This window comes from Streptomyces sp. CMB-StM0423, from assembly GCF_002847285.1.
GTDB lineage: Bacteria > Actinomycetota > Actinomycetes > Streptomycetales > Streptomycetaceae > Streptomyces.
Genome location: NZ_CP025407.1, coordinates 1,920,172 through 1,977,336, shown reverse-complemented (window position 1 = coordinate 1,977,336; position 57,165 = coordinate 1,920,172). Strand labels below are relative to the sequence as shown.

Genomic DNA, 57,165 nt, shown 5'->3' with positions numbered 1-57,165 from the left:
CAAGATCCCGGGCAACGACGACGCGATCCGCTCCGTCACGCTGCTGACCCGCGTCATCGCCGACGCCGTCGCCGAGGGTCTGATCGCCCGCTCCGGTGCCGCCACCGGTGACGAGAAGGCCGTCAAGGCCGTCGCCGAGCCGCTCGCCGAGTGGGAGCGCGACCTGCTCGCCGGCGAGAAGGACGGCAAGACCGCGCCGGCCACCCCGGCCGAGAAGACGGACGAGGTGGCCGCCGAGGCCGAGGTGCAGACCTCCGCCGAGACCGCCAAGGTCGCCGACGCCGAGCAGGCCGACGAGACCCCTGCCCCGGCCGCCGAGCAGGCCGTCGAGACCCCTGCCCCGGCCGCCGAGCAGGCCGTCGAGACCCCCGTCCCGGCGGCCGAGCAGGCCGTTGAGGCTGCAGAGTCCACCGAGGCCGCCGAGGGCGCGCAGCCCGCCGGTGACGCCCCGCAGGTCTGATCCGCCGATCCCAGTCACCCGTCGAGAAGAGAAAACCACCGAATCATGGCGAACTTCACCGCCGCCGACGTCAAGAAGCTCCGGGAGCTCACCGGCGCCGGCATGATGGACTGCAAGAAGGCGCTGGAAGAGGCCGAGGGCGACGTCGACAAGGCCGTGGAGCTGCTCCGCGTCAAGGGCCAGAAGGGCGTCGCCAAGCGTGAGGGCCGCTCCGCCGAGAACGGCGCAGTCGTCTCCCTGATCGCCGACGACAACTCCTCCGGCGTCCTGCTGGAGCTGAAGTGCGAGACCGACTTCGTCGCCAAGGGCGACAAGTTCATCGCCGTCGCCAACGCCCTCGCCGAGCACGTCGCGGCCAGCAAGCCGGCCGACCTGGAGGCGCTGCTCGCCTCCGAGATCGACGGCAAGACCGTCCAGACGTACGTGGACGAGGCCAACGCCACCCTCGGCGAGAAGATCGTCCTCGACCGCTTCGCGCGCTTCGAGGGCGCCTACGTGGGCACGTACATGCACCGCACCATGCCGGACCTGCCCCCGCAGGTCGGCGTGCTCGTCGAGCTGGACAAGGCCGACCCGCAGACGGCCAAGGAGGTGGCGCAGCACATCGCCGCCTTCAGCCCGCGCTGGCTGACCCGCGACGAGGTCCCGGCCGACACGGTGGAGAACGAGCGCCGCGTCGCCGAGGCCACCTCCCGCGAGGAGGGCAAGCCGGAGGCCGCCCTGCCGAAGATCGTCGAGGGTCGTGTGAACGGCTTCTTCAAGGAGAACGTGCTGCTGGACCAGCCGTTCGCCAAGGACCCGAAGAAGTCGGTGCAGAAGGTGCTCGGCGAGGCGGGCGCGCAGGTGATCCGCTTCGCACGCATTCGCGTCGGCGCCTGAGCGCCGGCGCGACCGGAGTGCACCGTGCCGCCCGGCGCGCGCAAGCGCGACCGGACGGCGCGCGCCGCGATCCGACGCGCCTCTGGGCGGGTCGCCGCGGCGTAAGGCGCGCACGGTGTACGGCGAACGGCCACCGGCCCCGCTAGGGTCGGGTTGAGTTGTTGCGGGCCGGTGCGGGAGACCGCCGCCGGGCCGCGGAAGTGACGAGGAGGCCATTGCCGGGAATGGGTGGATGAGAACCCCACGGCGATGGCCTCCTTCGCATGCGCACGAGGAGACTTCATGAACGAGGACGCCGACGCGGACCACGGCCACCACGAAAAGGCGGACCACGGGCACCATACGAAGAGGGACAGCTCGCGCTTCCTGCTGAAGCTGTCCGGCGAGGCGTTCTCCGGCGGCGGGGACCTCGGCGTCGACCCGGACGTCGTACACGCCATCGCCCGCGAGGTCGCGGCCGTCGTCCGCGACGGGTACGAGATCGCGGTGGTGATCGGCGGCGGCAACTTCTTCCGCGGCGCCGAACTGCAGCAGCGCGGCATGGACCGGGCCCGCTCCGACTACATGGGCATGCTCGGCACGGTCATGAACTGCCTTGCCCTGCAAGACTTCCTGGAGAAGGAAGGCATCGACTCCCGGGTGCAGACGGCGATCACGATGGGCCAGGTCGCCGAGCCGTACATCCCGCTGCGCGCCATCCGGCACATGCAGAAGGGCCGCGTCGTCATCTTCGGCGCCGGGATGGGCATGCCGTACTTCTCCACGGACACCACCGCCGCGCAGCGCGCGCTGGAGATCCACGCCGAGGCCCTGCTCATGGGCAAGAACGGCGTCGACGGGGTTTACGACGCCGACCCCAAGAAGAACCCCGACGCGGTGAAGTTCGACGCGCTCGGATACGGCGAGGTCATCACCCGTGATCTCAAGGTCGCCGACGCCACGGCCGTCACCCTGTGCCGTGACAACGAACTGCCCATCCTCGTCTTCGAGCTGCTGAAGGAGGGCAACATCGCCCGGGCGGTGCGGGGTGAGAAGATCGGTACGCTCGTGAGCGCGCACGGCAGCCGGGTCTGAGGGATGGACAACGGCCTGCCGGTCGGACACCGTGCAGGCATGGTACGGGCGGACGGGGGCACTCCCGTTCCGCTCACGGATGAGACCAGGAGCCAGTGGTGATCGAAGAGACCCTCCTCGAAGCCGAGGAGAAGATGGAGAAGGCCGTCGTGGTCGCCAAGGAGGACCTCGCCGCGATCCGCACCGGGCGGGCGCATCCGGCGATGTTCAACAAGATCACGGCGGATTACTACGGGGCCCAGACCCCCATCAACCAACTGGCGTCGTTCTCGGTGCCGGAGCCGCGGATGGCGGTGGTGACCCCGTTCGACAAGAGCGCCCTGCGCAACATCGAGCAGGCGATCCGCGACTCCGACCTCGGCGTTAACCCCTCCAACGACGGCAACATCATCCGGGTGGTCTTCCCGCAGCTCACCGAGGAGCGCCGCAAGGAGTTCATCAAGGTCGCCAGGGCCAAGGGCGAGGACGCGCGGATCGCCATCCGCTCCGTACGCCGCAAGGCCAAGGAGACCATCGACAAGGCCGTCAAGGACGGCGAGATCGGTGAGGACGAGGGCCGCCGCGGCGAGAAGGAGCTCGACGACACCACCCACAAGTACGTGGCCCAGGTCGACGAGCTGCTCAAGCACAAGGAAGCAGAGCTGCTCGAGGTCTGATGAACGACTCCTCCAGGGGGGCCCCGGCGGGTCCCGTGTACGGCGGGGGTGAAAGGGCGCAGACTCCGCGCATGCCCATCGTGTCCGGCGATGCCCCTGCCGACGAACCCTCCCCAGGTCCCTCCGGGGGATCCGGCGCCCCGGGCGATCCCTCCACCCCGCCGCCGCCCGCCCCCAAGCGGCGCCGCGGCGGCCGGGACCTCGGCGCGGCCATAGGCGTCGGGCTCGGCCTCGGCGCCATCGTGCTGGCCACGCTCTTCGTCGTGAAAGTGCTCTTCCTCGGCGTCATCGTCGTCGCGGTGGCGGTCGGGCTGTGGGAGCTGACGTCGCGGCTGGCGGAGTGCCGCGGCATCCGCACGCCGCTGGTGCCGCTGGTGCTCGGCGGCATCGCCATGGTCATCGCCGGGTACGCGCGCGGCGCCGAGGGCGCCGGGGCGGCCCTCGCGCTCACCGCCCTCGCCGTCCCCGTCTGGCGGCTGACCGGCCCCGCGGAGGACTACCTCCGCGACGTCACCGCCGGCGTCTTCGCCGCGTTCTACGTGCCGTTCCTCGCCTCCTTCGTCGCGCTGATGCTCGCCGCGGACGACGACGGGCCGCAGCGGGTGCTGACGTTCCTGATCCTCACGGTGATCAGCGACACCGGCGCGTACGCCGTGGGCTACAAACTCGGCCGCAACAAACTCGCCCCGCGCATCAGCCCCGGCAAGACCCGCGAGGGCCTGGGCGGCGCGCTGGCCTTCGCGATGGCGGCGGGCGCGGTGTGCATGGAACTGCTCATCGACGACGGCCGCTGGTGGCAGGGCCTCCTGCTGGGCGCCGCGGCAGCCGCCTCGGCGACGCTCGGCGACCTCGCCGAGTCGATGATCAAACGGGACCTCGGCATCAAGGACATGGGCACGCTGCTGCCCGGCCACGGCGGGATCATGGACCGGCTGGACTCGCTGCTGCCGACGGCGCCGGTGGTGTGGCTGCTGATGGTGATCTTCGTCGGCGCGGGCTGACCCGGCCGCTCCGTTCCCCTGTCGTCCGTGCAGTTTCGGCGAGCGTCGAAACACCTGTGAGCCGCGCCGGGCGGGTGGGCACGGTGGTGCGGATGACCGCGACCCAAGGGGGAGTTCGATGAGGATCACGCGCATGGCGGCCCGCGCGACGGCGGTGGCGCTGCTGGCGACCGGGGGCATGGCGGTGGCCACTGCCGCGGCGGTGGCGGGGGACGGCCCGGGGGCGCCCGGAGCGGGTGTGGCGCCCCCGGGCGACGGGCACGGGGCGCCGACCAGTGGGGTCTTGTCGACGAATCAGGGCATTTGGGGATGAGGCGGGCGAGGGTGAATACGTCTGCGACACTGGTACGGCTATGCCGAAGCCAGGAGAGCTCACCTTCGCCGTCCCCCGTGGTGCCAAGAAGCCGCCGCGGCACCTAGCCGACCTCACCCCCGCCGAGCGCCGCGACGCCGTCGCCGAGCTGGGGGAGAAGCCGTTCCGTGCCGCGCAGCTCTCGCGCCACTACTTCGCGCGCTACGCGACCGACCCGGCCGGCTGGACCGACGTGCCGGCCGGGTCCCGGGCGAAGCTCGCCGAGGGGCTGCTGCCCGAGCTGATGACCGTCGTACGGCATCTGAGCTGCGACGGCGACACCACCCGCAAGACCCTGTGGCGGCTCTTCGACGGCACGCTGGTCGAGTCGGTGCTCATGCGCTACCCGGACCGCGTCACCATGTGCATCTCCTCGCAGGCCGGCTGCGGCATGAACTGCCCGTTCTGCGCCACCGGCCAGGCCGGGCTCACCCGCAACCTGTCCACCGCCGAGATCGTCCACCAGATCGTCGACGGCATGCGCGCCCTGCGCGACGGCGAGGTCCCCGGGGGCCCGGCGCGGCTGTCCAACATCGTCTTCATGGGCATGGGCGAGCCGCTGGCGAACTACAACCGCGTGCTGTCGGCCATCCGCCGCCTCACCGACCCCGAGCCCGACGGCCTCGGGCTCTCCCAGCGCGGCATCACCGTCTCCACCGTCGGCCTCGTGCCCGCCATGCTCCGCTTCGCCGACGAGGGCCTGAAGTGCCGGCTCGCCGTCTCCCTGCACGCGCCCGACGACGAGCTGCGCGACACCCTCGTGCCCGTCAACACCCGCTGGCAGGTCCGCGAGGTCCTCGACGCCGCCTGGGAGTACGCCGCGCGCTCCGGCCGCCGCGTCTCCATCGAGTACGCGCTGATCAGGGACATCAACGACCAGGCATGGCGCGCCGACCTCCTCGGCCGCCTCCTCAAGGGCCGCCGCGCGCACGTCAACCTCATCCCGCTCAACCCCACCCCCGGCTCCAAGTGGACCGCCTCCCGGCCCGAGGACGAGCGGGCGTTCGTCGCCGCCCTGGAGGCCCACGGCGTGCCCGTGACCGTACGGGACACCCGGGGCCAGGAGATCGAGGGCGCGTGCGGGCAGCTCGCCGCCTCCGCGGCCGACACGCCCGCCTGATACCGTTCATATGTACACACCGACAGGGGAGCGCTCGCAGCGCTGAGAGTGCGGCACCGTCCAGGCCGCAGACCCTCGAACCTCGCCCAGGTCATTCTGGGTAGGAAGTTCGGTCGAGACTCTGCTGCTGCCCGGGCTGCCCGCCGCCACGAAAGCAGCCCGATGAAGCGCATCGTCACCACCGCCCTGGCCGCGTCCCTCGCCCTGGGCCTGGCCGCCTGCGGCTCGGACTCCGGCGACGGATCCGCGTCCGGCGCGGGCGACAAGAGCGTCACCCTCGTCACCCACGACTCCTTCGCCGTCTCCGACGACGTGCTGAAGGCGTTCGAGAAGCAGTCCGGGTACACGGTCGACATCCTCAAGGGCAAGGACGCCGGTTCCGCCGTCAACCAGGCCGTCCTGTCCAAGGACAACCCCCAGGGCGACGTCTTCTTCGGCATCGACAACACCCTGCTCTCCCGCGGCCTCGACAACGGGATCTTCACGCCGTACGAGGCGAAGGGGCTGGAACGTATCCCGGAGATCCTCCAGCTCGACGCCGGTGAACACCGGGTCACCCCCGTCGACTACGGCGACGTGTGCGTCAACTACGACCGCGCGTACTTCGAGGAGAAGAACCTCGACCCGCCGCAGAGCTTCGACGACCTCGCCGACCCCCGCTACAAGGACCTCCTCGTCACCGAGAACGCCGCCACCTCCTCCCCGGGCCTGGCCTTCCTCCTCGCCACCGTCGACGAGTACAGCAAGGACGGGTGGGAGGACTACTGGAGCAAGCTGCGCGACAACGGCGTCGAGGTCGTCGACGGCTGGGAGCAGGCGTACTACGAGCGCTTCTCCGGCGCCGGCAAGGGCGACAAGCCGCTCGTCGTCTCCTACGCCTCCAGCCCGCCCGTCCTCGACATGGAGTCCCGGCCGAAGGAAGCCACCACCGGCGTGTCCACCGGCACCTGCTTCCGCCAGATCGAGTTCGCCGGGCTGCTCGCCAACGCCGGCAACGCCGAAGGCGGCAAGGCCCTCATCGACTTCCTCATCGGCGAGCAATTCCAGCAGGACATGCCGCTGCAGATGTTCGTCCACCCGGTGCGCATGAACACCGAACTGCCCGAGGTGTTCCTGCGCTACGGCGAGGAGATCGTCGGCCCCCACTCCCTCAACCCGCCGACCATCGACGACAACCGGGAGCAGTGGATAAAGACGTGGACCTCGCTGGTCGTGAAGTGACCCGGGCCGCGGGCCGCGGCAAGGGAGACACGAGACCGGAATCGGCAAAGGGAACGGCAACGGGCGCGGGCCGCCGCCGGATACGCGGGGCGGCCGGACGGCTCGCGCTCATGGCCGTCCCCGCCGCGTTCTTCGCGGTCTTCTTCGCCTACCCCGTCGGCGCCATCGTCGCCCGCGGCCTGCGCGACGGCGGCCGCTGGCAGTTCGGCCGCATCCCCGGTGTCCTCGGCGACCCCGACGTCCTCGGCGTCCTGTGGTTCACGCTCTGGCAGGCCGCCGCCTCCACCGGGCTCACCCTCGTCCTCGCGCTGCCCGCCGCGTACGTCTTCGCCCGCTTCGACTTCCCCGGCAAGCAACTGCTGCGCGCCCTGGTCACCGTGCCGTTCGTGATGCCCACCGTCGTCGTCGGCTCCGCCTTCCTCGCGCTCACCGGCCGCGGCGGTGTCCTCGACGGCTGGTGGGGCATACGGCTGGACACCACCGTGTGGGCCATCCTCCTCGCCCACGTCTTCTTCAACTTCGCCGTCGTCGTACGGACCGTCGGCGGCCTGTGGGCCCAGCTCGACCCGCGCCAGGAAGAAGCCGCCCGCGTCCTCGGCGCCGGCCGCCTCGCCGCCTGGCGGCACGTCACGCTGCCCGCGCTCGGGCCCGCCGTCGCCGCCGCGGCCCTCATGGTCTTCCTCTTCACCTTCACCTCCTTCGGCGTCATCCAGATCCTCGGCGGCCCCGCCTACGCCACCCTCGAAGTGGAGATCTACCGCCAGACCGCCGACTTCCTCGACCTCCCCACCGCCGCCGTCCTCTCCCTCCTCCAGCTCGCCGCCGTCGCCGCCGTCCTCGCCGTACACGCCTGGACGGTGCGCCGCCGGGAGAGGGCGCTGCGCCTCGTCGCCCCCGAGACCACCGCCCGCCGCCCCCGCGGCGCCGGCGAACGCGCCCTCCTCGGCGGCGTCGTCGCCGTCGTCGCCGTGCTGCTCCTCGCGCCGCTCGCCGTCCTCGTCGAACGCTCCTTCGCCACCCCCGGCGGCCACGGCCTCGGCTTCTACCGCGCCCTCCAGGAGAGCGACGGCACGTTCGCCGTCCCGCCGCTGGAAGCCGTCGGCAACTCCCTCGCCTACGCCGCCGTCGCCACCGTCATCGCCGTCGTCGTCGGCGGCCTCGCCGCGGCCGCCGTCACCCGCCGCGCCGGGCCCCTCGTCCGCGGCTTCGACGCGCTGCTGATGCTGCCGCTGGGCACCTCCGCCGTCACCGTCGGCTTCGGCTTCCTCATCGCCCTCGACAGCCCGCCGCTGGACCTCAGGTCCTCCTGGATCCTCGTGCCGCTCGCGCAGGCGCTGGTCGGCGTCCCCTTCGTCGTACGGACCATGCTGCCCGTGCTGCGCGCCGTCGACGACCGGCTGCGGGAGGCCGCCGCCGTGCTCGGCGCGTCACCGCTGCGGGCCTGGCGGGAGGTCGACCTGCCACTGGTGCGGCGGGCGGTGCTCGTCGCCGCCGGCTTCGCGTTCGCGGTCTCCCTCGGCGAGTTCGGGGCGACCGTCTTCATCGCCGGGCCCGACCGGCCGACGCTGCCCGTCGCCGTCGCGCGGCTCCTCGGCCGGGCCGGCGAGACCAACTACGGGCAGGCGATGGCGCTGAGCACCATCCTCATGGCGGTGTGCGCGGCCTCGCTGCTGCTGCTGGAACGGGTCCGTAAGAACCAGGCGGGAGAGTTCTGATGCTCGTACTCGACGACGTCACCGTGCGCTACGGCGCCCGCGCCGCGGTCGACGGGATCGCCCTCGACGTCGCGGACCACGAGATCGTCAGCGTCCTCGGGCCCAGCGGCAGCGGCAAGTCCACGCTGCTGCGGGCGGTGGCCGGACTGCAGCCCGTCGCGGGCGGGCGGGTGCTGCTCGGCGGGCGGGATCTGGCCGGGGTGCCGGCGCACCGGCGGGGGGTCGGGCTGATGTTCCAGGACCAGCAGTTGTTCCCGCACCGGGACGTGGGCGGGAACGTGTCCTTCGGGCTGCGCATGCACGGGGCCTCGCGGGCGGCGGCCCGGGAGCGGGTGGCGGAACTGCTGTCGCTCGTCGGGCTGCCGGGGGCGCAACGGCGCGCGGTGGGGGCGCTGTCGGGCGGGGAGCAGCAGCGGGTGGCGCTGGCGCGGGCGCTGGCGCCGTCGCCGCAACTGCTGATGCTGGACGAGCCGCTGGGGCAGTTGGACCGCTCGCTGCGGGAACGGCTGGTGGTGGAGCTGCGGCGGCTCTTCGGGCGGCTGGGCACGACGGTGCTGGCGGTCACGCACGACCAGGGGGAGGCGTTCGCGCTCTCCGACCGGGTGGTGGTGATGCGGGAGGGGCGCGTGGCGCAGACCGGCACGCCGGTGGAGGTGTGGGAGCGGCCGGCCGACGAGTTCGTGGCGCGGTTCCTGGGGTTTGCGAACGTGGTACGGGGGACGGTGCGCGGCTCGGCGGCGGAGACGCCGTGGGGGCGGCTGGGGGTGGCCGACTCCGGGGCGTCGGGGGAGCGGCCGCTGCTGGTACGGCCGGCGGGGGTGCGGGTGGGCCCCTCGGGCACGGGGCTGGTCTGCGCGGTGGTGGGGCGGACGTTCCGGGGGGACCACGTACTGCTGACGCTGCGACCGGACACGGGACCGGAGCTGGAGTCATCGGTGCCACTGCGGGGCGCACCGGAGGCGGGGGACCGGGTGGGCGTGGAGTTCGACCCGTCGGAGGTGGTGGTGCTCGGGGGGTGAGGCGGGTGCGGCTGCCGGAGCCGGGGGTTGTTCCCCGACCCCGCCCCTTCCCGAACCTCAGGGGCTCCGCCCCCGAGCCCCCCGCGGGGCTGCGCCCCCGACCCCCGAGGGGCTGCGCCCCGAGCCCCCCGCGGGGCTGCGCCCCGGACCCCCGCGCCCCGACGGCCCCTCGTTCTGCGTCCCGGGCCGTCTCCGGCTGGGCCCTTCCTGCTCGGACTGTGCCCCCGCCCCCCAGCTCCCGCTACGGCGTTGCCAGTGCCGTTGTCGGGGAGAGGCGGCTTGCGTGGAGGGCTGGGTAGAGGCCCGCCAGGGCGCCTACTGTCAGGGTCGCTGCCAGACCGCCTGCCAGGGTCCAGGCCGGGATCACCGGCGGCCAGGACTGCGACGCCGCGTACGACGCCGTCACCCCCGCCCCCAGGAGCGCGCCCGCCGCACCGCCCAGGGCCGACAGCAGCAGCGACTCCGCCAGGAACTGCGTGCGGATGTGGCCCCGGGTGGCGCCCAGGGCGCGGCGCAGGCCGATCTCCGCGCGGCGTTCCAGCACCGAGATGACCATCGTGTTCGCCACCCCCACGCCGCCCACCAGCAGCGCCACCGCGCCCACCCCCAGCAGCAGCCGCGTGAACGCCTCGCCCGCCGCGCGCTTCGCCGCCAGCGCGTCCGACGGGCGCGAGACCTCCACCTCGTTCGGCGCCGCCGGGTTCGCGGTCGCGCCCAGCACCGACTGGACCTCCTCCACCGCCGCGTCCGCCGACCTCATGTAGACCGTCGTCGCCCGGCCGTCGAAGCCCAGCCGGTCCTTCGCCGCCCGCCACCCCACCAGCGCCCCGGTGTCCAGCTCCGGTGCCAGCGGCGCCGGCTCCAGGATCCCCACCACCGTGAACCACGCGCCGCCCACCAGCACCCGCACCTCCGGTGCCGCCCGGCCCACGCCCAGCCGCTCCGCCGCCGTCGCGCCCAGCACCACCGCCGGATACCGCGCCGTCGCCGCGTTCAGCCACGTGCCGGTACGCAGCCGCGCGCCCGTCGTCGCCGGGAGGCCGGTGCGTACCGCGTACGCGGCCAGACCGCCCGTCTCCGCCTCCGGGATCCGGTCCGTGCGGTAGACGTGCGCGTCCGGGACCTGGCCGATCGCCGACACCGACGTCACCGGGCCGATCCTGGCCACCATGGACTCCGCCCGCGCCGGCAGCTTCGCCTCCCCGCCGCTCATCGTCCGGCCCGGCGAGACCGTCAGCAGGTTCGTGCCGAGCGACGCGAGCGTACGGTCCAGATCCGCCCGCGAACTCGACGAGATCCCCACCACCGCCACCATCGCCGCGATCCCGATCGCGATCCCCAGCGCCGACAGCACCGCCCGCAGCGGCCGCGTCCGCAGCCCCACCGCCCCGCCGCGCACCACATCCCCCGGGCGGAGGCCCGCGGGCGGTATCTCCTCGGCCGACGTCCCCTTCACTTCGTCATCGCCCCCTCCTGCTCCAGCCTGCCGTCCCGCAACCGCACCTGCCGCGGCAGCGCCGCCGCCAGCTCCCGCTCGTGCGTGATCACCACCACCGTCGTCCCCGCCCCGTTCAGCTCCCGCAGCAGCTCCACCACCCCCGCGCCCGACGCCGTGTCCAGCGCCCCCGTCGGCTCGTCCGCCAGCAGCAGCGGCGGGTCCCCCGCCACCGCGCGGGCCACCGCGACCCGCTGCCGCTCGCCGCCCGACAGTTCGTGCGGCCGGTGCTCCATGCGGTGGCCCAGGCCCACCCGGTGCAGCACCCGCTCCGCGCGGCGGCGGCGCTCCGCCGGGCGCAGGCCGGTGTAGAGGAGGCCGTCGGCGACGTTGTCGAGGGCCGACGTGCCGCCCGCGAGGTGGAACTGCTGGAAGACGAAGCCGATCCGGTGGGCGCGCAGCGCGGACAGGCCGGCGTCGGACAGCGCGCCCACGTCGTACCCGGCGATCCGCACCCCGCCCGACGTGGGGCGGTCCAGGGTGCCCAGGACGTGCAGCATCGTCGACTTCCCCGACCCCGAAGGGCCGGTGACGGCGACGAGTTCGCCCGCGGCCACGCGCAGGGAGACCCCGGCGAGCGCGGTGACGCCGCCCGGGTAGGTCTTCGTCACGTTCGTCAGCTCGATCACCGCGGCACGCCCACCTTCGTGCCCGCCGTCAGGCCCGGGCCCGAGACCTCGACCCGGCCGCCGGCGAACAGGCCCGTCTCCACCGGTACGTACCGCGTCGTGCCGTCCGCCACCACCTCCACGCCGAAGCCGCCCTCCGCCAGCGCCAGCAGCGCCGCGACCGGCACCGTCAGCACGTCCTCGCGGCGGCCCGCGGTGAAGTCGACGTGCACGCCCGCCTCGTCGTACGCGGACGCCGCCTTCCGCGCCTCCGCGCCCTTCAGCCGGACGACGACCTCCACGACCGTCTGCGCCTCCTCCTCGCCCTCGGCCGGCCGGGTCCGTACGGACACCTCCCCGACCGTGCCGCGCACCGTCCGCCCGTCCGGCAGCTCCACGCCCACCTCCGCGCCCCGCCGCGCGAGCCGCCGGTCCGCGACGTCCAGTTCCGCGGTGACGGCCACGGCGGTGCCGGTGTACGTGAGGACGTCGGCGCCCGGTGCGACGAGGTCCCCGCGCTGCGCGTCGACGCTCGCCACGACGACCGGGCCCGGCGCGAACACCACCTGCTCCGGCTCCACCCGGCCCGTTGACTCGGCGCCCAGGTCGTCCTGCCAGTCGCGGACGGCGGCGGCCGTGGCGTCGGAGTACGTGTCGTCCACGGTGAAGCCGGTGTAGCCGAGTGCGCTCAGGTTGTGCTCCAGTTGCGCCACGTCCGTGCCCTCGGTGCCGGGTGCCAGCGCGCGGTACGCGGGCAGGTCCCCGTACAGCAGGGTCACCGGCTCGTCGTCCAGCGCGTACAGCGCCTCGCCGCGGGCCACCCGCGCGCCCGCGCGCGGCAGTCGCGTGAGCGTGCCGCCGGTGCGGGCGGCGGCGCCGGTGGCCGGGCCATGGCCCAGCTCCGCGTCGGCGCTGCGGGTGTCGACCAGCGTGTCCCGGGTCACCTCGGCGGTGGCCGGGGGCAGTTCGCCGTCCGCGGCACCGGCCGGGTCGCCGGTGCCGCCGAGGCCGAGTCCGGCCGCCGCGGCGCCGCCGGTCGCGGCGAGGAACACCGCCCCGGCGGCGATCCGCCGCCGCCTGCGGCGGTGCCGGCCGCGGCGCGAGGGAGGCGGGTCCGCGGCGGGTGGGTCTTCCCCGGGCGGGTTCCCGGGGCCCGGCTCCTGCCGGGCGGTGGCGGGCCGCGCGGTCATTCGCCCTCCACCTCGTTCGTGGAGCTCTCGCCCTCGCCCGCCGGCATCAGCTTCTTGCACGCCTTCGCCGCCCCGTCGTAGTCCGGGTCCCGCTCGATCGCGCCGTCCATCTGCAGCCCGCCGCCCGGCACCGGATCCGGGAAGTCGGCCACGCCGTTGCTCCGCATGCAGCGGGAGTACGCGCGCAGCTTCTCCTCCAGCTCCTTGCTGATCGGGTCGTTCTTCGACGTGGTCGCCGGGTCGTACTCCCGGCACGCCTCCATGGCGCGCTCCGCCTTCGCCTCGCCGACGCCGTCCATATTCAGGTTCACGCCCTGCCCGGGCTCCGGGTCCGGGACGTCCACACCGTTCTCCCGCAGGCACCGCGCGAACTGCAGCATCTGCTCGTCCATGTCGTCCGCGACCGGGTCCTTCCCGCCGCCCTTCTTCTTCTCGCCGCCCGCCGTCGCCACCGTCCCGTCGCCGCCGCCGGAGCCGCAGCCCGCGAGGGCCAGGGTGAGCGCCAGCGGCAGGGCCGCCAGCGCGGTGCGCATACGTCGTCGCATCGTCGTCTCCCTCTTCGGGGGCGCGGGCCGGGCCGCCCGCGCCGTACGGCCCGATGCAACGCGGCGGCGCGTTTCCCCGCCGTTTCCGCCGTACGGGCCCGCCTCCCGCCCGACTCCGCACGCCGTCTCCTAACGGCGAGGAAACGCGTCGTTCGCCACCATGAGCCTTCGAACCCAGCTACGGGAGGCCGCCGATGAGGGTGCTGGTCGCCGAAGACGAGCCGGTGCTCGCCGCCGCGGTCCGCGAGTGGCTGCGCGCCGAGGCGCACGCCGTCGACGTCGCGTACGACGGCGCCGCCGCGCTGGAGCGCGCCGCCGTCCACGACTACGACGTCGTCGTCCTCGACCGCGACCTGCCCGCCGTCCACGGCGACGACGTCTGCCGCGGCCTCGTCCGCTCCGGCTCGGCCGCGCGCGTGCTGATGCTCACCGCCTCCGCCGACGTCGCCGACCGCGTTGCGGGACTCGGCCTCGGCGCCGACGACTACCTCACCAAGCCGTTCGCCTTCCCCGAACTCGCCGCCCGCGTCCACGCCCTCGGCCGCCGCGCCCGGCCCGCCGCGCCGCCCGTGCTCCGCCGCGCCGGGATCGCCCTGGACCCGGCCAGGCACGAGGTCGTACGCGACGGGCGCTATGTGCCCCTGTCCCGCAAGGAGTTCGCCGTCCTCGCCGAACTGCTCCGCGCGGAGGGCGCCCCGGTCTCCGCGGAACTCCTGCTGGAGAAGGCGTGGGACGAGCACGCCGACCCCTTCACCGGCGCCGTCCGCCTCGCGGTGCTCAAGCTGCGCCGCAAGCTCGGCGAGCCGCCCGTCGTCGAGACCGTCACCGGCGTCGGATACCGCATCCCATGAGCGGCCCGCGCACCCCGCTCCGGCCGCGGCGCTTCACCCTGCGCGCCCGGCTGACGCTCGTCTACGGGGCCATGTTCCTGGCCGCAGGCGCCGTACTCCTCGGCCTCACCTACGTCCTGTTCAACGCCCGCCTCGGCGCCGGCGGCACCTTCAGCAGCAGCTCCGCGGAACCCTCCGCGGCACCGACGGGCACCCCCGCCCGCGCCCCCGGTCCCGACGCCGGTCCCGGACCCGGGCCTGAACACCAGCGATTCACGGAGAGCCGCGAGGACGTCCTGCGCGACGCCGCGGGCACCTCCCTCCTCACCCAGGGCGGCATCGCCCTCCTCGTCGTCGGCGCCGCCGCGGCCGGCTCCGGCTGGCTCGTCGCCGGCCGGGTCCTCGCCCCGCTGCACCGCGTCACCGACACCGCCCGGCGGATCGCCGACGCCCCCGCCGCCGGCCGCGGGCTGCACGAACGCATCGCGCTCGCCGGCCCAGACGACGAGGTCAAGGAACTCGCCGACACCTTCGACACCATGGTCGAACGGCTCGACCGCTCCTTCGACGGCCAGCGCCGCTTCGTCGCCAACGCCTCCCACGAGCTGCGCACCCCGCTCACCCTCGGCCGCGCCCTCGTCGAGACCGCGATGCACCGGCCCGCCGCCTCCGCGGACATCCGGCGGCTGGGCGAGGACCTGCTGCAGATCAACTCCCGCCACGAGCGGCTCATCAGCGGGCTGCTGCTCCTGGCCTCCTCCGAGAACGAGATCACCGAACGGCACCCCGTCGACCTCGCCGACATCGTCACCCACGTCGTCGCCCAGGCCGTTTCCGCGGCGGCGAAGGCCGGGATCGAGGTGACCGCGGAGACCGCGGAGGCGTGGACCGCGGGCGACGCGCTGCTGCTGGAGCGGCTGGTGCACAACCTGGTCGAGAACGGCGTCCGCCACAACTCCGGCGCGGGCGGGCACGTCCGCGTCACCTGCGGCACCGGCCCGGGCGGCCGGGCCGGGCTCCGGGTTGCCAACACCGGGCCCACCGTGCCCCCGTACGAGATCCCCGCCCTCTTCGAGCCGTTCCGCCGCCTCGGCGCCGACCGGCTGGTCACCGGCGGCGGGGCCGGGCTGGGGCTGTCGATCGTACGGGCCGTCGCGCGCGCCCACGGCGGGGACGCGGACGCCCGCCCCCGCGACGGCGGCGGGCTCACGGTGACGGTCACGCTGCCGCCGGACCCGGACGCAGGACGGCACGCCGGGCAGGAAGCCGGAAAGCACGCCGGGCAGCGCGCACAGGCCGCGTCCTAGCCGGCGGCGCCCATCTTCAGCAGCGCCTCCGGCGCCTCGTCCACCGCGTCGACCAGCGCGATCCGCGGCGCCATCGGCCGGCCGTCCGCCAGCGCCGACAGCAACTGCCACGCCGGCAGCCGCGCCGACCAGTGGGCGCGGCCCACCAGCACCATCGGCCGCGGCTCGCCGCGCGACTCGTAGTAGTTGGGCGTCGCCGCGTCGAAGATCTCCTGCACCGTGCCCGCCGCCCCCGGCAGGAACACCACGCCCGCGGTGCTGCGGGCCAGCAGCCCGTCCTCGCGCAGCGCGTTCGCGAAGTACTTCGCGATGTGCCCCGCGAAGGCGTTCGGCGGCTCGTGGCCGTAGAACCAGGTGGGGATGCCGATCGAGTCGCCGCCGCCCGGCCACCGCTCCCGTACCGCGAACGCCGCCTCGGCCCACTGGGCCACCGAGGGCGTGAACGACGGCGCCTTGCCCAGCATCCGCACCGCCTCGGCCAGCATCGCGTCGTCGAACTCCGCCGCGTACGCGCCCAGGTTGGCCGCCTCCATCGCGCCGGGGCCGCCGCCCGTGGCCACGTCGAACCCGGCGCGCACCAGCGCCCGGCCCAGCCGGGCCGCGCCCGCGTAGTCCTCGCCGCCGCGCTCCAGCGCGTGCCCGCCCATGACGCCGACGACGGGGCGGCAGGCGCGCAGCCGCTCGTCCAGCGCGTTGGACATCGACTCGTCGTGCATGCCGCGTATGACGGCGGCGAATATGTCGTGCTCGGCGCGGGTGCGCTCGAACCAGGCGTACGAGCGGGCGTCCGGCGTCTGCTCATACCCCCGCGCCAGGCCCGCGAACAGCTCGTCCGGGGTGTAGAGCGCGCCCCGGTACGGATCGAACGGCAGATCCGGCACGACGGGGAAGACCAGCGCGCCGTCGCGCTGCACGCGGTGCGCCGCCTCCTCGGCCATCGGGCAGCCGAGGAACACCGCGCCGTGCACGTCGGCGGTGAGCAGCAGCCGCGTGCGGTCCGTCAGATCGACGGACTGCACGCGGAACCCGCTGATGGAACCGGAGGTGACGGCGGTGTCGAACTCGGCCAGGGACTCGATCTCGAAAGGGGAGTGCGGCATGCGCCCACACTAGGCGCCGTGGTGCACCCGTTCGGCGATTCCCGTCGTCAACTCCCGGTCCAGGGCGGGGAGATCCCAGGCGCCCGCGCGGGTCGCGGCGTTGCTGATCCAGAAGACCAGCGTGCCGTCGTCCAGGAAGCGGGCGACGCGCCCCGAGGACCGGTCGTTGCCGCCGTCGTGGGTGGCGACCGGGGCGCCGCCGAGGTCGAGCAGGCTCCAGCCGTAGCCGTAGAAGGAATCGGCGCCGCCGCCTTCGGGGACGTACCGCTTGAAGAGCAGGTGCCGTGCCTTCACCGGCAGGACGCGGTCGCCGAGGAGGGCGCGGTGCCAGCGGAGCAGGTCGCGGGCGGTGGAGAGCATGCCGCCGTTGCCGCGGAGGTTCCAGTACGGGCCGTCATCCGCCCAGGGGTGGTCCACCGGCCGGCCCTGCGGGCGGCCCTTGCGGTCGTACTCGACGGCGATACGGTCCCGGTCCCAGTCGGGGAGGACGTAGCCGGTGGCGGTCATGCCGGCGGGGCGGAAGAGGTGGCCGGCGAGATACGTCTCGTAGCCGGTGCCGGACGCCTCCTCCACGACGGCGGCGAGGAGGCTGTAGCCGGTGTTGGAGTACGCGTAGCGCTCGCCGGGCGGCGACTGGAGCGGGGCGGCGAGGGCACCGGAGACCAACTCGGCGCGGGAGAGCGGGTCGTAGTCGTCGCCGAGGGACTCGGGCAGTCCCGCGGTGTGGGTGAGGAGGTGGTGCAGGGTGATGCCGCGCTTGCCCGCGGGCACGCCGTCGAGGTGGCGGGAGAGCGGGTCGGTGACGCGCAGCTTCCCCTCGGTCTGGAGCCTGACGATCGCGGCGGCGGTGAACTGCTTGGTCATCGACGCGATGTCGTACACGGTGTCGCAGCCCGCGCGGGCACCGGTCCCGGGGTCGGCGGGCCCGCGGCCCGAGCAGGTCACCGCCGTGCCGCCGCGGGCGGCGACGACGGTGCCGGGGGCGTCTGCCGGCCACACCTCGTCGAGGTACTTCTCCACGGCACCGGTGGCCGGGTCGCCGGCACGGCCTTGCGTCCGTATCCCGGCTGCGCCGTCGCCCCGCACGTCCCGGTCGCGGTCCGCCCCGCACGCGGCCAGCGCCGCCAGCAGCACCGGCCCGAGCAGGGCGGCGAGGAGGCGCCGGGCGCGGATGTCTCCGTACGTCGTCATGCGGGGAGGCTAGGCAGCGGGCACCCCCCGGGTCGTCACGCGCCCGAGCGAACCGCGGGCGCTCCCGCGGGGGACGGGGGAGCCCCCCGCACAGGGGAGGAAGGGCCGTCCGCCGCACCCCTAGCGCAGCGGCAGTGACGCCAGTTCGCCCAGGGCCAGGGCGAGGGGGGCGAAGACCGCCAGGAGGACCGTCGTGCGGAGCAGCGCCGCGCGGCGCAGCAGGCGGGGGGAGGCGCCCAGGCGGAGCAGGGCCGTGGTGGCGTGGGTACGGGCGCGTTTGGACTCCAGCGCCGCCATGCCCGCCGTCGCCACCGCGCAGCCCACCACCAGGGCCGCGCCCAGCACCGTCAACGGGCCCAGCGACCGGGCGTCGTCGCCGTCCGGCCACACCAGCGTGCACAGCACCCCGCCCGCCGCCACCGCACACAGCGCGCCCAGCGGGTGGCCCACCCGGCGGGCCTCCTGCTGGAGCACCCGCCCGGCGAGCAGCCGCAGCGCACCAGGGCGCAGCGCGCACAGCAGCCGGCCGCACAGGTGGACGATGCCGGGGCCCGCGAGGATCAGGCCCGCCGCGATCAGCGCCCAGCTCGCGACGACCGCGGGCGCCGCGTCGCCGGAGCCGCCGGGCAGCGGCAGCTTCAGCGCCGCGCCGTCGCCGGCGCTCGCGAAGCTGCCCGCGTACGCGCCGAGGGCCAGGCCCGTCGTCGCCAGCGCGGTGCCCCACGGCAGGTCGGCGGGGACCGGCGGGTCGTCGCCGCCCGGCCGCGGTGCGGCCAGGGCCACCCCGGTCGCGTCTGCCGCCTCGCGCCGGGCCCGCAGCCGGGCCGCCGCCGCGGCGGAGCCCTGCGCGGCCGTACGCCGCGGGCGCAGGCTCGCCGCGCTCGCCGCCGCGGCCAGCGCCGGTACGCAGGCGAGCAGCGTGAGCGCGCCGACGACGGGCAGCGGGCCGCCGGCGCCGAGGAGCGCGGCCGCGGCGCCGTCGAACGGCAGCCCCGACAGCTCGCCGCGCAGATGCAGGAAGAACAGCAGCGCCAGCGCGCTGCCCAGCAAACACGACACCGCCGTCGTCACCGCGGCGACCACCGGCGCCGTGGCCGGGCCGAAGCCCGCGGAGGACAGCGCCTGCGACGGCCTGGCGTGCGGGTCGGTACGGGCCACGGCCACCGCGAACTGGACGGTGGCCGCCAGCGGCGCGGCGCACCACAGCAGTTGCTCGGGCGAGGCGTGGCCCAGGGCGGTCAGCAGCAGGAAGCCGACGCCGGCCGAGGCGCACGCGACGAGCAGCCGGCGCAGCAGGACCAGCGGGTGGGAGCCGCGGGCTAGGCGGAGACTGAGCACGAGTCCTCCGAGTTCTCCGTCGCCCCCGCAGGCCCCGAAGCCCCCGCGGGAGCCGCCGCCCCGTCTCCGTACTCCCCGGCCTCCGCGGCCGTCCGCGCCCCGCTCGCCCGGCGCCCGTCGACCAGGGGGAACGTCCGGTCCGCCGCCCCCGTGACGGCCGCGTCGCCCTCCGGCCCGGTGAGCACGACGCTGATCCCGTGCGAGCGGGCCGCCGCCACGAGCGTACGCAGCGCCTGCATCCCCTCCGCCCGCCGCAGCGGCGCGGTCGGCTCGTCGGCGAAGACCACGTCGGGCCCGGCGACCAGCGCGCGGGCGATGGCGATCCGCTGGCGCTGCACCTGGGGCAGCACCGCGGGCCGGCAGCGCGCGATGTCGCCCGCGTCGAGGCGCTCCAGCCACTCCAGCGCCGCGCGCCGCGCCGCGCGGTGCGAGTCGCCGGCCAGCAGCAGCGGCAGCGCCGCGTTCTCCCAGGCGGTCAGCTCCGGGACCAGCTCGGGGCGGGTGCCGATCCAGCCGAACCGGTCCCGGCGCAGCCGCTCGCGGGCGCCGCCGGACAGGGTGTGCACGGGGCCGCTGTTGAACCACACCTCGCCCTGCTGCGGCAGCAGTTGCCCGGACAGGCACTTCAGCAGCGTCGTCTTGCCGCTGCCGCGCGGCCCGGTGACGGCGAGGATCTCGCCCTGCGCGACGCCCAGGGAGACCCCGGCCAGCGCCGGGGTGCCGCCGTGGGCGTAGTGCAGGGAGCGGGCCCACAGCACGTCGTTGTCGGGTGGGGCGGTCCGAGTGGTCGCCGCGGTCATCGCACACCTCTTTCCCTGGGTCCCTTGCGTCCCCACGGTGGTGGAACGAGGACGGCGGGGCTCCGGTCACTCGCACCCTAGGAAGGGGCGGCGGAACCGCAGGTGAGGCGGCGGGCGGCGCGCCGGGGGGTCCGCTCGTACGGACGGACCCCCGGCGCGTGCCCCGGGAGGGGCGGCGTCAGAGCTGCGCCCAGGCGTCCGTGAGGACGCCCCGCAGGATCTGCTCCGCCTCGTCGAAGACCGCCTGGTCGGCGACGAGCGGCGGGGCGAGCTGCACCACCGGGTCGCCGCGGTCGTCGGCGCGGCAGTACAGGCCGTTCTCGAAGAGCGCCTTGGAGAGGAAGCCGTAGAGGACCCGCTCGGTCTCCTCGGCCGTGAAGGTCTCCTTGGTGGCCTTGTCCTTCACCAGCTCGATGCCGTAGAAGAAGCCGCTGCCGCGCACGTCGCCGACGATCGGCAGGTCGAGCAGCCGGCGCAGGGTGGCGTGGAACGCCTCCTCGTTGGCACGTACGTGGCCGTAGAGGTCCTCGCGCTCGAAGATGTCGAGGTTGGCGAGGGCGACCGCGCAGGAGACGGGGTGGCCGCCGAAGGTGTAGCCGTGCGGGAAGGTGTTGCCGCCGGCGTAGAAGGGCTCGGCGACGCGGTCGGAGACCAGGCAGGCGGCGAGCGGCGAGTAGCCGGAGGTCATGCCCTTGGCACAGGTGATGAGGTCGGGCACGTAGCCGTACCGGTCGCAGCCGAACATGTGGCCCAGCCGGCCGAAGGCGCAGATGACCTCGTCGGAGACGAGCAGGACGTCGTACGTGTCGCAGATCTCCCGCACCCGCGCGAAGTACCCGGGCGGCGGCGGGAAGCAGCCGCCGGCGTTCTGCACCGGCTCCAGGAACACCGCGGCGACCGTCTCCGGGCCCTCGAAGAGGATCTGCTGCTCGATCTGGTCGGCGGCCCAGCGGCCGAACGCCTCCGGGTCGTCGCCGTACAGGGGCGCCCGGTAGATGTTGGTGTTCGCGACCTTGTACGCGCCGGGGACCAGCGGCTCGAAGGGGGCCTTGAGCCCCGGCAGGCCGGTGATGGACAGGGCGCCCTGCGGGGTGCCGTGGTAGGCGACGGCGCGGGAGATCACCTTGTACTTGCCGGGCCGGCCGGTGAGCTTGAAGTACTGCTTGGCCAGCTTCCAGGCGGTCTCGACCGCCTCGCCGCCGCCGGTGGAGAAGAACACCTTGTTCAGGTCGCCGGGGGCGCCGGCCGCGAGCCGCTCGGCGAGTTCGACGGCCTTGGGGTGGGCGTAGGACCAGATCGGGAAGTAGGCCAGCTCCGCGGCCTGCTTGGCGGCGGCCTCGGCCAGCTCGGTGCGGCCGTGTCCGGCCTGCACCACGAACAGGCCGGCGAGGCCGTCGAGGTAGCGCTTGCCCGTCTCGTCGTAGATGTACGCGCCGTCGCCGCGGACGATGGTGGGCACGGGGGCGTTCTCGTACGACGACATCCTGGTGAAGTGCATCCACAGGTGGTCGTACGCGGCCTTCGAGGTGGCCGAGATGGTGGCGCCGGATGCGGCGGTGCTGTCCTTGCTCACGGTTATCAGGTTCCCCACGAGTAGGTCTGCTTGCGCAGCTTCAGGTACACGAAGCTCTCCGTGGCGCGGACGCCGGGCAGCGCCCGGATCCGCTTGTTGATGAGCTCCAGCAGGTGGGCGTCGTCGTGGCAGACGACTTCGGCGAGCAGGTCGAAGGAGCCGGCGGTCACCACCACGTAGTCGACCTCGTCGAGGCCGGCCAGCGCGTCCGCGACCGGCTCGACGTCGCCGTCGACGGTGATGCCGATCATCGCCTGCCTCATGAAGCCGACCGTCAGCGGGTCGGTGACGGCGACGATCTGCATGACGCCCTGCTCCAGCAGCTTCTGCACCCGCTGGCGCACGGCCGCCTCGGACAGGCCGACGGCCTTGCCTATGGCGGCGTACGAGCGGCGGCCGTCCTGCTGCAACTGCTCGACGATCTTCAGCGAGACCTCGTCCAGCGCCGAGCCCGCCTGCTTCTTGTCATGTGTGGCCACGCTGTCACTCTGCCCGAGCGCCGGAGCCCGCCGCAAGGGTCCGGAAACTGAATCCGTGGATGAATGGCGTACAAGCGATGGATTCGCTTGTTACGCGATGCTTGAGCTGTCAATCTCGTACGAGGACGGGAAAGTGGCCGCGTCGGCGAGGCCGCGGGCGGCGACGGAAGTCTTCCTGTTCAGGCGCCTCGTGACGGGCAAATCTCCCGCCGTTAGGCTGGGGCGCATCAGCGGACCGACTACTGGAGGGTCGCAGTGACCAGCGAACCGCGCCGTCTGCGCAACTACATCAACGGAGAATTCCGGGACGCCGCCGATGGCCGGACCATGGACGTCGTCGACCCGGCCACCGAGGAGGTCTACGCGACCGCGCCCCTGTCCGGCGCCGGCGACGTCGACGCTGCCATGCAGGCCGCGGCGGCGGCCTTCCCCGGCTGGCGGGACGCCACCCCCGGGGCCAGGCAACTGGCGCTGCTGAAGATCGCCGACGCCCTGGAGGCGCGGGCGGACGAGCTGCTGGAGACCGAGTGCAAGGACACCGGCAAGCCGCTGGAGCTCACCCGCGAGGAGGAGCTGCCGGCGATGCTGGACCAGATCCGGTTCTTCGCCGGTGCGGCCCGGATGCTGGAGGGCAGGTCGGCCGGCGAGTACATGGACGGCCTCACCTCGTACGTACGCCGTGAGCCGATCGGCGTCTGCGCCCAGGTCACCCCCTGGAACTACCCCGTGATGATGGCGATCTGGAAGTTCGCCCCCGCGCTGGCCGCGGGCAACACGGTGGTCCTCAAGCCCTCCGACACCACCCCCGCCGCCACCGTGCTGCTCGCCGAGATCATGGGCGGCATCCTGCCCAAGGGCGTCTTCAACGTCGTCTGCGGCGACCGCGACACCGGCCGGCTGATGGTCGAGCACCCCGTTCCCGCGATGGCCTCCATCACCGGCTCGGTCCGGGCCGGCATGGAGGTCGCGGGCAGCGCGGCCAAGGACCTCAAGCGGGTGCACCTGGAGCTGGGCGGCAAGGCGCCGGTCATCGTCTTCGACGACGCGGACCTTCCCAAGGCCGTCGAGGACATCGCCGTGGCCGGCTACTTCAACGCCGGCCAGGACTGCACCGCCGCCACCCGCGTACTCGTCCACGAGTCCGTCCACGACGAGTTCGTCTCCGCCCTCGCCAAGGCCGCCGCCGGCACCAAGACCGGCCCCGGCGAGGCAGATGCGCTCTACGGCCCGCTGAACAACGCCGCGCAACTGGAGCGCGTCGCCGGCTTCGTCGACCGGCTCCCCGCACACGCGCGCGTCGAGGCCGGCGGCCGGCGGATCGGCGACAAGGGCTACTACTACGCCGCGACCGTCGTCTCCGGACTCAAGCAGGACGACGAGATCATCCAGAACGAGGTCTTCGGCCCCGTCATCACCGTGCAGTCCTTCACCGACGAGGACCAGGCCCTGGCCTACGCCAACGGCGTGCAGTACGCGCTGGCCTCCTCGGTGTGGACCAAGGACCACGGCCGCGCGATGCGGCTGTCGAAGGCGCTGGACTTCGGCTGCGTGTGGATCAACACCCACATCCCGCTGGTCGCCGAGATGCCGCACGGCGGCTTCAAGAAGTCCGGCTACGGCAAGGACCTCTCGTCGTACGGCTTCGACGACTACACCCGCGTCAAGCACGTGATGACCGCGCTCTGAGCGCGGCTCCCGCACACCTACCTAGGTAGGCCGCGGACCAGGCCCGCGCGGATACGTATACCGATCCGCGCGGGCTACCGATGTCCTGGGCCGGTCCGCGGGGCAGGCTGATCCCCGCGGAGCCGACGAGGACTCCGCGGACTACGGCAGGACAGCAGACCAGCCTGGACGACGATGGGCACGGCCACATGACGCTGATCGGGCGCCGGGCGGACACCGCACGCCTCGGGGAACTCTTACGTGACACGCGGCTGGTGACGGTGACCGGCCCCGGCGGGGTCGGCAAGAGCGCGCTCGCGGCCGAGGCGATCGGCCGTCTCGGCCGCGGGCGTTCCGCCCCTGAGGTGCTGCGCGTCGACATGGCGCCGGTGCGCGAGCCGGCCGCGGTGCACCGGCGGCTGGCGGAGGCGGCGCGGCGGCTGCCGGACAGCGGGCGGCGGGCCGCGGTGCTGCTCGTGGACACCTGCGAGCACGTCGCCGGGGCGGTGGCCGAAGGACTGGAGGCGCTGCTGCGGCAGCGGACGGGGCTGCGGGTGGTGGTCACGAGCCGGGTGCCGCTGGGCGCCGGCGCGGGTACGGCGCCCCCGGCCGGCCCCGGAGCCACGGGTGCCCCGGTCGCCGGAGCGGGAGCCGCGGCCGGATGCGGAGCGCGGCGGCGTCCCTGGCCGCGCGGGGCGACCCTGCGGCTTGAGCCGCTGGCGCCCGCCGACTCCGTGGCGCTGCTGGAGAGCCTCGCCCCGCACGCCATGCTCGACGACGACGCCGACCGCGAGGCGCTGCGCGCCACCTGCGCCCTGCTGGAGGGCCTGCCGCTGGCGGCCAGGATCGCCGCCTCCCAGCTCGCCCGGCACTGCCCCGACCGGCTGCTGGAGCGCATCTCCCGCCCCGCGGGCTGTCTCGACCTGGCCGTCGAGGAGCCCCGCTGGCCGGCCAGGCAGCGCTCGCTGCGGGCCTCGCTGCGCTGGACGCACCGCCTGCTCACCCCCGCCGAGCAGTTGCTGTGGGCGCGCTGCAGCGTCTTTCCGGGAACCTTTCGTCTCCCGGACGCCACCGAGGTCTGCGCCGACGAACGGCTGCCGCCCGACGCGTTGCCCGCCGTCTTCCGCGCGCTCCAGCGCCAGGGCGTCCTCGCCGTACGGGAGCGGGCGGCCGGCGGCCGGGCGGCGGCCGGGGCGGGGGAGCGGCCGGTGCGGATGGCGCGGCCGGTGCGCGCGTACGGGATGGATCAGCTCGTACGGCTCGGTGAGGAGGCGGACTTCCAGCGCCGCTGTCTGGACTGGACGATGGTCACCGAGAACACCTGGGAAGACTGATTCCGTCGCTTCTCCAAATGAAGACGACGGAATCCCTTGCCGGATATAGCACCTCCTGTCATGATCAGCCATCAACCCCGGCCGAAACGACATCCGGAGTGGTTCGATGGCCCCTCGCCTCGAAGCGGCGGCACGCTTCGCCCCCGGCGCGCAGTTCGTCGCCGGCCGCCTGGTCCCCGGCACGTCCGGACGCGCGCAGACCGTCACGGACCCGGCCACCGGTGCGGAGGTTCTGCGCTACGAACTCGCCGGGCCCGCGGACGTCGACGCCGCCGTGGCCGCCGCCGCGGCGGCACAGCCCGGCTGGGGCGCCGCGACCCCCGGCGAGCGCTCCGACGCGTTGCACCGGCTCGCGGGGCTGCTGGCGGAGCGGGCGGAGGAGTTCGCGTACGCCGAGAGCCTGCAGTGCGGCAAGCCGATCCGGCTCAGCACGGAGTTCGACGTTCCCGGCACGGTCGACAACGCCGCGTTCTTCGCCGGCGCCGCCCGGCTGCCGGAGGGCAGGGCCGCCGGGGAGTACAGCGCCGGCCACACCTCGGCGGTACGCCGCGAGCCCGTCGGCGTCGTCGGCTCCATCGCGCCGTGGAACTACCCGCTGCAGATGGCCGCCTGGAAGGTGCTGCCGGCCGTCGCCGCCGGGAACGCCATCGTGCTGAAGCCCAGCGAGCTGACGCCGCTGACCTCGCTGATGTTCGCCGAGGCCGCCGCCGGCGCCGGGATACCCGCCGGGGTCGTCAACGTCGTCTGCGGCGCCGGGCCCGACGCCGGCGAACACCTCGTCGCGCACCCGGACGTGGCGATGACCTCGTTCACCGGCTCCACCGCCGTCGGCCGCCGCGTCGCGGCCCTCGCCGCCGCGGCGGGGGCCGGCGTCAAGCGGCTGCACCTGGAGCTGGGCGGGAAGGCCCCGTTCGTCGTCTTCGACGACGCCGACCTGGAAGCAGCCGTGCACGGCGCCGTCGCCGGGGCGCTCATCAACACCGGCCAGGACTGCACCGCCGCCACCCGGGCGTACGTCCAGCGCCCGCTGTACGACGCCTTCGTCGACGGCGTCGCCGCGCTCATGGCCCGGGTCCGGCTCGGCGACCCCTTCGACCCCGCGACCGACCTCGGCCCCCTCGTCTCGTACGCCCAGCGCGACCGCGTCGCCGCCTTCGTCGACCGGGCCCGCGCCGCCGGCGCCCGCGTCGTCACCGGCGGCCGGGCGCCGGACCTCAAGGGCGCGTACTACGCACCCACCCTCGTCACCGGCGCCGCGCAGGACAGCGAGATCGTGCAGAGCGAGGTCTTCGGGCCCGTGCTCACCGTGCTGCCCTTCGACGCCGACGACGAGGGCATCGCGCTCGCCAACGACACCCCCTACGGACTCGCCGCCTCCGCCTGGAGCCGCGACGTCTACCGCACCGCGCGCGCCGCCCGGGAGATCCGGGCCGGCTGCGTGTGGCTCAACGACCACATCCCGATCATCAGCGAGATGCCGCACGGGGGTGACAAAGCCTCCGGGTTCGGCAAGGACATGTCCGTGTACTCCTTCGAGGAGTACACCCAGATCAAGCACGTGATGCAGGACATCACCGGGACCGCGCGCAAGGAGTGGCACCGCACCGTGTTCACCCCCTGAGCCGCCCGGCGCCCGCGTACGCCCGCCGCGCACCGCTCGCCCGGCCCCGGCACCGCGCACCCCGTACCACGCGCCCCGCAGCCCACTGGCCCGTCCCCGAGGAAGGCCGACCCCCATGGATCCGTTCGCCTCACTCCCCGAACCCGTAGCGAGGGCCTGGGAGCGCAGCCTGACCAGCGGCCGGGCCGCCATGTCCCGGCGCCGGCTGCTCGCCGCGGGCGGCGCGCTGGCCGGGGCCGCGGCGCTGCCGGCGCTCGGCGCGTGCGGCATCCCGGCCGCCGACAGCGGCGGCCCGGACGGCGAAGCCGCCGCCGCCAAGGACTACTCGAAGCAGGAGAAGGAGCTGGCCTTCTCCAACTGGCCCCTCTACATCGACGTGGACGACGAGAACGAGAACGTCCACCCCACCCTGGAGCGCTTCCAGGAGCGCAGCGGCATCCGCGTGAAGTACACCGAGGACGTCAACGACAACGTCGAGTTCTTCGGCCGCATCAAGCCGCAGCTCGCCGCCGGCCAGGACACCGGCCGCGATCTGGTGTGCCTGTCGGACTTCATGGCCGGCCGGCTCATCCGGCACGGCTGGGCGCAGCGCCTGGACCCGCGCAACCTGCCGCACGCCAACGTCAACCTCGAACCGCGCTTCCGCAACGCCGCGCACGACCCGGGGCGGCAGTTCACGATGCCGTGGGCGGGGCTGGCCACGGTCGTGGCGTACAACAAGAAGGCCACCGGGGGCCGCGAGGTCTCCTCCGTCGCGCAGTTGCTGGAGGACGAGAGCCTCAAGGGCAAGGTGTCGCTGCTCACCGAGATGCAGGACACCATCGGCATGACGCTCATCGACATGGGCAAGTCGCCGACGAAGTTCACCGACGACGACTTCGACGCCGCCCTCGCCCGGGTGCAGAAGGCCGTGGACGGCGACCAGCTCCGCCGCTTCACCGGCAACGACTACACCGAGGAGCTGGTCAAGGGCGACATAGCCGCCTGCCTGGCGTGGGCAGGCGACATCGTGCAGCTCCAGTTGGACACCGACGACATCGAGTTCGTGATCCCGGAGAAGGGCTATCTCTACGCCACCGACGACCTGCTCGTCCCCGCGAGAGCCCGGCACAAGACCAACGCAGAGAAGCTGATCGACTACTACTACCGGCCCGACGTCGCCGCCGAGCTGGCGGCCTGGGTCAACTACATCTGCCCCGTCGTCGGCGCCCGCGCCGAGATGAAGAAGATCGACGCCTCGCTCGCCGACTACCCGTTGATCTTCCCCGACCGGCAGATGATCGACAAAGGCCAGGTCTTCATGTCGATGAACGACGACAAGGAGACCGCGTACCAGGACAAGTGGTCCAAGGTGATCGGGGCGTGAGCGCGGTGACGGAGCAGCGGGCGGGCGTCACGCTCACCGGGATCAGCAAGAAGTTCGGCGACGTCACTGCCGTGCACCCCCTGGACCTCACCGTCCCCCGGGGCTCGTTCTTCGCCCTCCTCGGCGCCTCGGGCTGCGGCAAGACCACCACGCTGCGGATGATCGCCGGCCTGGAGCGGCCCACCACCGGCACCGTACGCCTCGGCGACGAGGACGTGACCGCCCTGCCGCCGCACCGGCGCAAGGTCAACACCGTCTTCCAGAGCTACGCCCTCTTCCCCCACCTCGACGTCCGCGACAACGTCGCCTTCGGGCTGCGCCGCCGCGGCATCCGGTCGGTGGCGAAGGACGTGCAGCAGACGCTGGAGCTGGTCGAGCTGGGGCATCTCGCGCGCCGCAAGCCGCACCAGCTCTCCGGCGGCCAGCAGCAGCGCGTGGCGCTGGCCCGCGCGGTCGTCAACCGGCCCGAGGTGCTGCTGCTCGACGAGCCGCTGGGCGCGCTCGACCTGAAGCTGCGCCGGCAGATGCAGTTGGAGCTCAAGCGCATCCAGACGGAGGTCGGCATCACGTTCGTGCACGTCACGCACGACCAGGAGGAGGCCATGACCATGGCCGACACCATCGCCGTGATGAACGCGGGCCGGGTCGAGCAGCTCGGCGCGCCCGTCGAGCTGTACGAGGACCCCGCCAGCTCCTTCGTCGCCAACTTCCTCGGCCAGTCCAACCTGATCGCCGCCGAGATAGCCGGCACCGCCGGCGCGGACCTGCTGCTGTCCGCCGCCGGCGACGTCAAGCTGGCGCTGCCCGCCGCCCGGTGCCGCGCCCGGTCCACCGCCGTGGGCACGCGGGTGCTCGCCGGGATGCGGCCGGAGAAGATCTCCCTCACCCACCGCGACGCCGCCGTGGACGCCGTCCCCGACGGCCGCAACCGGATACCCGGCACCGTCGTCGACGCCTCCTTCACCGGCGCCGCCACCCAGTACGTCGTCGCCAGCCCCGTCTGCCCCGAGCTGTCGGTGTTCGTGCAGAACGTCGAGCGCGACCCCGGGCTCGTACCGGGCGCGGAGGTCGTCCTGCACTGGAACCCGGCGCACACCTTCGGACTCGACGGCGACCAGTCCCTGCTTGCCGGGACCGTGGGCGACGCGGGTACGGGCGAGGAGGCCCTGTGACCGCGCTCGCCGCCCCGCCGGAGGCGAAGCCCGACGCGCCCGGACCCCCGCCCCCGCGCCGCCGGCTCACCCCGTACTGGCTGCTGCTGCCCGCCGCGCTGTGGCTGTTGGTCTTCTTCGCCGCACCGCTGGTCTACCAGGCGTCGACCTCCGTGCAGTCTGGTTCCTTCGAGGAGGGCTTCGAGGTCACCTGGCGGTGGGCCAACTACACCGACGCACTCGACCAGTACGCCGAGCACTTCGCCCGCTCCTTCGGCTACGCCGCCGTGGCCACCGTCCTGTGCCTCGCCATCGGCTACCCACTCGCGTACATGATCGCCTTCCGCGCCGGGCGCTGGCGGGGCGTGCTCCTCGTCCTCGTCATCGCCCCCTTCTTCACCAGCTTCCTCATCCGGACGCTGGCGTGGAAGACGATCCTGTCCGACAACGGCCCGCTGGTGGGCGCCCTGGACACCCTGCACGTCCTCGACGTCACCGCGACCCTCGGCCTGACCACCGACGACCGGCTGCTCGCCACCCCGCTCGCGGTCGTGTGCGGACTGACGTACAACTTCCTGCCGTTCATGATCCTGCCGCTGTACACCTCGCTGGAGCGCATCGACCCGGGCCTGCACGAGGCCGCGCAGGACCTCTACGCCCGTCCGCTGACCGTCTTCCGCCGGGTGACCTTCCCGCTGTCGATGCCCGGCGTCGTCGCCGGCACGCTGCTGACGTTCATCCCTGCCTCCGGCGACTACATCAACGCCCAGCTCCTCGGCTCGCCGAAGGAGCAGATGGTCGGCAACGCCATCCAGAAGCAGTTCCTCAACGTCCTCGACTACCCCACCGCGGCGGCGATGTCGTTCCTGCTGATGGCCGCCATCCTGATCATGGTGACCGTCTACATCCGCCGGGCCGGCACCGAGGAGCTGGTCTGATGCGCTGGATCCGCCGCCACCTCGTCGTCATCGCCGGCACCCTCGCGCTGGTCTACCTGCTGCTGCCCAACGTCGTCGTGCTGGTCTTCTCCTTCAACGACCCCGCGGGCCGCTACAACTACACCTGGCAGTCCTTCTCCACCGACGCCTGGACCGACCCCTGCGGCGTCGCCGGCATGTGCGACTCCGTCGGCCTCAGCCTGCAGATCGCGCTCGCCGCGACCGTCGCCGCCACCGTCATCGGCACCCTCGCGGCGTTCGCGCTCGCCCGGCACCGCTTCCGCGGCCGGGCCGCGGGCAACTCGCTGATCTTCCTGCCGATGGCGATGCCCGAGGTCGTCATGGCCGCCTCGCTGGGCACCCTGTTCCTCAACATGCGGGTCGAGTTCGGCGTGACGACGATCCTCATCGCGCACATCATGTTCTGCCTCAGCTTCGTCGTCGTCGCGGTCAAGGCGCGGGTGGCGAGCATGGACCCGAAGCTGGAGGAGGCCGCCCGGGACCTGTACGCGGGGCCGCTGCAGACCTTCCTGCGGATCACGCTGCCGCTGGCGGCGCCGGGGATCGCGGCCGGGGCGATGCTGAGCTTCGCGATCTCGCTGGACGACTTCATCATCACGCAGTTCAACGCGGGCCCCTCCACCGTCACGTTCCCGATGTACGTCTGGGGCGCGTCGCAGCGCGGCATCCCGGTGCAGGTGAACGTCATCGGCACGGCGATGTTCGTGGGCGCGCTGGCGCTGGTGGTGGCCGGGCAGGTCGTCGGGGCCCGGCGGAGGTCACGCGCATGACGGACCCCGCACGCGCCCTGGCGTCCGCCGCCCCGCGCCCGTACTGGCTCGACGACCCCGACCGGCCCGCGGCGCTGCCCGCGCTCACCGGCGCCGAGGAGGCCGACCTGCTCGTCGTCGGCGGCGGCTACAGCGGTCTGTGGACGGCGCTGCTCGCCAAGGAGCGCGGCCCGGGCCGCGACGTCGTCCTCATCGAGGCCGCCGAGTGCGGCTGGGCCGCCTCCGGCCGCAACGGCGGCTTCTGCGCCGCGTCGCTCACCCATGGCCTCGGCAACGGCCTGGAGCGCTGGCCCGAGGAGATCGGCACGCTGGAGCGGCTGGGCGCGGAGAACCTGGACGCGATCGGCGCGGCCGTCGACCGCTACGGCATCGACTGCGACTTCCGGCGCACCGGCGAGATCACGGTGGCCACCGAGCCGTACCAGCTCGACGAGCTGAGTGAGTTCGCCGAGGAGGCGACGCGCCGCGGGCTCGGCGAGGGGCTGCTGCTCATGGACCGGGACGCGGTCCGCGCCGAGGTCGACTCGTCGACGTTCCTCGGCGGGCTCTGGGACCGCGACGGCGTCGCCATGGTCCACCCGGCGCGGCTGGCCTGGGGCCTCAAGCGGGCCTGCCTGGAGGCGGGCGTACGGATCTACGAGCACACCCCGGGTCTCGCCCTCGCCCCTGCCGGCGGAGGAGGCGGCGGGGGCGGGGCGTTCCGCTCCGCGGGGGTCCCGGGCGTGCGGGGGCGCGGCGGCGGCGCGATGGAGGTGCGCACCCCGTACGGGCGGGTGCGCGCGCCGCACGTCGCGCTCGGCACCAACGCCTTCCCGAACCTGGTCCGCCGGGTCCGCCCCTACGTCACCCCCGTCTACGACTACGCGCTCATGACCGAGCCGCTGTCCGCCGCGCAGCGCGACGCCGTGCGCTGGCACCGCCGGCAGGGGCTCGCCGACAGCGCCAACCAGTTCCACTACTTCCGCATCACCGCCGACCACCGCATCCTGTGGGGCGGCTACGACGCGGTGCACCACTTCGGCGGCGCGGTGCGCGCCGAGTACGACCAGCGCCCCGAGACCTATCTGAAGCTCGCCCGCAATTTCCACCGCTGCTTCCCGCAGCTCGCGGACGTCCGCTTCACCCACCGCTGGGGCGGCGCCATCGACACCTGCTCCCGCTTCGCCGCCTTCTTCGGCACGGCCCACGCCGGCCGCGTCGCGTACGCCGCCGGCTACACCGGACTCGGCGTCGGCGCCAGCCGCTTCGGCGCCGAGGTGATGCTCGACCTGCTGGCGGGGGAGCGCACGGAGCGCACCGAGCTGCGGATGGTGCGCAGCAAGCCGCTGCCGTTCCCGCCGGAGCCCCTGGCGTGGGCGGGCATCGGGCTGACGCGGTGGTCGCTGGCGCGGGCCGACGCGGGCGGCGGGCGGCGGAACCTGTGGCTCAGGGCGCTGGACCGCATGGGCATGGGCTTCGACAGTTGACGGACGCAGGGAGTGGGCAGATGCGCATCTTGCTGGTGGGCGCGGGCGGCGTCGGCACGGCGATCACCCGGATCGCGGCGCGCCGCGACTTCTTCGAGGCGATGGTCGTCGCGGACTACGACCTCGGCCGCGCGGAGGCCGCGGTCGCCCATGTACGGGCCGCCCACCCGGGGCCCTCCGGCGCCCGGTTCACCGCGGCCCGGGTGGATGCCGGGGACCGTACGGCGGTGGCCGACCTGCTGCGTACGCACCGCTGCGACGCGCTCCTGAACGCCACCGACCCGCGCTTCGTCATGCCGCTCTTCGAGGCCGCGTACGACACCGCCGCCACCTATGTCGACATGGCGATGTCCCTGTCCCGGCCGCACCCCTCCCGTCCGTACGAGGAGTGCGGCGTGAAGCTCGGCGACGAGCAGTTCGCCGCCGCCGACCGCTGGGCCACCTCGGGACGCCTCGCCCTCGTCGGCATGGGCGTCGAGCCCGGCCTCTCCGACGTCTTCGCGCGCTACGCCGCCGACGAACTCTTCGACACCGTCGAGGAGATCGGTGTACGCGACGGCGCGAACCTCACCGTGGACGGCTACGACTTCGCGCCGTCGTTCTCCATCTGGACGACGATCGAGGAGTGCCTCAACCCGCCGGTGATCTGGGACGCCGGCCGCGGCTGGCACACCACCGAGCCCTTCAGCGAACCGGAGGTCTTCGACTTCCCGGCGGGCATCGGTCCTGTGGAGTGCGTCAACGTCGAACACGAGGAGGTGCTGCTCGTACCGCGCTGGATAGACGCGAAGCGGGTCACCTTCAAGTACGGGCTGGGGGAGGAGTTCATCGACGTCCTCAAGACCCTGCACAAGCTGGGCCTGGACCGCACCGCCCCGGTCGCGGTCGGCGACGCGAAGGTCTCGCCGCGCGACGTGGTCGCCGCGTGCCTCCCGGACCCGGCGACCCTGGGCGACCGGATGCGCGGCAGGACGTGCGCGGGGACGTGGGTGCGCGGCACGAAGGACGGCGGGCCGCGTGAGGTGTACCTCTACCACGTGGCGGACAACGAGGAGACGATGGCCCTCGACGGCGTGCAGGCGGTCGTCTGGCAGACGGGCATCAACCCGGTGATAGCCCTGGAACTCCTGGCCACCGCCCAGTGGACCGCAGCGGGCGTCCTCGGCCCGGAAGCCCTCCCGCCCAAGCCCTTCCTGGACCTCCTCACGGCCTACGGCTCCCCCTGGTCCGTACGCGAAGGCGGCTGACCCGGGGACGTCACGCCCCCAGGAACTCCACGGCCACCCGCAGCGCCCGCGCCAACTGCCCGGGCCCGCAGGCCACCCGCAGCACCCGCCCGTCCGCGGACCGGTGCAGCCACTCGTCGTCGTCCTCCCGCGAGGGCTCGCCCGCCAGGGTGACGCCCTCGCGGTCCGTCCCGGCCAGGTCGACCCGCACCAGCCACCCGGGATTGTCCAGGCTCTCGATCCGCACCCCGCACCCGTGCTCCCAGTCCCCGTCGCACTGCGCGGCATACCACCCGTCCAGCCTGCGCATCAGCTCGTCACTCCCCGCGGGGGCCACGGCTCACGCCTCCCCGGCCGGCAGGTCCTCCCGGGCTGCCGACCGGCCCTTCGCCAGCTCCGCTGCCAGGTCCGCCGGGGACAGCTCGGCGCGGAGGCGCGCGGTGATGCGGTCGGTGTCGAAGCGTTCGGCTTCGGGGAGGGGGGCGCCCGCGGCGGCGCGGAGGGCTTCGGCCCTGCCGAGGAGGCGGGCGGCCGCGGTGGCGTCGCCGGCCAGGGACTCCACGCCGGCCAGGCCCTCCAGGGCCAGGGCGAGGGCGCGGGGGTCGCCGGTGGGACGGGCGGAGGCCAGGCCCTCGCGGTGGTGTTCGCGGGCCTGCTCCGCATCGCCCGCCAGCTCCGCGACGAAGCCCAGCTCGGCGAGGATCAGCGCCGTGCCCACGTCCGACTCGATCTTCCGGTCCCAGTCCAGCCAGCGCCGCAGATGCGCCTCCGCCTCCGCCAGCCGGCCCTGCCGGCGGGCGCCCAGCGCCAGGCCGATGCCCGCGAACTCCTCGCCCACCACGTACCCCTGCTCGGCGGCCAGCCGCGCGGCCCGGCCGTGCAGGTCGTCGGCCTGCGCGACGTCCCCCGTGAGCAGCGCGACCCGGCCCAGCATCGACAGCTTGTCCGACACCTCCGACCACAGCCCCAGGTCCTCGGCCATCCGCAGGCCCTCGCGGTGCAGCCGGGCGGCCTGCGCGTAGTCGCCGGTGATCTCCGCGTACGTGCCGAGGGCGTACGTCGCGTGCAACTGGCCCCAGCGGTCGCCGAGTCCGGCGAAGAGCGCCATGCTGCGTTCCCCGTACTCCGCGAGCGCCCGCAGGTCGCCGCGGAGCACCGCCTGCCGGGCGATGGTGCTGGAGACCGCGGCGGTGCCCCACTGGTCGCCGAGCGCGCGGAAGACCTCCTCGGCGCGGGCCAGCGGGTCGCCGCCGCCGGGCAGCGGGCCGAGGCCGAGGCGGGTGAGGCCGAGGAAGGCGTCGGCGCGGGCGCCGGCGGCCAGTTCGGGGAGGGTGGCGGGCGGCGCCTGGCGGACGGCGGGCAGGGCGTCGGGGGCGAGGGTCTCGCCGAGGCGCAGGGTCATGGCGGCGCGCCAGGTGAGGGCGGTGGTACGGGCCGCGCGTTCCCTTTCCGCGTCGCCCGCGGGGCGGACGGCGTCGGCCGTCGGGGGCGTCGTCAGGGCGGTGGTGAGGAAGCGGCGGCCCTCGCCGAGGCGGCCGCGTAGCACCCAGTACCACGCCAGGTCGTTGGCCAGGCCGAGCGCCGTGGCCGCGGCGCCGGTGCGCACCGCGTCCTCCAGCGCCGCGCGCATGTTGGCGGACTCGGCGTCGAGGCGCAGCAGCCACTGGCGCTGGGCGGGGCCGCGCAACTGGGGCTCGGCCTCGCCGGCGAGCGAGGCGTAGTACGCGGCGTGGCGGTGGCGCACGGAGGTGAACTCGCCGGCCTCGCAGAGCTGTTCGTGGCCGTAGGCGGCGACGGACTCCAGCAGGTGGTACCGCGCGGGGGTCACGCCGTCGCCCGGGGTGGTCATGACCAGGGAGCGGTCGACGAGGCGGGCGAGGAGGCCGAGCACGTCGTCCTCGGCAATGCCGCCGCCCGCGCAGACCGCCTCGGCGGCGCGCAGGGTGCAGCCGTCCGCGTGCAGGGAGAGGCGGCGGAGCACGGCCTGCTCGGGGGCGGTCAGCAGCTCCCAGCTCCAGTCGAGCATCGCGCGCAGGGTGCGCTGCCGGGCGGGCGCGTCGCGCGGTCCCGCGGACAGCAGCCGGAACCGGTCGTCCAGCCGGGCGGCCAACTCGTGTACCCCGAGGGCCCGTACCCGGGTGGCGGCCAGCTCCAGGGCCAGGGGGATGCCGTCGAGCCGGCGGCAGACGGCCGCGACGGCCGCGGCGTTGCCCGCGTCGACGGCGAAGCCGGGGGCGACGGCGGCGGCCCGCTCGGCGAAGAGCCGCACCGCCCCGGAGGCGCGGAGCGCGGCGAGGTCGGGGGTGGGAGCAGTGGCCTGGTGTGTGGTGCCGCTCGCGGCGGCCAGGTGTGCCGTACCGTCCGCGTCGGCCGGGGCTGCGGTCGCCGGCGGTGGTACGTCCAACGGCGCCACCGGCCACAGGTGTTCGCCGCCGACACCCAGCGGCTCCTGGCCCGTCGCCAGCACGTGCACGCCCGGTGCCGCCGCCAGCAGCCGGGCGCAGAGCGCGGCGACCGCGTCCACGACGTGCTCGCAGTTGTCGAGGACCAGCAGCGTCCGCTTCGTCCGCAGCGCCTCGGCCAGCCGCTCCGCGGGGGCCGCACCGCCCGCGCCGGTCAGCAGGCCGCCGCCGGCGGTCTCGTCCCGTACGCCCAGCGCCGCGGCCACGAGCTCCGCCGCCTTGTCGGCGTCGGGGGCGACGTCCTCCGGTGCCGCTTCCGGCCGGGGCGGTGCCAGCGCGGACAGCTCCACGAGCCACACGCCGTCCGGGAACGACCCGGGCAGCCCGCGGGCCGTCTCCAGCGCCAGCCGGGTCTTGCCCACCCCGCCGGGGCCCGTCAGGGTCACCAGCCGGCCCGTGGCCAGCAGCGCGCGGACCGCCGCCACCGACTCGTCGCGGCCGATCAAGTCGCCGTGCGGCGCCGGCAGGTTGCCCCGTACCGCCGCCTCCTCCCGCTCGGGCGGGCCGAGCGCCGCGTCCTGCTCCAGGATCGACTGGTGCAGCGCGACCAGCTCCGGGCCCGGGTCCAGGCCCAGATCCTCCGCGAGCTGTGTGCGCAGCCTGCCGTAGCTCGCCAGCGCCTCGCTCTGCCGCCCCGCGCGGTACAGCGCGCGCAACTGCGCGGCGCGCAGCCGCTCGCGCAGCGGGTGGCGGGCGACGAGGTCGCCCAGCTCGTCGGCGAGGAGCGCGTGCTCGCCGAGTTCGAGCCGGGCCTCCGCCTGCTCTTCGAGGGCCGTCAGCCGCAGCTCGTCGAGCCGGGCGATCTCCGCGCGCGCGAACTCCTCGTCGGCGAAGTCCGCCAGCACCTCGCCCCGCCACAGCGCGAGCGCGTCCGCGAGCAGCGCCGCGCGCGTCCGGGGGCCCTCCGCGCGGCGGGCGGCGGCGGTGAGAGCCGCGAAGCGGCCGGTGTCGGTGGCCTCGGGGTCGACGTCCAGCAGATAGCCGGGCGGGCGGGAGACGACGAGCGCGCGGGCGCCGGGCTCGGCGTCCTCCAGCGCGCGGCGCAGTTGGGAGACGCGGGTCTGCAGCGCCCCCGCGGGGTTCGCCGGCGGGCTGCCGCCCCACAGGTCGTCCACGAGCCGGTCGGCGGGCACGGCGCGGCCGGCGTGGATCAGCAGATCGGCCAGGAGGCTGCGGACCTTCACCTCCGGTACGCGGACCGCCTGGCCGCCGGCCGTCCACACCGCCAGCGGACCGAGCACCCCGAAGCGCATGCGTTCACGGTAACCCAGCTCACTGACAGCGCCCGTCGCCGCAGGCCGGGGCCGTACCCGCAGCGGATCTGAAGCGGATCGGAAGGAGACCTGGAGAGCTCTGCCGGACCGTGGTCCACGTCGTCGCCGGCGAGTGGGAGGAGGCCCCGGATGGGTACGGACGTCACGCTGCGGCTGACCGTCCTCGGCGGGCTCGGACCCGGCCGGGCGGCGGGTGCCGAGGCCCGGTGGCTCGCCGGGCTCGCGGGCCGGCGAGCCCGGCTGGAGGTCGACCTTATCGATCTCGCGGCGGCCTGTCTGCCGGAGCCGTGCCCCGGCGTACTGCCGGGGAACGCGCCGGAGCCGCCCGCCGTACGGGAGCTGCGCCCGTGGCTGGACGCGGCCGACGGCTTCGTCGTCGTGGCCCCGGCCGCCACCCGGCAGTACCCCGCCGAGCAGCACTCCGCCGGGCCGCTGCAGCGCGCACTGGTGTGGTGCGCCGAGGCGTTCAAGGCGCGGCCGGTGGCGCTGCACGTACGCGCGGGAGAGGAAACCGCACGTGCGCTGCGCACTCTGCGCGCCGACCTCGCCGAGGCGCACGCGCTGACCGTCCACGAGACCGACTGCCCCGACCACGCGCTCGACGAACTCATCTGGTGGGCCCGCGCCTTGCGCACCGCCCGCGCCCGCACGCCGTACCCCTTCTGATCCCTACCGTCCCCAAACCCCGAAACGAGAAGAATCATGTCCGCAATCGCCCCGGAGGCCCCCGCGCTGCGCGCCGGCCCCAGGCAGTGGCTCGGCCTCGCGGTGCTGCTCGCACCGACGATCCTGCTGTTCGTCACGATGACCGTGCTGTTCCTCGCCACCCCCGACATCGCCGCCGACCTCGGACCCAGCAGCGGCCAACTGCTGTGGATCAACGACATCTACGGCTTCATGATGGCCGGCCTGCTCGTCGCCATGGGCACCCTCGGCGACCGCATCGGCCGCCGCCGCATCCTCCTCTTCGGCGCCGTGGCGTTCGGTGCGGCGTCCGCGGCGGCCGCGTTCGCGCCGAGCGCGGAGGCGCTGATCGGGGCGCGCGCCGTGATGGGCCTGGGCGCCGCGGCCGTGATGCCGTCGACGCTGTCGCTGATCAGCAACATGTTCCAGGACGCGAAGCAGCGTGCCACCGCCATCGGCCTGTGGGCGGCGTCCGTGTCCGTCGGCGTGGCCGTCGGCCCGCTGGTCGGCGGGCTGCTGCTGGAGAACTTCTGGTGGGGCGCCGCCCTGCTGGCGGGCGCACCGGTGATGGGCCTCGTGCTGCTCGCGGCGCCGTTCCTGGTGCCCGAGTACCGGGCGCCGCAGCCGGGGCGGCTCGACCTGCCGAGCGTGGCGCTGTCGGTGGTCACCATCCTGCCCATCGTCTACGGGGTGAAGGAGATGGCCGCGCACGGCGTGAACGCCGCCGCGATCGTCGCCCTCGTCCTCGGCGTCGTGCTGTCCACCGTGTTCGTACGGCGGCAACTCCGGCTGACCGACCCCCTGCTGGACATGCGGCTGTTCGGCGACCGCACCTTCAGCGGCTCGCTGGCCGTCTTCCTCCTCAGCGCGGTCGCCCTCGGCGGCGTGTACCTGCTCTTCACGCAGTACCTGCAGCTCGTCGAGGGGCTGACGCCGCTGGAGGCGGGGCTGTGGATCCTCCCGGCGGCGGTGATGCTGGTGATCGTCTCGATGCTGTCGCCGGTGATCGCCCGCAGGGTGCGCCCGGGGTACGTCGTGGCGGCGGGCAGCCTGCTGTCGGCGGCAGGGTACGTGGTGCTCACCCAGGTCGACAGCGTGGGCGGGCTGCCGCTGCTGATCACCGGCTTCTACCTGCTCTACCCGGGCATCGCGCCGGTGATGGCACTGGCCACCAACCTGGTCATCGGCTCGGCCCCGCCGGAGAAGGCGGGCGCCGCGTCCGCGGTCAACAGCACGGCCAGCGACCTCGGCGTGGCCCTCGGCATCGCCCTGCTGGGCAGCGTCGGCACCGCTGTCTACCGCGGCGACATGGCGGACTCGGTCCCCGCCGGCGTCCCCGACGGCGCGGACGCCGCCGCCCGCGACACCCTGCCGGGCGCGCTGAGCGCGGCGGAGAGCCTGCCGGCGGCGCTGGGCGACGCGGTGCTCGCGCCGGCCAGGGAGGCGTTCGCGAGCGGGCTCAACGTGGCGGCGGCGCTCGCCGCGGGCCTGGCGGTCGCGGCGGCGGTCCTGTCGGCGACCCTGCTCCGCCGCGTGCCCGCCTCGGGCGCAGCGCAGCAGGAGCCGGAAGCCGCCCCCGGGCCCCCGTCCGCGCGGGACGAGACCCCGGTACCGGCGGAAGCCGGCCGCTGAGGCCCGTACACCGTCCTGGACAGCCGGCGCACGGGAGCGGAAGAGAGCCGCGTGGCGGGGGAGTCGAGCCCCCGCCGCGCGGCCCCCGCCGTTGGCGCGCCGGTCCTTGCGTCGCTCTCAGGAGCCCAGGTGGCGGCGCAGTCCCGCGATGCGGTTGCTGGTGATGGCGTCGACGCCCATGGCCGTCAGCCGGCGCCAGTTGCGCGGCCAGTCGACCGTCCAGCACGACACCTTGTAGCCCGCCTCGTGGTCCTCGCGGACCGTCTCCTCGTCGAGGAGGCCGAAGCGGTAGTTGAGCCACTGCGGGCGCAGGCGGCGCAGCAGGCCCGCGCGGTACGGGACGGGCGAGGAGCACGTCAGCGCTATCTCGGCGTCGGGGTCCGCGGCGCGGATGGTGAGCAGGGCCGCGGTGCCGCCGCAGTAGTACGTACGCGCCGCCGCATCGGACTCCAGCACCTCGGCGACGACGTGCTCGGCCGCCGCCGGGTCCGGCAGGTCGATGAACGAGCGGACGCCCGGGCTGTCCGCCATGACCTTCAGCGCCTCGCGCAGCGTCGGGATGCCGCCCTCGGAGCGCTCCTGGACCTCGGCGTACGTCAGCGAGGCCAGGTTCACCTCCTGCCCCCACAGCCGCTGCAGCGTGCGGTCGTGCAGCAGCACCGGCATGCCGTCCCACGTCAGCCTGACGTCGAACTCCACCGCGTCCGCGCCCGCGGCCACCGCGGAGCGCAGCGAGCCGAGGGTGTTCTCGCGTACGACGTACGGATCGCCGCGGTGGGCGACCGCCAGCACGGCGGGCGCGGCCCCCGTCACGGGGCGGTCGGGGTCGCGGCCCCGGGGGCGCCGCCGGCGGCGGTCGCGGGCCAGGCGGCGACGTACGCGTCGATCTCCGCGGTCAGCGCCGCCTTCGCGGCCGGGTCCATGAACGACGCCGTGACCGAGTTCTTCGCCAGCGCCGCCGTCCCCGCCTCGTCCAGGCCGAGGAGGCGGGCCGCCACCCCGTACTCCGTGTTCAGGTCCGTACCGAACATCGGCGGGTCGTCGCTGCCCAGCGCCACCAGCACGCCCGCGTCCACGATTCGGCGCAGCGGGTGCTCGTCCAGCGAAGCCACCGCCTTCGTCGCGACGTTGGACGTCGGGCAGACCTCCAGCGCGATCCCCGCCTCCGCGAGGTGCGCCAGCAGCTTCGGGTCCTGCGCCGCGCTCGTGCCGTGCCCGATGCGCTCGGCGCGCAGTTCGGTGACCGCGTCCCAGACCGTCTGCGGCCCGGTCGTCTCGCCCGCGTGCGGGACGCTGCGCAGCCCGGCCGCTATGGCCCGGTCGAAGTAGGGCTTGAACTGCCCGCGCGGCACGCCGATCTCGGGGCCGCCCAGGCCGAAGGCCACGAGCCCTTCGCAGCCGACGTCTATGGCGATCCGTGCGGTCTCCTCGGCCGCCGCGAGCCCCGCCTCGCCGGGGATGTCGAAGCACCAGCGCAGCACGACGCCCAGCTCGGCCTCGGCCCTGCGCCGGGCCTCCTCCAGGGCGTCGAGGAAGGCGCGGTCGGGGATGCCGCGGCTCGTGGAGCTGTACGGCGTGACGGTCAGCTCCGCGTACCGGATCTGCTGCCGGGCCATGTCGCGGGCGATCTCGTACGTCAGCAGGTGCACGTCTTCGGGGTCGCGGACGAGGTCCACGACGGACAGGTAGATCTCGATGAAGTGGGCGAAGTCGCGGAAGGAGAAGAATTCGGCGAGCGCGGCGGCGTCCGCGGGCACCGCGGAGTCCGGGTGCCGCGCGGCGAGTTCGGCGACGATGCGGGGCGACGCGGAGCCCACGTGGTGGACATGGAGCTCGGCCTTGGGCAGACCGGCGATGAAGGAGTCGAGATCGGCCATCGCATCATCGTAGGCCAACGGACTGACGGCGCCGCCCCGGCTCCGTAGCATGTGCGAACGCGCGGGCGCGCGAGGCGCGAGGGCAGCGGAGGGAGCGGACATGGCGGCGAGCAGTCCACCGGCCCCGGCCGCGGCCGGGGCGCGGCAGGGACCGGCCGGTCTGGGCACGAAGGCGATGGTCTGCGGCATCGTCGGCCTCACGCTCCTGCCCACGGTCTACGGCATCGTCCTCTCCGTGCTGCTGGGTCCCGCGGCGCTGGTGCTCGGCCTGGTCGCGCGCAGCCGCGCGCGGCGGGACGGGGCGGTCGCCGGGCGCAACGCGGTCATCGGCATCGCGACGGGCGCGGTGGCGTTCGCGGTCGCGGCGGTGGTCATCGTGCTGGCGCTGACGGGCGTGATCCTCTCCGGGGACGACGAGGAGGAGAAGCCCGCCGACCGGCGGGACGGGGAGCGCGTGCAGGTCATGGCGGACCGGTCGGGGACGCTGCCCTGGCCGGGCGGCGGCGCCGGGTGAACCGGTCCGACGGGATACGGGCGGCTCGTACAGTTGAGCCCATGGAAACGGACCGGCGGGACGACGCGGCGGGGCGAGGTGCGCTCCGCGTGGAGGGTGGCCGGGAGACGGGGGATCCCGCCGGTGAGCCCGCCGGGTCGGAGTCCGGAGGCGGCGCGGAGGCGGGCGGGGACGCGGACACGCGCGCGGCCGCGGGCGCGGAGGTGTCCGCCGGCGATGGGGCGGGTGCGCACCAGGGTGCGGGGGTGACCGGGGGTCCGGTCGCCGGCCCCGCGGACTCCGCGGCCGGCGGGCACAAGGACCTCCCGGCGCTCCCCGGCAGCGACCTGCTGCCCTCGCCCGACGGCGGTCCGCCCGTGCCCCTCGCGCCCGACTGGCAGCGGCCGCAACCGGGCCCCGACCCCGGTCCTTACGGCCCGAAGCCCTACCTTCCCGGCCCCTACGCCTGGGTGCCGCCCCCCGGCCTGCGGAACGGCTCCGGGATCGCGGCGCTGATCCTCGGCGTCATCGGCGCCGTCCTCTCGTTCACGCTCCTCCTCAGCCCCCTGGCCGTCATCCTCGGCGGCCTCGCCGTCGGCTTCGGCATCGTCACCCTCCGCCGGGTGCGGCGCGGCGAGGCGCGCAACAGGGGGTCCGGGCTGTCGGGCATCTGGCTCGGCGGTGTCGCGGCGGTCGTCGGTATCGGCATGAGCATCCTGCTCGTCGTCCTCGCGGTCGACTTCTTCGCCCCCGTCTCGCCCGAGACGGACAGCGCGGTCGAGGCCGGCGAGACCATCGCGTACGACGACGGCCTGGAGGTGACCCTCCACGCGGAGGCGGCCCGGGGCGGCTACCTGGACGTGTGGGTCCGGGTCGAGAACCGCACCGGCGAGCTGGCGACCCTGGCGAACAGCGAGGTCACCGCATACCCCATCGGCTCCGACGGCGGGAACCTGGAGCAGGAGAGCGGCAGCGGGCTGCCGCTGACCCTCGCCGACGACCGCGCCGTGGTGGCCACATACCGCTTCGTGCTCGACGAGGGGCCGGGCGAGGTCGAGTTCGAGGTGTCGCCGGGAGGGCCGTACGAGTACGCGTACTGGTGGAAGGACCTCGACGGCCGCACCGACGAGCGCCCCGCCTGACGCACGCCCAGTGCGCTCCGGTGTGCGCCCTGCCGAGCGTTGTGATCCACACCACTCCGGCCATTTCCGCAAAGCCGCATAAGAGCTGCGGCCCTGGCCCCTCTCTCCAATTGACAGCCGGTCTAGCAGGGCCGGTGCGAGGGGAGACGAGGGGTGAGCCAGATGACTGGTGCGGGGGCGAAATCCGCGGTGGAGTGGCTGGTCTCGGCGGCGCCCGAACCCGAGACGTGCAGGTGGGAGTGGGAGCGCAACCCGCTGGGGGTGTCGCTGCTCCCCGCCGGGCGGCTGTGGGACGTACTGATCCTGCCGGGGGAGCTGGGGCGGCCGACGCTCGACGTGGTCGCCCGGATCACCGGCAGGCCGGGCCCGGTGCTCGCGGACGTGACGGACGCGCGGCTCGGGTTCTTCGTGCCGCCGGGGACGGCGGCGCGGTGGGTCGGTACGGGCGTACGGAGCGCGGGGCGGGGGACGTGGATCGTGGTGCCCTACCCGGGGCGGTCGACCGGCGCGGTGCGGTGGCTGGTGCCGCCGGACGGCAGCGGGTGGCTGACGGATCCGGTGGTGCTGGAGCTGGCGATGCACGAGGCCGCGGCGCACCTCGCGGACGGCCCGGGCGGTCCTACGGGTGCTGCGGGTCCTGCGGACCTCGGGGGTGGTCCGGCCGGTGGGGAATGACGCGACCCGCGGCGTACGCCGTGAGCCGGGCGGCTCCGTACCAGCAGCCGGCGAGCAGCACCCCCGCCACGCACCACCCCGCCAGCACGTCCAGCGGCCAGTGGTACTCCCGCCACACCAGCCCCGCCCCGACCCCGAGCACCACCGCCCCCGCCGCGGCCACCAGCAGCCGCCGGGCGGCGCGGGAGCGGAGCAGCGGCAGCAGGAGCAGCACGACGCCGCCGTACGCGACGGCGGCGGTGGTCGAGTGGCCGGAAGGGAAGAACCCGGCGTAGTCGTCGGCGAGCGGGCCCTTGGGGCCGGGCCGGGCCTGCGCGGACTTCAGCGGCAGGACGACGGCCGGCAGCACGGCGAGGGCGGCGGCCCCGGCGAGCAGCGGGACCCGGACGGCGGCCGGGACGCGGTGGAGAAGGGGGTACAGGAGACGAAGGGGGTGAAGACGGCGGGAGGAGTGAAGGGGGCGAAGGGCGCCGCGGTGCGCGGGGGCGGTCGCGGTACGTTCCGCGCCGCCGGGCGCCGCCCCGGCGCGTACCGGCGTACGCCACACCGCGTACAGCATCGCCGCCACCAGCACCGGCAGCGCCACCCACACCCCGCCCAGGTCGGCCAGCAGCTCCGCGCCCGGCGGGGCGTGCCGCGACAGCGCGGGGCCGGTGCGCTCGTCCAGCTCGCGCACCGGCCCGTCCACCGCGACCTGCCAGGCCAGCAGCCCGTACAGCACGGCGCAGCCGAGGACGGCCCACGCCGCGACCGCCCGCCGCCGTAGCGGCGGCGCCTGCCCCGGCTCCTGCTCCTGTGCCGGCTCCTGTGCCCGTTCCGCACCTCGCGCCGCCGACCGGCGCGGGGTGCGCCGTGCCCGTACCGCCTGCCTCACGTGTTCCGCGAGAGCGCCCCTTCCAGAATGTCCAGCCCCTCGGCCAGCAGGTCCTCGCCGATCACCAGCGGCGGCAGGAAGCGCATCACATTCCCGTACGTCCCGGTGGTCAGCACCAGCAGCCCCTCCGTGTGGCACGCCTTGGCCAGCGCCGCCGTGAGCTGCGGGTCGGGGTCCTTCGTCCCCGGCTTGACCAGCTCGATGGCCAGCATCGCACCCCGCCCGCGGACCTCGCCGATGGCGTCGTACTTGCCCTGCAGCTCGATCAGCCGGCTCTTCATGATCTCCTCGATGCGCCGGGCCCTCGCGTTCAGGTCCAGCTCTCGCATCGTCTCGATGGCGCCGAGCGCGGCGGCGCACGCCACCGGGTTGCCGCCGTACGTGCCGCCGAGGCCGCCGACGTGCGGGGCGTCCATCATCTCCGCGCGGCCGGTGACCGCGGCCAGCGGCAGCCCGCCGGCGATGCCCTTGGCGGTGGTGATCAGGTCGGGGACGACGCCCTCCGCCTCGGAGGCGAACCACTGGCCCGTACGGCAGAAGCCGGACTGGATCTCGTCCGCGACGAAGACGATGCCGTTGTCCTTCGCGAACTGCGCGATCCGCGGCAGGAAGCCGGGCGCCGGCACGATGAAGCCGCCCTCGCCGAGGATCGGCTCGATGACGATCGCCGCCACGTTCTCCGCGCCGACCTGCTTGGTGATCAGGTCGACGGCCTGCGCCGCGGCTTCCTCGGCGCAGTTCTCGGGGCCGGTCAGCCAGCGGTAGGGGTAGGCGACGGGCACGCGGTAGATCTCCGGCGCGAAGGGGCCGAAGCCGTGCTTGTACGGCATGTCCTTGGCGGTGAGCGCCATGGTGAGGTTCGTCCGCCCGTGGTAGCCGTGGTCGAAGACGACGACGGCCTGGCGGCCGGTGTACGAACGGGCGATCTTGACGGCGTTCTCCACGGCCTCGGCGCCGGAGTTGAAGAGCGCCGACTTCTTGGCGTGGTCCCCGGGGGTCAGCTCGGCGAGCTGCTCGCAGACCTCCACGTAGCCCTCGTACGGCGTGACCATCATGCAGGTGTGCGTGAAGTCGGCCAACTGCGCGGAGGCGCGGCGGACGACGGCCTCGGCGCTGTTGCCGACGGAGGTGACGGCGATGCCGGCGCCGAAGTCGATGAGCCGGTTGCCGTCGACGTCCTCGACGACGCCGCCGGCGGCACGGGCGGCGAAGACGGGCATCACCGTGCCCACGCCCTGCGCCACGGCGCCGTTCTTGCGCGCCATCAGCTCCTGGGACTTCGGCCCCGGGATGGGGGTGACAAGCCGCCGCTCCTGGGGGAGCGCGGCGCCTGCGGTGGCGGAAGCGCTGGTCATGGGGGATCTCCTCCGGGTCCGGACGACGATGGTCTCCCTCGCAGGCTAGGGCCGGGCGCCGGGCGGGGGCATGCTACGCGGGGGAGCGGTCTGCCGTGTCGCTTTGTCCACGGTGGACAGGGGGCGGATGAGCTGCGGAAACGCGGGGGTGGCGGGCGGGGAGGGCGCGGGCGTACGGCGGAGGCGGGCGTACGGCGTACGGGCGGGGGCACCGGCGTACGGCGTACGGACCCACGCCCGGCCCCGCGGCCTCCGCCTTACGCCTGCGGGAAGCGGACCGACGTCAGCTTCTCCGGATTGCGCTGCACGCCGATCGACGTGATCCGCCCCCCGTTCACGGTGAACGCCGCCACCGACACCTCCCCCTCCGGCCCGTACAGCACCAGCCCCGCGGCCCCGTTGACGGTGACCACGCGCATCGTGCCGGGCGGCAGCGGCCCGCGGCCGAACGCGACCAGCCCGCGCGCCACCTGCTCCGCGCCCCGCACCACCCCCGGCAGCGACGGGACCAGCCCGCCGCCGTCCCCGCGCCACGCCACCTCCGGATCGAGCAGCCGCACCAGCCCCTCCAGATCGCCCTCCTGGCAGGCGGCGGCGAACGCCCGCACCAGCCGCCACTGCTCCGCACGCGGCGCGGGCTCGTGCGGGCGGCTCTGCTCGACGTGCCGCCGGGCGCGGGAGGCGAGTTGGCGCACGGCGGCGGGGGTGCGGCCGACGACCTCGGCGACCTGGGTGAAGGGCAGGCCGAAGACGTCGTGGAGGAGGAAGGCGGTGCGCTGCGCGGGCGACAACTCGTCCAGCACGACGAGCAGGGCCATGCTCACCGACTCGTCGAGCGTCACCTGCTCCGCCGGGTCGGCCGAGCCGGCCGGGGCGACCGCCACGGCCGGCTCCACGAGCGGCTCGGGCAGCCAGGTGCCCACGTACCGCTCGCGCCGGGAGCGGGCGCTGCCGAGCGCGTCGAGCGCGAGCCGGCCGACGACGGTGGTGAGCCAGCCGCGCAGGTCGCGTATCGCACCCGGATCGGGCACGCGGCGCAGCCGCAGCCACGACTCCTGCACGCAGTCCTCGGCCTCGGCGAGGGAACCGGTGGTGGAGTACGCGACCCGCAGCAGCCGGGGCCGCTCGTGCTCGAAGGCCCGGGCGAGATCGTCGTCGTGCGGCACGCTCACCGCCTCCCTTGCGAGCTGGCCTGGGCGGTCGACGGGCGTGGTGCCCCGGAGGTGGTGTTTCTCATGCCCTCAGGACGATGCGGGGCGCGGATATGTGACTCCGGGGGTGCGCGTGATCATGCGGGGGCGGTTGACGCGCGCCCCGGACGGGCACCGGGTCGGTGGGCGGCACGCGCTAAGTTGGGCGGAACGGCGCCGAGTTGCCGCCCGGCGGCGGACTGGGCGCAGCCACGCAAGGTCGGGGCCGGCCCCGTAACGGGGGCCGGACCAGCGGAAGGAAGAGCGGAACATGGGCGAGGACGGCCGACGCGGGCCGCGGCAGGCGAGGCCCGACGGAAGGGGCCGGCCGGGATTGCCGCCGCCGATGCCGTCCGTGCCTCCGCAGCGCCCGGAACGGCCGAAGGCGGCCCCGGGACAGGGCTACGGGACCGGGCCGGGGTACGGGGCGGTGAGCGACCCGGGTGCCCCCTTCCTGGAGTGGATGCGGGAGAGCCGCCCCGACGCCGCGCCGGGCGTCTGGCGCTACGGGCACGTGGCGCGCCCGCCCGAGGAGCCCGACCGCCTCTCCGACCGCCAACTCTTCGGCGCAGCCGCGCTGTCGGTGCTCATCGGGCTGATCGCCTGGTCCTTCTACCGCAACGGCGTCTTCCTCTTTGGGATGCTGGACGCGCCGCTGGACTGGTTCACGCCGGACAGTTGGTGGGAGGGCGAGGGCGGCCGGCGGGACAAGCGCGCGGCGTCGGTCGCCAGGGACCTGTACGACACGCTGGTGTTCGCGGGCATCGCGTACGCCTGCGGCCGGGCCGGCGGCTGGCAGGAGCTCTACCAGCGGTACGCCGTGGCGCGCGGTGCGGCCATGGAGGCCGCGCTGACCGGTGTGGCCGGGTTCGCCGTGGTGCTTCTCGTGCTGTCCGAGGTGGTGCCCGTGATGGGCGCGGCCTTCGGAATCCTGCCCCTGTCGTGGTCCGAGGACTGGAACAAGTATCTCAGCGCCGTCTTCGTGTACCTCGTGTACGGGATCGTGCTCGCAGCCCTGCTCTACCCCCTCAGCCGCCTCGGGAAGTGGCGCGAGGTGCTGACGGCCAAGTGGCGGGGCGTACCGCTGGAGGAGGATGCCGCCGAGAAGCCCGACGCCGAGGACGCCGAGGACGCCGATCCCGTGGCGTGGCCCGAGTTGCGGGCTGCCGGGTTGGTGGGGGAGGCCGAGGTGCTCGGGGGGGCCGCTCGGGGTGGGGGGATGAACGACGTCGATCTGGCGCGGATAGCGCGGGCCTGGGAGTCCGTACGGGCCCGGCCCGAGCGGCTCCGCGCCTTCGCCGACTCCGTACGGCGCGACGGCCCCGCCGCCTGCCCGCACCCCTCCGGCCTCCGCGACATCGGCCGCCGCGCCTACCGGCACGACCTCGTCACCGGCCAGGTCCGCATCGGCGCCGCCCCCGACGACAAGCGCAACCCCTACGCCTACCGCGGCGGCGGCATCGCCCTCGAACCCGCCCTCCTCGGCACCGGATTACTCGCCGTCGGCCCCGCCGGCAACGTGGTCAGCGACCGCGTCACCGGACCCGTCGCCGAGCTGCTCTGCCTCCAGGCGCTCGCCGGCCAGGCCGCCGTCGTCGTGGTCGGGGCGGCCGGCGCCCCGCTCGGCGACGACGACGCGTACGACGTCGTCATCCGCATCGCCGATCCCTCCTCCCCCCACGACCTCGACCTCTACGGCGGCACCGCCGACCCCGACGAGGCCGCCGCCCTGCTCGCCGAGGCCCTCCTTGGCGGCGACGAGGCCGACTGGGCGCACGCGCGGCCCGCCGTCACCGCCCTCGGCCAGCTCATCGGCGCCTACCAGTCGGCGTACGGCACCTTCCCCGGCGTCGCCGAGCTGCGCGGCCTCCTCGACGGCGACCGCGCCGCCCTCGCCGCCCTGCGGCGCGACTGCGCCGCCGTCGCCGAGGGCACGCCCGAGGGCGGTGCCGACCCCTTCGCCGCCGACCGCGCCGGCGCCGCCCTCCGCGAGCTCGACGCGCGCGAGCGCCAGCTCTCCCGCCCCGGCGACGTCGGCGCCCTCCTCGCCGGCCGGCTCGCCGTGCTCGACCGCCCGGTCTTCGCCCGGTTCTTCGACACCCGCGGCCGCGGCCGCCAGTTCTCCATGCGAGCGCTGGAGCACCCGATGCGGGTACGGATCGTGCTGCCGGAGCGTACGCACGCCGAGGCGTCCCGGGTGCTGGCCCGGCTGCTCCTCGCCCAGTTCACCGCCGCCGCCCCGGCCCGCTCCGACCGCTCCCTCTTCGCCGCCCTCGTCCTCGACGACGCCGCCCGCACCGCCAGCCCCGAGTCCGTACGGGCCATCGGGAGGCTGCGCGCCGCGCACGCCGGCGTGGTGCTCGGGCTGCGCGGGCTCGACGACGTCGCCGAGCCGGTGCGCGGGCCGCTGCTGGCCGCGGTCGGCTGCCGGATGGCGCTGACCGGCGTCAGCACCTGGGACGGCCGGCACTTCGCGGAGGCGTGGGGCGCGGAGTGGGTGGAGGCGGAGGATGTCACACACGTCCCGGATGTCTCCGGCGGGCTCATCCGGAAGCTGCTGAGGTGGGTACGGCAGGTCTTCACGGGTACGAAAGCCATGAGCCGCTCGGTGACGGTGCGCACCGTGGAGCGGGAGCGCTGGTCGGCCTCGGAGCTGGCGAACACGCTGCCGCCCGGGCACGCGGTGCTCTCCGTGACGACCGTGGACGGCGAGCGGACGCCTCCGGTGCTGGTCGACTTGCACCACTGAGGCACAATGGCAAGAGCCGTTCATACGGAGCGGCGTAAGACACAGCGACAGTCTGAAAGCGGTCGGAGACCTCCGCGACGGTCGGAGGACGGTGCGGATCGCCGGACTCCGGAGGGCCCGCAGGCCCGCCGGGGCCGGACGGGGGCGGTCGGGGCCGGTCGCGTACGCAGCGGCCCGGCCCGGCCGGGGCGGTCGCGCAGACAGTCACGAACAGCACGGCGGCCCCGGCCGCCGCAGCAGCCAGAAGGTGCCATGCCCACGCTCGCCTCGCTCGTCCGCCATCCCACCCTCAAGCTCTCCGTCCTCACCGGCGCGGACGAGCTGGACGTGGCCGTGCGCTGGGCGCAGACCAGCGAGTTGATAGACCCCGTGCCGTATCTCGAAGGCGGCGAGCTGATCCTGACCACCGCGCTCAAGCTCGACGTCGAGGACGCCGACGCCATGCGCCGCTACATGCGGCGGCTCGCGGACGCCGGGGTGGTCGGGGTGGGCTTCGGGGTCGGCGTGAACGTCGAGACGGTGCCGGAGGCGCTGCTCGCGGCGGCCCGGGAGGCGCGGGTGCCGCTGCTGGAGGTGCCGCGCACGGTGCCGTTCATCGCCATCTCCAAAGTGGTCTCCGCGGCCATCGCCGCCGACCAGTACCGGTCGCTGACCCGCGGTTTCGAGGCGCAGCGCGACCTGACCCGGGCGGCGCTGGGCGCGGAGGGCCCGGCGACGGTCGTCAGCCGGCTCGCGGCGCACGTCCACGGCTGGGCGGCGCTCTACGACACGGCGGGCGAGGTGCTCGCGGTCTCCCCGGCCGGGGCGGCGGCGCGGGCGGAGGGGCTGAAGGGCGACGTGGCGCGGCTGCGCCGGCGGCCGGCGCCGGCGAGCGCGGTGGTGGCGGGCGTACGGGCAGAGGAGGCGGAAGGCGCGGAGCCGGCCGGGGCGGCGGGCACGGGTGACGGCGCCGGCGTAGCGGCAGGGGCGTCGGCGGAAGGGACGTCGGCGGAAGGGACGTCGGCAGGCAGGGCGGCAGCGGACGGGGCCGCAGGAGCGGCGCCCGAGGCCGCGGCCGGCGGTGCTCCCCGCCGGGCCGACGCCGCCCCCGGCCGCCCCCCGCTGCCCGCCGCGGGACCCGCCGAGGACCGCGTCGAGCTGCAGTCCCTCGGCTCCGGCCGCCGCTGCTGCGGCGTTCTGGCCGTCGGGACCGACGGCAAGCTGGCCCCCGCCGAGCGCTACGCCGTGCACGCCGCCGTCTCCCTGCTCACCCTCGTCACCGAGCGCTCCAGCGCCTTCTCCGCCGCCGAGCAGCGGCTCGGCACCGCCGTGCTGCGGCTGCTGCTCGCCGGCCAGCCCGACCACGCGCGGTCCGTCGCCGGGCCGCTGTACGGGGGGCTGCTGGACGCGCCCGTACGCCTCCTCGTCGCCGAGGCCGCCGCGCCGGTGGCGCCGGTGGGGGAGGGCGAGCCGGAGCCGCTGCCGGAGGCGCTGGGGGAGCTGGCCGACGCGCTGGACGCAGCGGCGGCCGGGTCGGGCGAGGCGTTCCTCGCGGTGCCCGACGCCGGCCGGCTGGTGGTCCTGGCCACGGACGGCGGCGCGGTCGCGGAGGCGGCGGCGCAGCACGCCGGGCGGGTCGAGGCCGCGCACCCGGGTGCCGTGGGGCAGGTCCGCGGGTCCGGCGCAGGGCAGGGGACGCTGCCGCTGGTCGCCGGGGTGTCGGCGCCGGCGGGTCCCGCGGTGGTGACGGTGGCGTACAAGCAGGCCGAGCAGGCGCTGTCGGTGGCGCGGCGGCGCGGGCGGGTGCTGGTGGAGCACGAGGAGGTGACGGCGGGCTCGGTGGTGGACCTGCTGGCGGACGACGCGGTGCAGGCGTTCGCGGACGGCACGCTGCGGGCGCTGCGCGAGCACGACGAGCGGGGCCGCGGCGATCTCGTCGCCTCGCTGCGGGCGTGGCTGTCGCGGCACGGGCAGTGGGACGCGGCGGCGGCCGACCTCGGGGTGCACCGGCACACGCTGCGCTACCGGATGCGGCGGGTCGAGGAGATCCTCGGGCGCTCGCTGGACGACCCGGACACGCGGATGGAGCTGTGGCTGGCCCTCAAGGCGTAGCCGGGGTCCGCCGCCCCGCCGCTGCCGGCGGGCGGAGCGGCGGGGGAGTCACGGCGTACGGGCCTTGCAGGTGTCGCGGATCTTGTAGAAGTACGACAGGTACTTCGCGTGATGGTCCGCGCTCGTGATCCGTACCATCGCCTCGTCCGCGGAACGGAGCCCGGATCCGGTCCAGTTGTGGCTGCCCGTGTAGACGCGCGGTGTGATGCTGCCGTTGTAGTCGCCGTCCAGCAGCCAGAACTTCGTGTGCGTCCGCACGTCGATACCCGGGCCGTTGGGAAAGTTGCAGAACTGGCGCTGGATGCCCGCCGCGTCGAGGATGCCCTCGACCGTCGAGTCGCCCTCGCTGTAGACGACGTCGACCCAGCAGCCCTGCGCGCGCTTCTGCGCCAGCTTCTGGGCCACCTGCTTGCGGGAGCCGAGGAACTGGAACATGGCGACGCGGATGTCGGTCTGGTGCCGCTTGCCGTCCGTGCCGGTGTACGCGCACGCCACCCCGTCGAGGGCGTTGACGACGGTGTCGGTGGCCGGGTTGCCGTAGTTCGCGTCGCCGCGGGGGAAGAAGAACGCGCGGTAAGGGGAGCCGGTGGGCGTGGACCAGTAGTACGTGCTGTCGCCGGCCGCCGAGTGGCGCAGCCGGCGCTGGTCCTCGTGGAACTTCGCGTAGCCGTCGTGGACGGTGGCGTCGGCGAAGGTCACGGCGTCGTTGTACGACTCGTTCTTGTACCAGTCGTTGAGGTTGGAGGACGACTGGAAGACGACCTTGTCGTAGGAGGTCCCGTCGTCGAAGGGGCCGACCCGGGTGAAGACGAAGAACTTGTTGTGGTTGTACGCGGGCCCCGGCGGCGGGACCGGGAGGCAGCCGCGCTGCACGTTGTCCTTGCCCGGGTCCTCGAACCGGTCGTCGCAGACGACGATCCACGACGCCTTCGTGTCGTCCGTGCCCAGCGCGCCGCGGAGCGAGGTCCAGGCGGCGCTGCCCTTGTCGCGGGTGTTGTCGTCGACGATCAGCCTGACTGCCACGCCGCGGCGCCGGGCGGCTATGAGGGCGTCGGCGACGGCCGCGTCCTCCAGCTCGAACATCGAGCCGCGGATGGTCTGGCCGGCGGGGGTGGCGTCGATGAGCGCGATGAGCTGGGTGAAGACGGCTCCGCGCTGGGCGGCCGAGCCGAGCGGGTCGTTGAAGACGGGGCCGTTGATGACGGGCTTCGCGGCGGCGGCGGCCGGTGCCGCGGCGGCGGGTGCGGCGGGTTCCCGCGCCTGCGGCTCGGCGGCGGTGGCGCCGGAGACGAGCGTCGCGGTGAGCGAGAGCAGGACGGCGGCCACGCCCGCGGGCCGCCAGGCGCGTATGCGTCTCATGTGGTGAATCCCCCCTGGGTGCCTGGGAATCGGCGGGTCGCCGAGCACCCTAGAGGGCGGGGGCTGGGTTGTCAGGGGCCTGCCACGGGCGATTCACGGCCGTCTTCCGGGGCGGGCGGACATGCGAGGACCCCCGGGATGATCCCGGGGGTCCCGTGCGCCGGTGCGGCCGTCGTCAGAGCGCGTCGAGCCCCGTGAAGACCATGACCTTCTCGTACGTGTAGTCCTCCATCGCGTACCGCACGCCCTCGCGCCCCACGCCGGAGCGCTTCACGCCCCCGTACGGCATCTGGTCCGCGCGGTACGACGGGACGTCGCCGACGATCACGCCGCCGACCTCCAGCTTCCGCTGCGCCCGGAAGGCGCTCTGCACGTCGTGCGTGAACACGCCCGCCTGGAGCCCGTACTTCGAGTTGTTGACCGCCGCGAACGCGGCATCCTCGTCGTCCGCCCGCTGCACCGTCACGACCGGGCCGAACGCCTCCTCGTGGGAGATCCGCACGCCGCCCGGCACGTCCGTCAGCACCGTGGGCGCGTACGACGCACCGTCCCGCTTGCCGCCCGTCAGCAGCCGGGCACCGGCACCGACGGCCTCGTCGACCCACGACTCCAGCCGCTGGGCCGCGGCCTCGCTGACCATCGGGCCGACATCGGTACCCTCGTCCGCCGGGTCACCGGTCACCTGCGCCTCGACGGCCGCGACGACCTTGGGCACCAGGCGGTCGTAGACCGAGGCGTCGGCGATCACGCGCTGGACGGAGATGCACGACTGGCCCGCCTGGTAGTTGGCGAACGTGCCGATCCGCTGCGCGGCGTGGTCGAGGTCGGCCTCCGAGGAGTAGTCGCCCAGGACGACGGCGGCGCCGTTGCCGCCCAGCTCCAGGGTGACGCGCTTGCCCGGGACGGAGTTGAGGATGTCGTAGCCGACCTTGTCCGAGCCGGTGAAGGAGATGATCGGCAGCCGCTCGTCCTGGGTGAGGGCGGGCATCCGGTCGTTCGGCACCGGCAGCACGCTCCAGCTACCGGCCGGCAGGTCGGTCTCCGCCAGCAGCTCGCCGATCAGCAGCCCGGACAGCGGGGTGGCGGGGGCGGGCTTGAGGATGATCGGGGCGCCGACGGCCAGGGCCGGGGCGACCTTGTGGGCGCACAGGTTCAGCGGGAAGTTGAACGGCGCGATGCCGAGGACCGGGCCGTACGGGAAGCGCCGGGTGAAGGCCAGCCGGCCGGCCCCGCCCGGGTCGGTGTCGAGCCGCTGGCCGTCGCCGCTGCCCCACCTGCGGGCCTCCTCGGTGGCGAAGCGGAACGTGGACACGGCGCGGCCGACCTCGCCGCGGGCCCACTTCAGCGGCTTGCCGTTCTCGGCGGAGATCAGCCGCGCGATCTCCTCGGCGCGCGCGGCGATCTGCTTGGTCACATGGTCGAGCGCCGCGGCGCGCACGTGCGCGGGGGTGGCGGCCAGCTCGTCCTTCGCCGCGTGCGCGGCGGCGACGGCCTCCTCGATCTGGGCGTCGGTGGGAATGCTCACCGTGCCGACCTTGCGGCCGTCCCAGGGCGAGGTGACGTCTAGGGTGTCCTCGCCGGTCGCCTGCCGGCCGGCGAGCCAGAACGCTTGTGTGGAAGTCACGGCAGAGTCCCTCCGGAGAGTGCAAGTACCTCTGCTGCCCACCGTAGGCGGTCGGCGGGGCAGGGTGCGTTGTCCGGCGCGTAGCACTCCGCGGGTGCGGCGCTACGCGACGGAAGGGTGGGGCGGCGCGGGGGTGCGGCGCCGGGGGTGCGGTCCCGCGGCCCGCCGGTGCCCGCACGGGTCGCCGAGGCCGAGGGTACGGGGTCGGGGGCCGTACAGGCGCGGGACGCGGGGGCGTGCGCCGGGCCCGGCCGCCGCCCGGGTGATCTTGTCGGTGGGGCAGCCTACCCTTGGGCGGGCGTGCGGGGAGAGGGCGGGGGAGGGCCGCGGAGAGGCCGGTGAGAGGCCCGGGGGAGATCCGCGGAGAGGTCTGGGACGGGGGCGTGGGGGCGTGCGGCGGGGTGCGGGGCACCCGATTGGCGCGCGCGGGGTGGTGCCGCCCGGCCGAATCGGGTACATACGCACAAGTAGCACTGGCTGGTAACCCCTACTCAGCGGTGAGGTGAGTCTCCTCATGACCGCACCATCCACACGGCCGTCCGTCTCCGAGAAGGAAGCCAGGGAGGTCGCCGAGGCCGCTCGGGAGCAGGACTGGCGCAAACCCAGCTTCGCCAAGGAGCTGTTCCTCGGCCGCTTCCGCCTCGACCTCATCCACCCCCACCCCGAGCCCGCCGCCGAGGACGTGGCGCGCGGCGAGGAGTTCCTCTCCCGGCTGCGCGACTTCTGCGAGACGAGCATCGACGGGGCCGTGATCGAGCGCGACGCGCAGATCCCCGACGAGACCGTGCGCGGGCTGAAGGAGATCGGCGCCTTCGGCATGAAGATCGACCGGAAGTACGGCGGTCTCGGCCTCACGCAGGTCTACTACAACAAGTCCCTCGCCCTCGTCGGCACCGCGAGCCCCGCCGTCGGCGCGCTGCTCTCGGCGCACCAGTCGATCGGCGTGCCGCAGCCGCTGAAGATCTTCGGCACCGAGGAGCAGAAGGAGGAGTTCCTGCCCCGGTGCGCCCGTACCGACATCTCCGCCTTCCTGCTCACCGAGCCCGACGTCGGCTCTGACCCGGCCCGGCTGGCGACCACCGCCGTCCCCGACGGGGACGGGCCCGACGCCGGCTACCTGCTCGACGGGGTCAAGCTCTGGACCACCAACGGCGTCGTCGCCGACCTCCTCGTGGTCATGGCGCGGGTACCCAAGTCCGAAGGGCACCGGGGCGGCATCACGGCGTTCGTCGTCGAGGCCGCCTCCGAGGGCGTCACGGTGGAGAACCGCAACCAGTTCATGGGCCTGCGGGGCATCGAAAACGGCGTCACCCGCTTCCACCAGGTGCGGGTCCCCGCCGCCAACCGCATCGGCCCCGAGGGCGCGGGCCTGAAGATCGCGCTGACCACGCTCAACACCGGGCGGCTCTCGCTGCCCGCCCTGTGCGTCGGCGCCGGCAAGTGGTGCCTGAAGATCGCCCGCGGCTGGGGCGGCGCCCGCGAGCAGTGGGGCCGGCCGGTCGCCAAGCACGAGGCCGTCGGCTCGAAGATCTCCTTCATCGCGGCGACGACGTTCGCGCTGGAGGCGGTGCTCGACCTGTCGTCCCAGATGGCCGACGAGAACCGCAACGACATCCGTATCGAGGCCGCCCTCGCCAAGCTCTACGGCTCGGAGATGGCCAGCCTCATGGCCGACGAGCTGATCCAGATCCGCGGCGGCCGCGGCTACGAGACCGCCGAGTCGCTGGCCGCCCGCGGCGAGAAGGCGATCCCGGCCGAGCAGATCGTCCGGGACCTGCGGATCAACCGGATCTTCGAGGGCTCGACCGAGATCATGCACCTGCTCATCGCCCGCGAGGCGGTGGACGCCCACCTGAAGGTCGCCGGGGATCTCATCGACCCGCAGAAGAACCTCTCCGAGAAGGCGCGCGCGGGCGCGCGGGCCGGCGGCTTCTACGCCCGCTGGCTGCCGAAGCTGGTCGCGGGCAAGGGGCAGGTGCCGCGGACGTACGGCGAGTTCCACCCGCCCGGGCACCGCGACCTCTCCACCCACCTGCGCTTCGTGGAGCGCGGCGCCCGCCGGCTGGCGCGCTCCACGTTCTACGGCATGTCCCGCTGGCAGGGGCGGATGGAGACCAAGCAGGGCTTCCTCGGCCGGGTGGTGGACATCGGCGCGGAGCTGTTCGCGATGAGC

47 protein-coding genes (2 of these 47 cut by a window edge) are annotated in these 57,165 nt (G+C 74.4%); 28 read left to right on the top strand and 19 right to left on the bottom strand.

Features of this window, described 5'->3' with window-relative positions; genetic code table 11:
- The 9 genes from rpsB to CXR04_RS08180 all read left to right on the top strand — a co-directional run.
- Positions 1-460: the 3' portion of a 30S ribosomal protein S2 gene (rpsB, locus tag CXR04_RS08225; RefSeq protein ID WP_101421206.1), read on the top strand. The gene continues 596 nt to the left of window position 1, outside the view; only the last 460 of its 1,056 coding nucleotides appear in the window; its start codon lies off the left edge, out of view; its stop codon occupies positions 458-460.
- Between the two features lie 45 nt (positions 461-505).
- Positions 506-1,339 carry a translation elongation factor Ts gene (gene tsf / locus CXR04_RS08220; protein WP_101421205.1) on the top strand — a complete coding sequence of 278 codons (834 nt, stop codon included), beginning with the start codon at positions 506-508 and terminating at the stop codon, positions 1,337-1,339.
- Between the two features lie 282 nt (positions 1,340-1,621).
- The gene (gene pyrH, locus CXR04_RS08215; protein ID WP_101421204.1) at positions 1,622-2,413 is read left to right on the top strand and encodes a UMP kinase; all 792 of its coding nucleotides are present in this window, start codon (positions 1,622-1,624) and stop codon (positions 2,411-2,413) included.
- A 98-nt stretch (positions 2,414-2,511) separates the two neighbouring features.
- Entirely contained in the window at positions 2,512-3,069 is a 558-nt protein-coding gene (gene frr, locus CXR04_RS08210) for a ribosome recycling factor (RefSeq protein WP_047018345.1), read from the top strand.
- Positions 3,070-3,140: 71 nt separating this feature from the next.
- Entirely contained in the window at positions 3,141-4,070 is a 930-nt protein-coding gene (locus CXR04_RS08205) for a phosphatidate cytidylyltransferase (protein ID WP_101421203.1), read from the top strand.
- Positions 4,071-4,423: 353 nt separating this feature from the next.
- The gene (gene rlmN, locus CXR04_RS08195; RefSeq protein ID WP_101421201.1) at positions 4,424-5,542 is read left to right on the top strand and encodes a 23S rRNA (adenine(2503)-C(2))-methyltransferase RlmN; all 1,119 of its coding nucleotides are present in this window, start codon (positions 4,424-4,426) and stop codon (positions 5,540-5,542) included.
- Positions 5,543-5,704: 162 nt separating this feature from the next.
- Positions 5,705-6,763: a thiamine ABC transporter substrate-binding protein gene (locus tag CXR04_RS08190; protein WP_101421200.1), complete on the top strand. Its 1,059-nt coding sequence runs from the start codon at positions 5,705-5,707 to the stop codon at positions 6,761-6,763.
- A 110-nt stretch (positions 6,764-6,873) separates the two neighbouring features.
- A complete protein-coding gene (locus tag CXR04_RS08185; RefSeq protein ID WP_101421199.1) occupies positions 6,874-8,478 on the top strand; it encodes an ABC transporter permease in 1,605 nt (534 codons plus the stop codon).
- A complete protein-coding gene (locus CXR04_RS08180) occupies positions 8,478-9,497 on the top strand; it encodes an ABC transporter ATP-binding protein (protein ID WP_101421198.1) in 1,020 nt (339 codons plus the stop codon). Before CXR04_RS08185 ends, CXR04_RS08180 begins: the two co-directional genes overlap by 1 nt.
- Before the next feature lie 241 nt (positions 9,498-9,738).
- On the opposite strand, the gene CXR04_RS08175 is transcribed toward CXR04_RS08180, so the two are convergent.
- From CXR04_RS08175 to CXR04_RS08160, 4 genes are read right to left on the bottom strand one after another with little or no spacing between them, the layout of a single operon-like run.
- Positions 9,739-10,953, bottom strand: a complete 1,215-nt coding sequence (locus CXR04_RS08175; RefSeq protein WP_101421197.1) for an ABC transporter permease — start codon at positions 10,951-10,953, stop codon at positions 9,739-9,741.
- The gene (locus tag CXR04_RS08170) at positions 10,950-11,621 is read right to left on the bottom strand and encodes an ABC transporter ATP-binding protein (protein WP_101421196.1); all 672 of its coding nucleotides are present in this window, start codon (positions 11,619-11,621) and stop codon (positions 10,950-10,952) included. The genes CXR04_RS08175 and CXR04_RS08170 overlap by 4 nt, the downstream gene beginning before the upstream one ends.
- The gene (locus tag CXR04_RS08165) at positions 11,618-12,790 is read right to left on the bottom strand and encodes a peptidoglycan-binding protein (protein ID WP_101421195.1); all 1,173 of its coding nucleotides are present in this window, start codon (positions 12,788-12,790) and stop codon (positions 11,618-11,620) included. The genes CXR04_RS08170 and CXR04_RS08165 overlap by 4 nt, the downstream gene beginning before the upstream one ends.
- Positions 12,787-13,335, bottom strand: a complete 549-nt coding sequence (locus tag CXR04_RS08160; protein WP_101421194.1) for a hypothetical protein — start codon at positions 13,333-13,335, stop codon at positions 12,787-12,789. Before CXR04_RS08160 ends, CXR04_RS08165 begins: the two co-directional genes overlap by 4 nt.
- A 194-nt stretch (positions 13,336-13,529) precedes the next feature.
- Here CXR04_RS08160 and CXR04_RS08155 point away from each other — a divergent pair, with 194 nt between their 5' ends.
- Both CXR04_RS08155 and CXR04_RS08150 read left to right on the top strand, forming a co-directional pair.
- Complete coding sequence (locus CXR04_RS08155) at positions 13,530-14,186, top strand: response regulator transcription factor (protein ID WP_101421193.1); 657 nt, start codon at positions 13,530-13,532, stop codon at positions 14,184-14,186.
- A complete protein-coding gene (locus CXR04_RS08150) occupies positions 14,183-15,472 on the top strand; it encodes a sensor histidine kinase (RefSeq protein WP_101421192.1) in 1,290 nt (429 codons plus the stop codon). Before CXR04_RS08155 ends, CXR04_RS08150 begins: the two co-directional genes overlap by 4 nt.
- Here CXR04_RS08150 and CXR04_RS08145 read toward each other — a convergent pair.
- From CXR04_RS08145 to CXR04_RS08120, 6 genes are all read right to left on the bottom strand, one after another.
- Complete coding sequence (locus tag CXR04_RS08145; RefSeq protein WP_101421191.1) at positions 15,469-16,572, bottom strand: LOG family protein; 1,104 nt, start codon at positions 16,570-16,572, stop codon at positions 15,469-15,471. The genes CXR04_RS08150 and CXR04_RS08145 overlap by 4 nt on opposite strands.
- A gap of 9 nt (positions 16,573-16,581) precedes the next feature.
- On the bottom strand, positions 16,582-17,763 hold the full coding sequence (locus CXR04_RS08140; protein WP_101421190.1) for a serine hydrolase domain-containing protein: 1,182 nt from the start codon (positions 17,761-17,763) through the stop codon (positions 16,582-16,584).
- Positions 17,764-17,883: 120 nt separating this feature from the next.
- Positions 17,884-19,101, bottom strand: a complete 1,218-nt coding sequence (locus tag CXR04_RS08135) for a hypothetical protein (RefSeq protein WP_101421189.1) — start codon at positions 19,099-19,101, stop codon at positions 17,884-17,886.
- Positions 19,083-19,901 (bottom strand): ABC transporter ATP-binding protein, encoded by an 819-nt coding sequence (locus tag CXR04_RS08130; RefSeq protein WP_101421188.1) that lies wholly within the window; start codon positions 19,899-19,901, stop codon positions 19,083-19,085. The genes CXR04_RS08135 and CXR04_RS08130 overlap by 19 nt, the downstream gene beginning before the upstream one ends.
- Positions 19,902-20,079: 178 nt before the next feature.
- On the bottom strand, positions 20,080-21,492 hold the full coding sequence (locus CXR04_RS08125) for an aspartate aminotransferase family protein (RefSeq protein WP_442802362.1): 1,413 nt from the start codon (positions 21,490-21,492) through the stop codon (positions 20,080-20,082).
- Positions 21,480-21,953 carry an Lrp/AsnC family transcriptional regulator gene (locus CXR04_RS08120; RefSeq protein ID WP_101426258.1) on the bottom strand — a complete coding sequence of 158 codons (474 nt, stop codon included), beginning with the start codon at positions 21,951-21,953 and terminating at the stop codon, positions 21,480-21,482. The genes CXR04_RS08125 and CXR04_RS08120 overlap by 13 nt, the downstream gene beginning before the upstream one ends.
- A gap of 255 nt (positions 21,954-22,208) precedes the next feature.
- On the opposite strand from CXR04_RS08120, the gene CXR04_RS08115 reads away from it, so the two are divergent.
- The 9 genes from CXR04_RS08115 to CXR04_RS08075 all read left to right on the top strand — a co-directional run bounded on the left by CXR04_RS08115 (position 22,209) and on the right by CXR04_RS08075 (position 33,532).
- The gene (locus tag CXR04_RS08115) at positions 22,209-23,639 is read left to right on the top strand and encodes a gamma-aminobutyraldehyde dehydrogenase (RefSeq protein ID WP_101421187.1); all 1,431 of its coding nucleotides are present in this window, start codon (positions 22,209-22,211) and stop codon (positions 23,637-23,639) included.
- Positions 23,640-23,827: 188 nt separating this feature from the next.
- Positions 23,828-24,952: a hypothetical protein gene (locus CXR04_RS08110; protein WP_101421186.1), complete on the top strand. Its 1,125-nt coding sequence runs from the start codon at positions 23,828-23,830 to the stop codon at positions 24,950-24,952.
- Positions 24,953-25,058: 106 nt separating this feature from the next.
- Positions 25,059-26,573 carry a gamma-aminobutyraldehyde dehydrogenase gene (locus CXR04_RS08105; RefSeq protein WP_101421185.1) on the top strand — a complete coding sequence of 505 codons (1,515 nt, stop codon included), beginning with the start codon at positions 25,059-25,061 and terminating at the stop codon, positions 26,571-26,573.
- 115 nt (positions 26,574-26,688) lie between these two features.
- Positions 26,689-27,939 (top strand): polyamine ABC transporter substrate-binding protein, encoded by a 1,251-nt coding sequence (locus CXR04_RS08100; protein WP_101421184.1) that lies wholly within the window; start codon positions 26,689-26,691, stop codon positions 27,937-27,939.
- Positions 27,936-29,111, top strand: coding sequence for an ABC transporter ATP-binding protein (locus CXR04_RS08095; protein ID WP_101421183.1), 1,176 nt, complete (start codon positions 27,936-27,938; stop codon positions 29,109-29,111). The genes CXR04_RS08100 and CXR04_RS08095 overlap by 4 nt, the downstream gene beginning before the upstream one ends.
- Positions 29,108-30,028, top strand: a complete 921-nt coding sequence (locus CXR04_RS08090; RefSeq protein WP_047018366.1) for an ABC transporter permease — start codon at positions 29,108-29,110, stop codon at positions 30,026-30,028. Before CXR04_RS08095 ends, CXR04_RS08090 begins: the two co-directional genes overlap by 4 nt.
- A complete protein-coding gene (locus tag CXR04_RS08085; protein WP_101421182.1) occupies positions 30,028-30,819 on the top strand; it encodes an ABC transporter permease in 792 nt (263 codons plus the stop codon). Before CXR04_RS08090 ends, CXR04_RS08085 begins: the two co-directional genes overlap by 1 nt.
- Positions 30,816-32,285, top strand: a complete 1,470-nt coding sequence (locus CXR04_RS08080) for an NAD(P)/FAD-dependent oxidoreductase (protein WP_101421181.1) — start codon at positions 30,816-30,818, stop codon at positions 32,283-32,285. Before CXR04_RS08085 ends, CXR04_RS08080 begins: the two co-directional genes overlap by 4 nt.
- A gap of 20 nt (positions 32,286-32,305) precedes the next feature.
- Entirely contained in the window at positions 32,306-33,532 is a 1,227-nt protein-coding gene (locus tag CXR04_RS08075) for a saccharopine dehydrogenase family protein (RefSeq protein ID WP_101421180.1), read from the top strand.
- A 10-nt stretch (positions 33,533-33,542) separates the two neighbouring features.
- On the opposite strand, the gene CXR04_RS08070 is transcribed toward CXR04_RS08075, so the two are convergent.
- Both CXR04_RS08070 and CXR04_RS08065 read right to left on the bottom strand, forming a co-directional pair.
- The gene (locus CXR04_RS08070) at positions 33,543-33,821 is read right to left on the bottom strand and encodes an Imm53 family immunity protein (RefSeq protein WP_101426256.1); all 279 of its coding nucleotides are present in this window, start codon (positions 33,819-33,821) and stop codon (positions 33,543-33,545) included.
- Positions 33,822-33,851: 30 nt separating this feature from the next.
- Complete coding sequence (locus CXR04_RS08065) at positions 33,852-37,226, bottom strand: BTAD domain-containing putative transcriptional regulator (protein ID WP_101421179.1); 3,375 nt, start codon at positions 37,224-37,226, stop codon at positions 33,852-33,854.
- A gap of 150 nt (positions 37,227-37,376) precedes the next feature.
- Between CXR04_RS08065 and CXR04_RS08060 the strand changes: the two genes are divergently transcribed.
- The gene (locus CXR04_RS08060; protein ID WP_101421178.1) at positions 37,377-37,913 is read left to right on the top strand and encodes an NAD(P)H-dependent oxidoreductase; all 537 of its coding nucleotides are present in this window, start codon (positions 37,377-37,379) and stop codon (positions 37,911-37,913) included.
- Between the two features lie 36 nt (positions 37,914-37,949).
- Complete coding sequence (locus CXR04_RS08055; protein ID WP_101421177.1) at positions 37,950-39,563, top strand: MFS transporter; 1,614 nt, start codon at positions 37,950-37,952, stop codon at positions 39,561-39,563.
- A 117-nt stretch (positions 39,564-39,680) separates the two neighbouring features.
- Here CXR04_RS08055 and CXR04_RS08050 read toward each other — a convergent pair whose 3' ends face one another.
- Together CXR04_RS08050 and CXR04_RS08045 are read right to left on the bottom strand one after the other, a co-directional pair.
- Positions 39,681-40,430, bottom strand: a complete 750-nt coding sequence (locus tag CXR04_RS08050) for a glycerophosphodiester phosphodiesterase (protein ID WP_101426255.1) — start codon at positions 40,428-40,430, stop codon at positions 39,681-39,683.
- Entirely contained in the window at positions 40,373-41,440 is a 1,068-nt protein-coding gene (locus CXR04_RS08045; protein WP_101421176.1) for an adenosine deaminase, read from the bottom strand. Before CXR04_RS08045 ends, CXR04_RS08050 begins: the two co-directional genes overlap by 58 nt.
- Positions 41,441-41,540: 100 nt before the next feature.
- Here CXR04_RS08045 and CXR04_RS08040 point away from each other — a divergent pair, with 100 nt between their 5' ends.
- The 3 genes from CXR04_RS08040 (at position 41,541) to CXR04_RS08030 (ending at position 43,750) form a co-directional block, all read left to right on the top strand.
- On the top strand, positions 41,541-41,954 hold the full coding sequence (locus CXR04_RS08040; protein WP_234380113.1) for a hypothetical protein: 414 nt from the start codon (positions 41,541-41,543) through the stop codon (positions 41,952-41,954).
- A 41-nt stretch (positions 41,955-41,995) separates the two neighbouring features.
- Positions 41,996-43,075 carry a DUF4190 domain-containing protein gene (locus CXR04_RS08035; protein ID WP_101421175.1) on the top strand — a complete coding sequence of 360 codons (1,080 nt, stop codon included), beginning with the start codon at positions 41,996-41,998 and terminating at the stop codon, positions 43,073-43,075.
- A gap of 162 nt (positions 43,076-43,237) precedes the next feature.
- The gene (locus CXR04_RS08030; protein ID WP_101421174.1) at positions 43,238-43,750 is read left to right on the top strand and encodes a hypothetical protein; all 513 of its coding nucleotides are present in this window, start codon (positions 43,238-43,240) and stop codon (positions 43,748-43,750) included.
- On the opposite strand, the gene CXR04_RS08025 is transcribed toward CXR04_RS08030, so the two are convergent.
- The 3 genes from CXR04_RS08025 to sigJ form a co-directional block, all read right to left on the bottom strand.
- Positions 43,695-44,624, bottom strand: a complete 930-nt coding sequence (locus tag CXR04_RS08025) for a phosphatase PAP2 family protein (RefSeq protein WP_101421173.1) — start codon at positions 44,622-44,624, stop codon at positions 43,695-43,697. The genes CXR04_RS08030 and CXR04_RS08025 overlap by 56 nt on opposite strands.
- Complete coding sequence (gene gabT / locus CXR04_RS08020; RefSeq protein WP_101421172.1) at positions 44,621-45,979, bottom strand: 4-aminobutyrate--2-oxoglutarate transaminase; 1,359 nt, start codon at positions 45,977-45,979, stop codon at positions 44,621-44,623. Before gabT ends, CXR04_RS08025 begins: the two co-directional genes overlap by 4 nt.
- Positions 45,980-46,236: 257 nt before the next feature.
- Positions 46,237-47,145, bottom strand: coding sequence for an RNA polymerase sigma factor SigJ (gene sigJ / locus CXR04_RS08015; RefSeq protein WP_101426253.1), 909 nt, complete (start codon positions 47,143-47,145; stop codon positions 46,237-46,239).
- Between the two features lie 454 nt (positions 47,146-47,599).
- Here sigJ and CXR04_RS08010 point away from each other — a divergent pair, with 454 nt between their 5' ends.
- On the top strand, positions 47,600-49,918 hold the full coding sequence (locus CXR04_RS08010) for a hypothetical protein (protein ID WP_101426252.1): 2,319 nt from the start codon (positions 47,600-47,602) through the stop codon (positions 49,916-49,918).
- Between the two features lie 252 nt (positions 49,919-50,170).
- Positions 50,171-52,009, top strand: a complete 1,839-nt coding sequence (locus tag CXR04_RS08005; protein ID WP_101421171.1) for a helix-turn-helix domain-containing protein — start codon at positions 50,171-50,173, stop codon at positions 52,007-52,009.
- A 48-nt stretch (positions 52,010-52,057) separates the two neighbouring features.
- On the opposite strand, the gene CXR04_RS08000 is transcribed toward CXR04_RS08005, so the two are convergent.
- Both CXR04_RS08000 and CXR04_RS07995 read right to left on the bottom strand, forming a co-directional pair.
- On the bottom strand, positions 52,058-53,368 hold the full coding sequence (locus CXR04_RS08000; protein WP_101421170.1) for a phospholipase D-like domain-containing protein: 1,311 nt from the start codon (positions 53,366-53,368) through the stop codon (positions 52,058-52,060).
- Positions 53,369-53,543: 175 nt separating this feature from the next.
- On the bottom strand, positions 53,544-54,992 hold the full coding sequence (locus tag CXR04_RS07995; RefSeq protein ID WP_101421169.1) for an aldehyde dehydrogenase family protein: 1,449 nt from the start codon (positions 54,990-54,992) through the stop codon (positions 53,544-53,546).
- A 514-nt stretch (positions 54,993-55,506) separates the two neighbouring features.
- Between CXR04_RS07995 and CXR04_RS07990 the strand changes: the two genes are divergently transcribed.
- Positions 55,507-57,165 carry the 5' portion of an acyl-CoA dehydrogenase family protein gene (locus CXR04_RS07990; protein WP_101421168.1) on the top strand. Its footprint extends 300 nt past the window's final position, so the window shows 1,659 of its 1,959 coding nt (coding positions 1-1,659); the start codon lies at positions 55,507-55,509; its stop codon lies off the right edge, out of view.

Excerpts from the sequence above, each read along its gene's own strand:
- CXR04_RS08155 (WP_101421193.1), top strand. The coding sequence starts at position 13,530 with ATGAGGGTGCTGGTCGCCGAAGACGAGCCGGTGCTCGCCGCCGCGGTC.
- rlmN (WP_101421201.1), top strand. The coding sequence starts at position 4,424 with ATGCCGAAGCCAGGAGAGCTCACCTTCGCCGTCCCCCGTGGTGCCAAG.
- CXR04_RS08000 (WP_101421170.1), bottom strand. The coding sequence starts at position 53,368 with ATGAGACGCATACGCGCCTGGCGGCCCGCGGGCGTGGCCGCCGTCCTG.
- CXR04_RS08045 (WP_101421176.1), bottom strand. The coding sequence starts at position 41,440 with ATGGCCGATCTCGACTCCTTCATCGCCGGTCTGCCCAAGGCCGAGCTC.
- CXR04_RS08005 (WP_101421171.1), top strand. The coding sequence starts at position 50,171 with ATGCCCACGCTCGCCTCGCTCGTCCGCCATCCCACCCTCAAGCTCTCC.
- CXR04_RS08130 (WP_101421188.1), bottom strand. The coding sequence starts at position 19,901 with ATGACCGCGGCGACCACTCGGACCGCCCCACCCGACAACGACGTGCTG.
- CXR04_RS08070 (WP_101426256.1), bottom strand. The coding sequence starts at position 33,821 with ATGCGCAGGCTGGACGGGTGGTATGCCGCGCAGTGCGACGGGGACTGG.
- pyrH (WP_101421204.1), top strand. The coding sequence starts at position 1,622 with ATGAACGAGGACGCCGACGCGGACCACGGCCACCACGAAAAGGCGGAC.
- CXR04_RS08060 (WP_101421178.1), top strand. The coding sequence starts at position 37,377 with ATGGGTACGGACGTCACGCTGCGGCTGACCGTCCTCGGCGGGCTCGGA.
- CXR04_RS08030 (WP_101421174.1), top strand. The coding sequence starts at position 43,238 with ATGACTGGTGCGGGGGCGAAATCCGCGGTGGAGTGGCTGGTCTCGGCG.
- CXR04_RS08100 (WP_101421184.1), top strand. The coding sequence starts at position 26,689 with ATGGATCCGTTCGCCTCACTCCCCGAACCCGTAGCGAGGGCCTGGGAG.
- CXR04_RS08080 (WP_101421181.1), top strand. The coding sequence starts at position 30,816 with ATGACGGACCCCGCACGCGCCCTGGCGTCCGCCGCCCCGCGCCCGTAC.
- CXR04_RS08190 (WP_101421200.1), top strand. The coding sequence starts at position 5,705 with ATGAAGCGCATCGTCACCACCGCCCTGGCCGCGTCCCTCGCCCTGGGC.
- CXR04_RS08065 (WP_101421179.1), bottom strand. The coding sequence starts at position 37,226 with ATGCGCTTCGGGGTGCTCGGTCCGCTGGCGGTGTGGACGGCCGGCGGC.
- CXR04_RS08105 (WP_101421185.1), top strand. The coding sequence starts at position 25,059 with ATGGCCCCTCGCCTCGAAGCGGCGGCACGCTTCGCCCCCGGCGCGCAG.
- CXR04_RS08185 (WP_101421199.1), top strand. The coding sequence starts at position 6,874 with ATGGCCGTCCCCGCCGCGTTCTTCGCGGTCTTCTTCGCCTACCCCGTC.
- CXR04_RS08160 (WP_101421194.1), bottom strand. The coding sequence starts at position 13,335 with ATGCGACGACGTATGCGCACCGCGCTGGCGGCCCTGCCGCTGGCGCTC.
- CXR04_RS08145 (WP_101421191.1), bottom strand. The coding sequence starts at position 16,572 with ATGCCGCACTCCCCTTTCGAGATCGAGTCCCTGGCCGAGTTCGACACC.
- CXR04_RS08165 (WP_101421195.1), bottom strand. The coding sequence starts at position 12,790 with ATGACCGCGCGGCCCGCCACCGCCCGGCAGGAGCCGGGCCCCGGGAAC.
- gabT (WP_101421172.1), bottom strand. The coding sequence starts at position 45,979 with ATGACCAGCGCTTCCGCCACCGCAGGCGCCGCGCTCCCCCAGGAGCGG.
- CXR04_RS08140 (WP_101421190.1), bottom strand. The coding sequence starts at position 17,763 with ATGACGACGTACGGAGACATCCGCGCCCGGCGCCTCCTCGCCGCCCTG.
- tsf (WP_101421205.1), top strand. The coding sequence starts at position 506 with ATGGCGAACTTCACCGCCGCCGACGTCAAGAAGCTCCGGGAGCTCACC.
- CXR04_RS08085 (WP_101421182.1), top strand. The coding sequence starts at position 30,028 with ATGCGCTGGATCCGCCGCCACCTCGTCGTCATCGCCGGCACCCTCGCG.
- CXR04_RS08035 (WP_101421175.1), top strand. The coding sequence starts at position 41,996 with ATGGAAACGGACCGGCGGGACGACGCGGCGGGGCGAGGTGCGCTCCGC.
- CXR04_RS08150 (WP_101421192.1), top strand. The coding sequence starts at position 14,183 with ATGAGCGGCCCGCGCACCCCGCTCCGGCCGCGGCGCTTCACCCTGCGC.
- CXR04_RS08180 (WP_101421198.1), top strand. The coding sequence starts at position 8,478 with ATGCTCGTACTCGACGACGTCACCGTGCGCTACGGCGCCCGCGCCGCG.
- CXR04_RS08040 (WP_234380113.1), top strand. The coding sequence starts at position 41,541 with ATGGCGGCGAGCAGTCCACCGGCCCCGGCCGCGGCCGGGGCGCGGCAG.
- CXR04_RS08075 (WP_101421180.1), top strand. The coding sequence starts at position 32,306 with ATGCGCATCTTGCTGGTGGGCGCGGGCGGCGTCGGCACGGCGATCACC.
- CXR04_RS08205 (WP_101421203.1), top strand. The coding sequence starts at position 3,141 with ATGCCCATCGTGTCCGGCGATGCCCCTGCCGACGAACCCTCCCCAGGT.
- CXR04_RS08110 (WP_101421186.1), top strand. The coding sequence starts at position 23,828 with ATGACGCTGATCGGGCGCCGGGCGGACACCGCACGCCTCGGGGAACTC.
- CXR04_RS08055 (WP_101421177.1), top strand. The coding sequence starts at position 37,950 with ATGTCCGCAATCGCCCCGGAGGCCCCCGCGCTGCGCGCCGGCCCCAGG.